This is a genomic window from Bacillus sp. AF23 (assembly GCF_020861455.1).
Taxonomy (GTDB): domain Bacteria; phylum Bacillota; class Bacilli; order Bacillales; family Bacillaceae; genus Bacillus; species Bacillus halotolerans.
The window spans coordinates 172,896-225,996 of record NZ_JAJHVY010000021.1; the positions used below are offsets into that span (position 1 = coordinate 172,896).

29 protein-coding genes and 3 pseudogenes (1 of these 32 running past the window's edge) are annotated in these 53,101 nt (G+C 42.4%); all 32 read right to left on the bottom strand.

Annotation, left to right across the window (positions count from 1 at the left end; genetic code table 11):
- Positions 1-409 carry the 5' portion of a YesU family protein gene (locus tag LNN34_RS12655; protein WP_229043558.1) on the bottom strand. 254 nt of this gene lie to the left of the window's left edge, so 409 of the gene's 663 nt are visible here — the first part of the coding sequence; its start codon is at positions 407-409; the stop codon falls past the left edge of the window.
- A complete protein-coding gene (locus LNN34_RS12660) occupies positions 402-1,100 on the bottom strand; it encodes a rhamnogalacturonan acetylesterase (RefSeq protein ID WP_099043452.1) in 699 nt (232 codons plus the stop codon). The genes LNN34_RS12655 and LNN34_RS12660 overlap by 8 nt, the downstream gene beginning before the upstream one ends.
- Before the next feature lie 13 nt (positions 1,101-1,113).
- The gene (locus tag LNN34_RS12665) at positions 1,114-3,399 is read right to left on the bottom strand and encodes an AraC family transcriptional regulator (RefSeq protein ID WP_229043559.1); all 2,286 of its coding nucleotides are present in this window, start codon (positions 3,397-3,399) and stop codon (positions 1,114-1,116) included.
- Positions 3,400-3,421: 22 nt separating this feature from the next.
- The gene (gene yesR / locus LNN34_RS12670) at positions 3,422-4,456 is read right to left on the bottom strand and encodes a rhamnogalacturonyl hydrolase YesR (RefSeq protein ID WP_229043560.1); all 1,035 of its coding nucleotides are present in this window, start codon (positions 4,454-4,456) and stop codon (positions 3,422-3,424) included.
- 15 nt (positions 4,457-4,471) lie between these two features.
- The gene (locus LNN34_RS12675) at positions 4,472-5,362 is read right to left on the bottom strand and encodes a carbohydrate ABC transporter permease (protein ID WP_103672150.1); all 891 of its coding nucleotides are present in this window, start codon (positions 5,360-5,362) and stop codon (positions 4,472-4,474) included.
- Between the two features lie 3 nt (positions 5,363-5,365).
- The gene (locus tag LNN34_RS12680; protein WP_083244573.1) at positions 5,366-6,295 is read right to left on the bottom strand and encodes a carbohydrate ABC transporter permease; all 930 of its coding nucleotides are present in this window, start codon (positions 6,293-6,295) and stop codon (positions 5,366-5,368) included.
- Positions 6,292-7,575, bottom strand: coding sequence for an ABC transporter substrate-binding protein (locus LNN34_RS12685; protein WP_101863660.1), 1,284 nt, complete (start codon positions 7,573-7,575; stop codon positions 6,292-6,294). Before LNN34_RS12685 ends, LNN34_RS12680 begins: the two co-directional genes overlap by 4 nt.
- A gap of 103 nt (positions 7,576-7,678) precedes the next feature.
- Entirely contained in the window at positions 7,679-8,794 is a 1,116-nt protein-coding gene (locus tag LNN34_RS12690) for a response regulator transcription factor (protein ID WP_229043561.1), read from the bottom strand.
- On the bottom strand, positions 8,794-10,527 hold the full coding sequence (locus LNN34_RS12695; RefSeq protein WP_229043562.1) for a cache domain-containing sensor histidine kinase: 1,734 nt from the start codon (positions 10,525-10,527) through the stop codon (positions 8,794-8,796). The genes LNN34_RS12690 and LNN34_RS12695 overlap by 1 nt, the downstream gene beginning before the upstream one ends.
- Entirely contained in the window at positions 10,524-11,153 is a 630-nt protein-coding gene (locus tag LNN34_RS12700; protein ID WP_217828207.1) for a YesL family protein, read from the bottom strand. Before LNN34_RS12700 ends, LNN34_RS12695 begins: the two co-directional genes overlap by 4 nt.
- Positions 11,154-11,267: 114 nt before the next feature.
- Complete coding sequence (locus LNN34_RS12705; protein WP_229043563.1) at positions 11,268-11,549, bottom strand: YesK-like family protein; 282 nt, start codon at positions 11,547-11,549, stop codon at positions 11,268-11,270.
- A 52-nt stretch (positions 11,550-11,601) separates the two neighbouring features.
- Positions 11,602-12,147 carry a GNAT family N-acetyltransferase gene (locus LNN34_RS12710; RefSeq protein ID WP_044163492.1) on the bottom strand — a complete coding sequence of 182 codons (546 nt, stop codon included), beginning with the start codon at positions 12,145-12,147 and terminating at the stop codon, positions 11,602-11,604.
- 123 nt (positions 12,148-12,270) lie between these two features.
- Entirely contained in the window at positions 12,271-12,840 is a 570-nt protein-coding gene (cotJC, locus tag LNN34_RS12715; RefSeq protein ID WP_024120490.1) for a spore coat protein CotJC, read from the bottom strand.
- A 14-nt stretch (positions 12,841-12,854) separates the two neighbouring features.
- Complete coding sequence (gene cotJB, locus LNN34_RS12720; protein WP_044163490.1) at positions 12,855-13,118, bottom strand: spore coat protein CotJB; 264 nt, start codon at positions 13,116-13,118, stop codon at positions 12,855-12,857.
- Positions 13,102-13,350, bottom strand: coding sequence for a spore coat-associated protein CotJA (cotJA, locus tag LNN34_RS12725; RefSeq protein WP_024120488.1), 249 nt, complete (start codon positions 13,348-13,350; stop codon positions 13,102-13,104). The genes cotJB and cotJA overlap by 17 nt, the downstream gene beginning before the upstream one ends.
- A 72-nt stretch (positions 13,351-13,422) precedes the next feature.
- Positions 13,423-13,641 carry a TetR-like C-terminal domain-containing protein gene (locus LNN34_RS12730; RefSeq protein ID WP_229043564.1) on the bottom strand — a complete coding sequence of 73 codons (219 nt, stop codon included), beginning with the start codon at positions 13,639-13,641 and terminating at the stop codon, positions 13,423-13,425.
- Entirely contained in the window at positions 13,625-13,927 is a 303-nt protein-coding gene (locus LNN34_RS12735; protein WP_229043576.1) for a TetR-like C-terminal domain-containing protein, read from the bottom strand. Before LNN34_RS12735 ends, LNN34_RS12730 begins: the two co-directional genes overlap by 17 nt.
- Before the next feature lie 39 nt (positions 13,928-13,966).
- Positions 13,967-14,815: pseudogene (locus tag LNN34_RS12740) on the bottom strand (NAD-dependent epimerase/dehydratase family protein).
- Positions 14,812-15,245: pseudogene (locus LNN34_RS12745) on the bottom strand (nuclear transport factor 2 family protein). The pseudogenes LNN34_RS12740 and LNN34_RS12745 overlap by 4 nt, the downstream one beginning before the upstream one ends.
- A gap of 79 nt (positions 15,246-15,324) precedes the next feature.
- Entirely contained in the window at positions 15,325-15,906 is a 582-nt protein-coding gene (locus LNN34_RS12750) for a TetR/AcrR family transcriptional regulator (RefSeq protein WP_229043565.1), read from the bottom strand.
- A gap of 117 nt (positions 15,907-16,023) precedes the next feature.
- On the bottom strand, positions 16,024-16,461 hold the full coding sequence (locus tag LNN34_RS12755) for a spore coat protein (RefSeq protein ID WP_229043566.1): 438 nt from the start codon (positions 16,459-16,461) through the stop codon (positions 16,024-16,026).
- Positions 16,462-16,596: 135 nt separating this feature from the next.
- On the bottom strand, positions 16,597-17,316 hold the full coding sequence (locus tag LNN34_RS12760; protein ID WP_010333282.1) for a YebC/PmpR family DNA-binding transcriptional regulator: 720 nt from the start codon (positions 17,314-17,316) through the stop codon (positions 16,597-16,599).
- Positions 17,317-17,485: 169 nt separating this feature from the next.
- Positions 17,486-17,668: a hypothetical protein gene (locus tag LNN34_RS12765; RefSeq protein ID WP_044163478.1), complete on the bottom strand. Its 183-nt coding sequence runs from the start codon at positions 17,666-17,668 to the stop codon at positions 17,486-17,488.
- A complete protein-coding gene (locus LNN34_RS12770; protein WP_229043567.1) occupies positions 17,658-18,800 on the bottom strand; it encodes a tetratricopeptide repeat protein in 1,143 nt (380 codons plus the stop codon). Before LNN34_RS12770 ends, LNN34_RS12765 begins: the two co-directional genes overlap by 11 nt.
- A gap of 262 nt (positions 18,801-19,062) precedes the next feature.
- Positions 19,063-19,335 carry a DUF1311 domain-containing protein gene (locus tag LNN34_RS12775; RefSeq protein WP_229043568.1) on the bottom strand — a complete coding sequence of 91 codons (273 nt, stop codon included), beginning with the start codon at positions 19,333-19,335 and terminating at the stop codon, positions 19,063-19,065.
- A gap of 357 nt (positions 19,336-19,692) precedes the next feature.
- Positions 19,693-20,130, bottom strand: a complete 438-nt coding sequence (locus LNN34_RS12780) for a hypothetical protein (protein WP_229043569.1) — start codon at positions 20,128-20,130, stop codon at positions 19,693-19,695.
- 221 nt (positions 20,131-20,351) lie between these two features.
- Positions 20,352-21,359, bottom strand: coding sequence for a hypothetical protein (locus tag LNN34_RS12785; protein ID WP_229043570.1), 1,008 nt, complete (start codon positions 21,357-21,359; stop codon positions 20,352-20,354).
- 568 nt (positions 21,360-21,927) lie between these two features.
- Positions 21,928-23,193: a hydroxymethylglutaryl-CoA synthase family protein gene (locus LNN34_RS12790; RefSeq protein ID WP_044163470.1), complete on the bottom strand. Its 1,266-nt coding sequence runs from the start codon at positions 23,191-23,193 to the stop codon at positions 21,928-21,930.
- 179 nt (positions 23,194-23,372) lie between these two features.
- Positions 23,373-26,666: an ACP S-malonyltransferase gene (gene fabD, locus LNN34_RS12795; RefSeq protein WP_229043571.1), complete on the bottom strand. Its 3,294-nt coding sequence runs from the start codon at positions 26,664-26,666 to the stop codon at positions 23,373-23,375.
- 120 nt (positions 26,667-26,786) lie between these two features.
- Positions 26,787-33,077 (bottom strand): SDR family NAD(P)-dependent oxidoreductase, encoded by a 6,291-nt coding sequence (locus LNN34_RS12800; protein WP_229043572.1) that lies wholly within the window; start codon positions 33,075-33,077, stop codon positions 26,787-26,789.
- Between the two features lie 238 nt (positions 33,078-33,315).
- Positions 33,316-50,826 (bottom strand): annotated as a pseudogene (locus tag LNN34_RS12805) (SDR family NAD(P)-dependent oxidoreductase); the annotation flags it as partial.
- A gap of 211 nt (positions 50,827-51,037) precedes the next feature.
- Positions 51,038-53,101: acyl carrier protein (locus tag LNN34_RS12810; RefSeq protein WP_229043574.1), on the bottom strand; the 2,064-nt coding region annotated here is incomplete at its 5' end.

Sequence of the window (53,101 nt, forward strand, 5' to 3'; positions counted from 1 at the left end):
CGCGGCTTTTTCTTACATTGCAGGTGCGGAACGCTCTTTCCTCCGGGTATTTTCTGCGGAAATACGACAGATGGAGCGCATTGATGTCTCCGGAATGGTATTCGGGGTACTTTCCTGTTCTTTTCTTGAGTCGCGGGTCAAATAAGTCCTCGCCTCCGATGCCGGCAGCTGCGAAAAACAGCATACACAGCCCCGGCTGTTCAATCGGGTAAAAATCCCACTTCACAATGATGCCGTCGGGAAATGTTTCCGGGCACCAATAAACAAAGTGCGCTTCGTCCTGTACATGTGACAGGTGCATACGGTAATCTTCGAATGAAACCTGCCCGCCTCCCTCCATCCGCCAGTCCTTCACATCGCTTGCTGAACGGAGCGGATTGCGGTACAGGCACGCGCCTTCTTTATACATGTTCTTTCCCCTCCCGGCTTACGAGATGGTCCTTCAGCGGAAAGCCGATTTCTTCGATGCCTTCAGCAACGAGCTTCGCAACCTCCATGGCCCCTTCTTCTGAAAAATGCGTATTATCCTCAATGCCATCTGGATAATTCGGATGTTCATTCGGCTGAAGCCACACGAACAAACGCTTTGACTCCTCCGGTCCGTATGCTTCATAAAGCGCCTTCGTTTTCGTTAGCAAATCAATGACCGGCACATCAAGCTCCTTCGCTAACGCTTTCATCGCATCCGGATACTCACCGAGCGTGTGCTCAATCCTTCCGTTTTCATCAAAGCGGCGGCGCTGCACTGATGTAACGAACACAGGCTGCGCTCCTTTTTCTCGTGCTGTGTCCGCAAACAAAGTGAGAAATTGCTGATACGTCGAGTACGGCTTCGTCCCCCGCGGTTTCTGGTCATTGTGGCCGAATTGAATAAACAAATAATCGCCTTGTGCTATGCACTCAGCAATCGCCCGAAGCCTTCCTTCCTCCACAAAAGAGTTGGTGCTTGCTCCCCCTTTGGCGTGATTGCGCACCTTCACCTGTTCAGTGAACAATTGACCGAAAACCTGCCCCCAGCCTGCCATCGGCGCTTCATGCGGCGGGCAGTCGCTTACGGTGGAATCCCCTGCTAAAAACACCTGAATCGGTTTTTCCATCACATGTCCTCTCCTTTCACGGCGTTTCCTGATACATTTGCCTAAAAACTCCCGGCGGCATGCCGACCTGCTTTTTAAAAATCCGGTTGAAATAATTGTGGCGATAGCCGACTTCTTCTGACACATCATGAATTTTTTTATTCGTATTTACCAGCAGTTCTTTTGCTTTTTCAATTCTGATGCGGGTCACATAATCAATAAAATTAACGCCCGTCACTTGTTTAAAGGCCTTGCTCAAGGTATAAGAATTCATGCCCAGCGCATCCGCGCAGCTTTCAAGAGAAAGATCCGCCATATACTGCTCATGAATCATCGCAATCACACGTTCTGCCACCTGTTTTTGCTGTCTGTTTTTTCTGCCTTCAAGTTTGGCGAGATACGGGGTGACAACCGCATCCATCAGCCAGGCAGCCGCTTGGACAGGCTCATGCAGCTCAGATATTTCCCGAAGCATATCCCTGTTGCCAAACAGCTCGCTCGGATGAAGGCCGGAATGCAGAATATCCTCCTGGATGCGGGAAAACAGCTGAATCAGCGCAGAATGCACTTGTCTGTCGCTGACCGCCTTTTCGGCCAGTTCATCCATACATAAGCGAATCAGCTCTTCTGCTTCCGCTTTTCTTTCCAGCCGAATGGCCTGAACGATTTGCTTTTCAAGTTCAAAAGGATAGCAGGGTGCGGATGGCTCAGCCTGAAAAACATCATCCTGCAAATCTATGATCTGATGGCGATTGGCAAAACACCTGCGGGACTTGCCGCTTTTCACATCCTTAAACAGAGATGGGATATCCATAATACGGGCCGATTGCCTGCTCATTGTTCCGGTCAGGCTTAGTCCCGTGACAGCACCAAATATGCGGGCCAGCTCTGAAACATACCCCTTCAGATCCGATCCGCTCGTTTTCATCACAAGCACGGTGACGGAAAGGCGGCCAATATCAAGAATTGAAGGTTGAAAACGGCGGTTTGCCGCAAGCTCCTCATGTAAATTGGTCAGTGTAAACACAGCAAGCTGTTCATCATCGGCATAGAACATGCTTTGATCACCACGAAGCCCTGTCACCTGAAGATCAAGCACGTGAAATACGTGTTCCCCGATGGCCCAGCCCGCATCCTCCATCCGCGATCTGAGGCTGTCCTCTGTGTCATAGTAAAAATCACCCTGGAGAAGGTGCTGCAAAATACTCTTTTTCATATGGGGCGTCTGCCGGAGCAGCTGCTCTTGAAGCTTTCGGCTCTCAAGGGAAAGGTCATTCCATCTCTTTTCTATCCACTTAAATTCGTCCTGGCCTGACGCCTGCCATGTTTTTTTCTCTCCTCCCGTAAACAGTCGGAGCAGATGCTGAATCGGGCGATAGATTTTCTTTGAAGCGTACCACGTCATGCACACAGCCAAGCCGATACAAATGACAAGCATCACAATAATCACCTTTGATAAAAACACCATCGGCGCTGTAATAGCTGAAAGAGGCGCCGCAGAAACAAAGGTCCACTTCTGATGCATTCGCTTCATTTCTCCATAGGAGACGGAATACACCGTGCCGTCCCAATCCATCTGAAAATGACCTTTGTGGTGAGGCTGTTTATTCACCTCATTCAGTAAAGCATTTTCAAAATCCTTTTCTCCCCCATGGAAAAGCACCTCCCGCTTTTGATCAAGAAGTAGCGCGCTGCCTTCAGGGTAAGGAGACAAACTTTGCAGGAGCGCCTCCATTTCTTTCGGGTCTACCGTCAGCATGATCGCGCCAAACGGTTTCTCGGCCGCACCCGGAATGAGCTGAATCAGTGCGGCGTCTTTTCCCGGCCGGCTCCAATAAATACTCCGATCTGAGGTGAGAAGCGAGCGGTATTTGCGAAGCATATCCTGTTCTGTCAGCGCGCTGTATTCAGGGCTCAGCACAAGAGGCCGGGGGCTGTTCAGAAAGATAGAAGCCTGCTGAATCAGCGGCTGCTGGTCCCGCAATAGAAACAGCTTTTTCGTTAATTGATAGGAGAATGTAAAGTCTTTCTCCAAATCCTTTTCGGCCAATCCGTTCATCAGCGAGGAATCGTATGCCATTTGGGCAAGCGTCAGCTCAAGGTCTTCCAGCTTCTCATCCAACCGGCTGACTTCACGCGCCACCTGTGTTTCATGCGACTTTTGCAGCTCTTTCTCCACCTTATCGATAGACAAAAAGTAGATGGCCCCGCCTGTCAGCAGTCCGGGAATACAGGCAATCAGCAAAATGAAAACAAAGTTTCTTTTGAAATACGTTCCCTTCCAGTGTGAAACCCGCTCTTTCTGTTGAGGCTGTTTTTTCATCCCTTTCCCCCCGCCGCCGTCTTTACTGATACACGCGTTTTTTCGTTCTCAGCACATCAGCGAGAAATGTGAGTGCAAGCCCCTGTCCCCAGCCTTGTATTCGTTTGTAAGGCACTTGTTTGTATCCTTCCGCATTTTTCATGACGGCTGTGCCCGCGGATACTTTGCTGACACGTCCGTCCTCTTCCACCGCATCCAAAATGGCGGCAAGTGATTTCTGCACGTATTTTGTATAGAGCTTCCCGGTCGACAGCAAAGCAGAGGCAATGCCCGCCGATGCGGAAACCTCCAAATACGAATCCGGATCATCCAAAATGGTATGCCACAGCCCTGAATCGTCCTGCAGCCGGACAAGCGCGCTCAGCTGGTCTCTGAGCGATCCATCAATAATCATAAAAGAAGGATGCGTCACCTCAATGAGCGGGAGCGCTTTTGCCATCGTGAGCGCAGCCCAGCCATTCGCCCGCCCCCAATAAATCCCCGACAAGTGATTTTGCGCTTTGTTGTCCCAGGCATGGTAATACAAATTGGTTACGGGGTCCTGCAGCACGTCCTCATGTCCATGAAACTGGCGCAGACCGTCCTCGAAGTAATCCTCCCGCTCCATCACACGGCCGATTCTCAGCATAAACAGCCCCGCCATCATCAGCGTATCCGCCCATGCCTGCTCAGGAAACACATAATCCGCCGAGTTCACCGTATGCTGAAGAATACCTTCCCCAAAGCGAGGCGCATGATGAAGCACATATTCCGCCATCTCGCCAGCCGTTTCCAAATAGACATGATCTCCCGTCACCTGATGCAGAAACAAAAGCGTATGCCCGATCGATACACCGTTGATCGACAGCGGCGGCAGCCCATCCTCAAGCTGTTCATCCACCCACGTTTTTAACAGTTTGATATACTCCTCGTTTTCCGTCGCTTCATACGCCTCTGCCACGCCGTAAAACGCGACGCCGCCCGGCCAATCCCACGCAAAATCCATTTGAAATGTCCGTTTCACAATTCTGTCCATAACGGATGTGACCTTTTCTTCATCAAAGATAAGCTGTGCCATCTGCAACACTCCTTTTTATTTTAATCCGGTCGTACTGATGCCCTGAACGATATATTTTTGAAACAGAAAGAATACGAGAATCACAGGCAATAACGAAACGGCAGACATGGCAAACATCGCGCCCCAGTTCGAAGCGGATTCCGTATCGAGGAAAAGCTTCAGCGCAAGTGAAACAGGATAAAGCTCCGGCTTATTCAAATATAAGAGCGGCTGAATCAGCTCCTCCCACTTCCAATAGAAAGAAAAAATCGCAGACGTCGCAAGCGCCGGTGCAATGAGCGGCAGAATGATCCGCCAAAAACAGGCAAAGCGCCCGCACCCGTCGATTCTCGCTGCTTCATCCAGCTCCTCAGGGATCGTCCGGATAAACTGGATCATCAGAAAGATAAAAAACGCATGCCCGAAAAATTGCGGAACGACAATCGGTTTAAAAGAATTCAGCCAGTCTAATTTCGCAAACATAATGTACTGCGGAATCATCAGCACTTCATGCGGCAGCATTAACGTCCCCATCATACAGGCGAACCAAAATGCTTTTCCTTTAAACGGGATGCGCGCGAAGCCGTAGGCAATGACAGCCGATGACAGAACAGCGCCGATTGTAGACAGCCCGACAATGATCGCCGAGTTTTTAATAAAGGTCAAAAACGGCTGACCCGCAATGCCCTTCCACCCTTCAGCATAGTTGCTGAGAATAAAAGGATCTGGAATGAGAGAATGAGAGGTTGTGAAAATACTGGAGCTTTCTTTAAAAGAACTGACAAACAGCCAAATGACGGGATACAGCAATAACACCGCCAGTGACGCCGTAAAAACATGGAACAGAATGCGTTTTGGCCTGATGCGCCCGGCTTTTTTCCCTTCAAACACCGGGGCTTGCCTGACAGGCTGGTTGACCGGCTCCATCCGTTATTCCTCCTTTGATTCGTAGTGAACCCAATATGATGATGTTTTAAATAAAATCAGCGTAATCAGCCCGACAATGATCAGCATGATCCACGCCATCGCCGAGGCGTAGCCCATTTGAAAATAGTTAAACGCCCGCTGGAACAAATAGAGTGAATACAATAGCGTCCCGTCAAGCGGACCGCCCTCGCCTTTTGAGATGATATAGGCTGGGGTAAAGGTCATAAAAGCAGAAATCGTCTGCATGACCAGGTTAAAGAAAATAATCGGCGTCAGCATCGGAAGCGTGATCCTAAAGAAGCGCTGCACGCGGTTTGCGCCGTCCACGCTGGCCGCCTCCAAGTACGATGCCGGAATGTTTTTCAGCCCGGCCAGAAAAATCAGCATGGATGACCCAAACTGCCAGACGGACAGCAGAATCAGCGTCCATAACGCGCTTGCCGGGTCTTGGTACCAGAGAATTTTTTGATCGATCCCGACAAAAAACAGCAGCGCATTGATGACCCCGTCATTGCCGAAAATATTGCGCCACATAATGGCAACAGCCACACTTCCGCCGATGATAGAAGGCAGATAAAACAGCGTCCTGTAGATAGCCGTCCCCTTTGCCGCATTGTTTAAAATGACGGCAATAAAAAGCGCGAAGCCGAGGCGGAGCGGAACCCCGGCAAGCACATACGTGAAAGTGACCTTCAGCGACTGCCAATACTTTTCGTCACCCGTAAACATTTCCTTATAGTTATCGAGCCCGATCCATTTCGGCGCCGTAAACAGGTCGTAGCTTGTAAAGGACAGAAACAGGGACGCGCCCATCGGAATCACCGTAAAACAGAAGAAGCCGATAATAAACGGAGAAATAAAAGCATATCCCGCCAGATTGTCTTTTCTCATACTCCGGCTTATTTTCATTCTGTCAGCCCCATTTCCCGTCAATTATTCCTCTCTAAAATGTCATTGGCCTGCTTCCGGAACGTTTTGGCGGCTTTTTCCGGCGATACCTTCTGATACAGAATCTGATCAGATGTATCCTTCAGCAGCTTAATAACCTCCGCGCTTCCCACCGGCTCCGGCGGATCGGCTTTGCTGATATTTTTCGACGCGGCTTCCACATATTCCACAATGTTGGCCTCTTCCTCATTCAGCTCCGGTTTAATCGCATCTGCCACCTTGTCGGATACCGGAACGCCCCGCTCGCCTTTAATCAGCTGGTTCGCTTCTTCATTATTCACGAAGAAATCAATAAACTTCGCGGCCTCTTTTTTATGCTCTGAGCTTTTCGGAATAGAAAACAGCATACTCGGCTTCAGCGTCAGCGCTTTTTCCTTCATTTGCTGCGGCGGCAGATAGAGAGAAAGCGGCGAGTCTGTCAACCGGGCAAAGCCTAAATATTGATTCGAGTAGTTCCATGTAATGGCTGATTTGCCTTTGACAATAAAGTCATCTTCCATCCCTTTAATTTGGGCGCTTTCGTCCGGTGTTGGCGACGTTTTTGCTTTGACCAGTCTCAGCTGCCTCTCAAAATAGTCAACAAACAGCTTGTCATCCTGATACGCAAGGCCCGTGCCGTCCTCTTTATAAAAACGCTCACCCTTCGTGCGCAAATAATACGGGAAGAAAATATCAGGCGGGTGCATTCCGTTAGATCCGTATACGCCGGCTTTTTCCTGCAGCTCATACGCCAGCTTCTCATAATCCTTCCACGTCCAGTTTTCCTGATGAATTGAAACACCGGCTTTCTTCAGCAGATCATCATTGGCAATCACAGAAAGCACGTTGACCCCAAGTGTAAATCCGTAAAGCTTTCCGTCAATCTTTCCGCCGGACAGCATATTCTCATCGATTGAACTGACATCAATTGTTCCGTCCTTCATATATGGCGTTAAATCCTCAAGCTGATTTTTCTTTCCGTATTGCGCCAAATATGCCGTATCCATTTGAATGACATCAGGCAGCTGTCCCGCGGCAGACATTGGCGCAAGCTTCTTCCAATAGTCATCCCAGTTCGCAAATTCAGCTTCAATATGGACGTGCGGATTCTTTTTCTCATATAATTCAATGACCTTTGTTGTATAGTCATGCCGCGGCTGTCCGCCCCACCATGCGATTCTGAGCGTAATGTCTTCTTTTTTCCCTGATGCTTCTTCACCCGCAGAACATCCGCTGAAAAACAAGACGCACACAAGTGACAGCAGCACGTAGTAAACCTTCTTCACATCAATCCCTCCTTTAATGTAAGTGCTTACATTTTATTTTAAAGGGTTGTGACGGGGCGAAACACTCAAAAAACAGTGGCGAAAGTTAAAAAAACAGAGATGGCTATCCTGCGGAAGCGCCTCCCTGTTTTCTTCTGAATTCTGACGGTGTCAGACCGGTATATTTTTTAAAGACGAGACTGAAATACTTCGGATTATCACCGAATCCGATTTCTTCCGCGATTTCTGATACACTCACATCCCGCCTCAGCTTCATCTGCTTCATCGCATGCTCAAGACGCACCCGCGTAACATATTGGGAAAACTTTTCGCCTGTCTCCTGCTTAAAGATTTTCCCCACATAATCAGGGTTCATAAACAGCATATCTTTTGCTGCCCATTTCAGAGAGAGATTCGGATTGCCAAGCTCGTCGGCGACAAGCCTGGTGATTTTAGAAATCAATTCACTCCGCTTTTGGCCACCGGCCGTTTCAGTTGCTTCACGGAACAGCTGTCCTGCGTCCTGCAGCTCCCCCGTCCGGCTGATGATCACCCGGCAGCCTGCAAAGCCGTCCGCCGCCTTTTTCTCCAGATCGGGCGTGCCCTCCTCCACGGCAAACACCGCACGTCCTCCGCTGCAGCAAAAAGCTGTCAGCGCGTAACCAAACGCCTCTCTGGCGGCAGAATCTTCAGGCTGAGTGTTCTCCGCGATGATAAGGCGAATCTTCTTTCCTGCAAGCGAAGGCGGCGGAGACAGATGGGTGACACCGGCGATCAAGCCTTCCAGGTATTGATCAGCCGCAAAGGAACGGATATGATTCAGCTCATGTTTCAGGTGGGCGGCTTTCTTCTTCCGCACATCATGCCGCTTCAGCTCGGCGATGATTTCCTCTAATGAACGGATAATCTGCTGCTCATTACAGGGCTTCAGCAAATAATGCCTTACCCCGTATTTCATCGCTTCCTTCGCGTACTCAAACTCCCCAAAACCAGACAGGACGATAAATTGCACGGACGGGCAAACGGCTGATATCTTTTTGATCAGCTGAAGCCCGTCCATACCGGGCATTTTTACATCAGTGATGACGATATGCGGCTGCTTGTTTACGATCTTCTCATACGCTTCAATTCCGTTCTGCGCTTTGCCGACTAAAGAAGCGCCAAGCGTCTCCCACTCAATGATCCCTGCCATTCCGTCAAGAATGATCCTCTCATCATCAGCAAGCAGTATTTTGTACATCACACCACCTCATTTCGGCACGGTATTGTCAGCAAAATCGCCGTTCCCTTCCCTTTTTCACTTTGAATGCGTAAGCCATACGGCTCCCCGAACATCAGTCGGATGCGTTCATGAATATTCCAGAGCCCGATCCCTCTTCCGCCCGTTTTTTCAAGAATACGTTCGTCCATGCCGGGCCCATTATCTTCGACAGTAATACAGACGCACTCCTCTGTTTTTTTCGCTTGAAGGCGGATAGCGCATGGCCGAGTAAAAGGCTCAAGCGCGTATTGAATCGCATTCTCCGCCAGCGGCTGGAGTGTCAGCTTCGGAATTCGGCAATGCTTCACCTCATCGGCGATGTCCAGTGTGAAGTTCAAGCGCTCCTCAAACCGGAACCGCTGAATCGTCATATAGTGAAGCACAATATCGGCCTCCTCCTGAAGGGTCACTGTATCTTCTTTGATATGAATGCTGTTTTGCAGGAGAAAACCGAGCGATTCCACCATTTGAGAAATTTGCTTCTGCTGATTCGCTTTCGCCAGCCAATTGATGGACTCAAGCGTGTTATACAAAAAATGCGGGTTAATCTGGGCTTGCAGCGCCTTCAACTCTGTTTCTTTAATAATAAGCTGCTTTTCCACATTTTCTTCCATCAGCTCATTGATCCGCTTCATCATCACGGTAAAATGGCGGTTCAGCGTTCCGGCCTCATCCTGTGTGTGTTCCGGCAGTGACAGCGACACGCCCGCCTCAATCCCGCCGTGCTGCACCGATTTCATTGCGGACACAAGCTGCTCGATCGGCTCTGTGATGCTGTTGGCAATCTTCCGCCCGAAAAGCAAAACCACACTGAAAAACAAAAGAAAACACGTACCGATCACCGTTTTCATAAAGGAAATTTTCGCGAACATTTGATCAAAGGGGATGACATTGTAGTAGCTCCAGTTTTGATAGGATGATTGAAGGAAAGAAATAAAATAACGTTTGCCATTCTTTTTTACCAAGTCATAACCAGGATGCCGCAGCGTCTGCTTTGTCATCTCAGGCGTAAGCACCGATGCATGTGCCGAATACACCAGATTGCCGTCCTTGTCTGCGATCATTATGTCTCCGACCGAATCGCCCCAATCCTTCGGCAAATCACGAATCATCTGTTTCACATTCACTTGAATCAGCACCATGCCCAAGCCATTTAAACTCAGCTGATGAAACGATCTGATTTGCCGCGCTGAAATCAGGACAGGATCTGAATTGCCAAAAGTCATCCAAAGATTCCTGCCTTTTTGCACTTTCGCCCGTTCAAATACCTCTTCCTGCTGCTGCTTCATAAGGTCCGATGAACTGCTTCCGGCGGAATACTCTGAGCCGCGGGCATCAATCAAATGAATCGAATCAATGTACTTTTCATCGCCGGCATATTGCGCAAGCTGATCCCACAGCTCCTGCTTCATTTGATACTGGTCATACGTATCATCACGGTTTTGCATGCTGAGAATGCGCTGAATTTGTTCATCGGTAATGATTTCATACGATACATCTTCAATTTTCTTCAGCTCGTCTTCAATCCGTTCAGAAGACATCCGCAGCACCTCCGAGGATTTGCGGTAAATCTGCTCATCATAGACATGAAAAGCGTACTGCACCCCGCTGTATACAAACAGAAAGGACACGGCCATGATCGATGACAGAAACACAAACAGCTTATCCTTAATCTTCATCCGCCTGTACCAGCCCGCGACTCTTCCTTTCATGCCGCCTTTTCTTTCTCCTGACGCTGATCTATTGACCTAAATGCTGTAAAGGACAGCTTCGTTAACAACAAGCTCAGCGCGCTGCCGCTGAAAAACAGCAAAAACGTCATATGAAACAGCACAAGAAACAACATTCCGACCGCACCCGCTGCCATCATCAGCGTCACCAATGGCCGGCTGAAGGCAATCAAAAAGCTGATGCTCAGCACCTGTCTGAGCTTTACATCAAAATGAGAAAAGACCGGAAACACATATAACAGCACAAACAAGAAAATCAATCCGATGCTCATAAACACATTCACCAGCACAGGCTGATTCATCTGAGCGGCAATCCGTATATCCGCAAACAAAAACAAGCCGGCCGTCACAAGAATGAGCCCCAACAGCTGAGCTGCACCCCACTCCTTCTTAAACGTCCGGATAAACACAGAAAACACCGGGACATCCGTGTTCCCCTTCGCCCACTCTCTCGCCACTGAAAACATCGCGGCCGTAGCAGGCATCAACCCAAACACGACGAGCCCGGCAAGAGAAAACAAGATCCACAGCACATTTACATAAGCCAGTCTCATCACCCATGTACAAAAACGATTCAGCCCATTTGTCAGGCTATGTATCATCGACATCACCTTCCCACTACAGAAAACGCTTTCATTGCAAAGTAATATGTATTTCTCCACTCGAAAGAAAATTCCTGCCGCCCCGTAAAAAATTCGACATCATTTGAGACGGCACATGTCTTACCTTCTCCTGATTTGCCTTTTCAACAGCCGGAACACCGTCTCGATCAAGTACCCGGCAAACGCTCCGACTATCACATGAATCCCAAGCATGCCCAGCGCCATGCCATCCCAGCCGCCGACAAAAAAGATGCTGCACCAAATTGTGATCACACCGAGAACAAGCAGCCCACCCAGTATCCATTCCGGCCATTTATTTGGCGGCATCCTCAACCGCAGAAAAATGGAGACACAAGCGGAAATACAAGCCGTCGCAATGGCCATCACATAAAAAAAAATCATCCGCCCTGTCCTCCCTTTTCAAAAAGGCAAAAAAGCCCCCTAAAAAGGACGCTTATTCTGACTTGTTCAGTTCTTTCTCAAACAAATGAAACCCCGAGGCATCTGATCCCTTAAATTCATATCCCATTCTCCGGTAGAAGGAATGCAAGGCGTCGTTATCAGCAACACAATCAAGACGGATCCGCTGTTTCCCCGGATACTCAACACCTGTCTCCGTCCATGTGAGAATCTCGGCCCCAAGCCCATTCCCCGCAAACCGGCGGCTGACCGCCAGTCGATGCAAATAAATGGACTCTTCGTGCCCTTCGTCTCCCCAAAGCGTTCTGTCCCACTCGCTCGGCTCAGGCAGAAGCATCACTACACCGGCCAGCTCTTGATCTTTCTGGAACACAAACACATGTCCGCTTTCAATTGAGCCAACAATATCATGTGAGTCATGCCCCTCCAGCAGCCCGCTCCATTGGTCAGAGCCCCGGTCCCGCAGCCATTCAGCCGTACGGACGAGCAGTCCCGTTATTTGCTCTGCATCCTCACGATCTGCCAGGCCGGCGTGAAAATCATTTGCGACAGTTTCTTTCGTAATCCTAAAAGATGTCATAAAGGCCCCCCGATCAAAACTAAACTTACATGCATACCTTCATTATAATGCAAGCAAACGACAAAAAAACAGAATATTTTGTCTGTATGTAAAAGGACGCATGAAGGGAGCCTCCGCTGCCTGTTAAAAGAGTTTCTTCTTATCCCGTTCTTCTTTTAAAATCTCAACCGCTTCCCTGAAGCGCATAGAATGCACAATTTCACGTTCACGCAAAAACCGCAGAGAATCGTTCAAATCAGGATCATCCGAAATATCAATCAGCCACTGATACGTCGCACGCGCTTTTTCTTCTGCCGCGATATCTTCATACAAATCCGCAATCGGATCGCCCTTCGCCTGAATATAGCTTGCCGTAAAAGGCACTCCCGCCGCATTGTGATAAAATAGCGCGCCGTCATGATTCGCGTAATGATCGCCAAGCCCGGCTTCACGCAGCTGCTCCGGCGTCGCATCTTTCGTCAGCTTATACACCATCGTCGCAATCATTTCCAGATGGGCAAACTCCTCCGTGCCGATATCTGTTAAAAGGCCGATGACCTTATCAGGAATGGTATAACGCTGGTTCAAATACCGGAGAGCCGCGGCCAGCTCGCCGTCCGCTCCGCCATATTGCTCAATCAAATACTTCGCCAGCGTCGGATTGCACGTGCTGACCTTGACAGGATATTGCAGCTTCTTTTCATACACCCACATTCAGTCATTCCTCCTTATACTTGCCACGGCCAAGGCCCTTTTCCCCAATCCCAATCCTCGCCCGCGGGGCTGTTTCCGAACTGCAGAAGCGGTCCGTAAGATGATTCGAACTGTCTTTTTAAGTGCCTCGAATAACCGGAATATTGATTAAATTGCTTCAGTGCGTCTTCATCATCAGGATGTGTATCTAAATACAGACTCAGCTCAACAAGCACAAAATCCGCTGCTTGAATCTGCTCAAGCTGGCGGTAATATTCCGCATCAACCTTTTTTGTCATGTGTGTCTCCCCCTCGATAAGGATTTTCATAAAAATCATAGAGATCCTTCCAAAGGGTGCCTTTCCTTAAAGCCTCCATCGGCGAAAACTGCTCCATATGCTCAGGCTGAAAGGTCATATAGAGGTTAGGCGGCGTTCTGTAATATTTCTTCCCTATGGGCGGACAGGGATCAAAACGGCTGTGAAAGGGCGTGTATGATTTAACAGGTGTAAACGGCTGCATATCCTTCATTCTGGCTCCTCCTTTCTCAAAAACAATGACCTTAATAGGTATGAGGCAGGAGGCGTTATGATGACAAAAATCTTAATAAGGAAGCTTGATCTGTTTTTCTATACCTGCAATCCGGAGCGGTACCAAAAGCGTTAAACGCGTTAATTGACTCGCCATAAATAAAGGACTGTACTTCATGCCGCTTTCCAGCCAGGAACAAATCACCCCGATATGGGCGGAGGTGATATAGCTGACCAGTATCTCTTTCGGAATCTGAAGCTGTTTCTCAGATTCTTCAATGGATGAAAGCAATTCCGTAAATTCGTTTCAGAACGAATTCCGCCATCAGACTTCTGAATTGAGGAAGCCCTCTGTCACTCAGCATCACTTGAAAGTACTCGGCGTGTTCATGGATGTACTCAAAGAGCTTCACAAATAAAACAGGCGGATGATCCTCATCCATACTGACCTGTTCCACCGGCGTCTCTGGTTTAACCTGCCGGATTAAATCATCGAGAACCTCCGTCAGATTCAAAATCGGCACCGAAAACGCGGCAAGCCTTTTTAAACTCAATAGATAAAAAGAAACCTTCGGCAAAGCCGAAGGTCTTTCTAGACTGTTCAGTCCAAAATGAGGTCAGCGCGTCCAGTACGAAGCGTGATCAGCCGCAAACTCATCCAGCGAGCGGGGCTCTTTTCCCGTGACACGCTTCACTGTATCCGTCACCCGATGTTCGGCACCATGGCGGATCGCTTCATCTAATTCCGCCATAAAGCGGGCGTAATCCGCAGGCAAACCTGCTGTTTCCAGCCTGTTTTGCAGTTCGGAAGAAGACATGCTGACATGCGTCACCGGTCGTCCCGCCGCGGCTCCGATAATCTCCGCCGCTTCAGCGTAGCTCAGCGCCTCAGGTCCCGTCAGAATATGATGAGTATTATGAGGCACACTGTCAATCAAAGCACGCACTCCTGTTTCTGCAATATCATCAGCATCAATAAAACCAAGTTTCCCTTCACCCGCCGCCGTGATGATCTGCCCTTCAGTTTGAATGGACATGCGATGCTGGACATTGATGAAGTTTTACATGAAGTATGACGGCCGCAACACCGCCCATTCCGGAAACCCGCGTACTGCACGATACAATGCCCCAAACACAGGACCATCCTCAGGAACAGCGGACGCGCTGAGCATCACCACACGTTCAGCACCGAGCCGCTTTGCTTCCTTTAAAAAGGGAAGCACATAAGGAAACGGATCAAACACACCAACCGGCGCAACGAGGTAAATCCGTTTCACCCGCTCCAATGCAGGCGTAAAGCTGGACTCATCCTTCCAATCAAAATATACATACTCCGCATTGCTAATCTCGCCCTTTTTCCTGCTCGCGATGCGAACGCTGTAACCCTGCTCAATTAACCGTTTAGCAATCCGGCTCCCTGTTGTGCCGGTTCCTCCCGTAATCAGAATCTGATCGTGATTCATCATTTTTCATCCTCCTCTGTTTGTACAAATGTTTCTCCAAACGTCTCATTGACGACAAGCGGATTCCAATAATCCTTATAATGCAAAATGCTGCCGTCCTTCGTTTCAATCACACTGATATAGGTTTGCCGGTAAGGCAGCCCAGTCGCGATCGCATAGCCTTCACATTGAAACTCCGCAATGATCGTGTTTGTATCAGCCGAGCGATACACTGTCGGAGCAGTAAAAGCAAAAATATCAGGAAAATCCTTAATATAATCGTAAATGGCCGCCTTCCCTTCAATTCTTTCCGGAAATCCCTCTGGCGCATAGGGAAACTCCAACACAGCATGTTCATCCCACAGTCTGCCCAGCGCTCCATATCCTTTTCAAGCATATATTGCATAAATTGATTCAGTGTGTCACATGCTTTTTCGTATTCCGTCATCATCATGGATCATCACCTCGTTTTATTTTAGACCATTCAGTCCGAAAACTGCATCAAAGGGCAAAGCACCCTTTATCAAAAAAAGTCAATCAAGTACAGATAAACTCACTTCAACATAATCCTGAAGCTGGTCAAAATCAGCAGAAACCTTAGCGATAAACGTCAGAGACAGCCGGCTCTGGTTTAAATAACGGGCAAGGGCCGATATATCAAGATGCTCCTTCAATTCTCCTTCAGCCTGTGCTCTTCTCAGCGCCTGATAAAAGGCCGTCTCAAGCTGTTTCGTCTGTCCTTCAAAGTACCAGGCAAGGTCCGGATCATGCGGGATTTGTTCAATAGCGCTGTTGATGATAAAACACGCCTTTGAACGTTCAGGATCTTTCAGGACATTCACACCCTCCTGAAAAATATCACGAATGGCTTCCTTGACAGAGCCCGGTGCCTCAAGCCTTTCCACAACAGCCGCGTTTTTTCCCTCAAGATACGTTTTCACAGCTGACAGAAACAAATCCCGCTTCGTTCCATACGTATCGTACAAACTCTGGCGCGCAATGCCTAAATGAGAAAGCAGCTCTTGCAGTGACGTGCCTTCGTAGCCATACTCTCCAAAAACCTCTATCGCTCTGCGCAAAACAAGCGCGGTATCGAATTCTTTATTCCTACCCAAACGAATATCACCTCCTGCAAGAAGATATTACCTTTTCCAGACTGAACAGTCAAGAAAAAGAAAAAGAAAAAGAAAAAAACACCCTTGATCAGCAAGAGTGTCCGTTCTCCACGCTTTTTATTTATGGCCGTCTTTTCCCCAGTGCCCCATTTGGTGGTGATGGTGCCCGTAGTTACCATCATGATGATGCCCATAATTTCCGTCCTCATGATGCCCGTAATTTCCGTCATCATGATGCCCATAATTTCCATCCTGATGATGTCCGTAATTTCCATCCTGATGATGTCCGTGATGTCCATCATTATCATAGTGCATTCCGTAGCTCGGATAACTCATTGAGCTCGGATAGCCTCCGCTTGGGTAGCCGCCGAATCCTCCAGACATGCCATAACCCGGGTAGCCTGCGCCTCCATAACCTGGATGGCCCATCCCTGTATACATGCCTTGGCCCGGATAGCCCGCGCCTCCGTACATGCCGAATCCCGGACCGCCTGCACCATAACCTGGGTAAGCGCCAAAACCGGGTCCGCAGCAGAAGTGTCTTGTATCAGTCATATCCAATCTCTCCTTCACATAGGTTACAGTCCAGCGTATGAGAAGAGCTTGCAGATCGTATAGACACCCGCCTATAATCTCTAAAACAATTTCCCGGACAATAAAAAAAGCAGACCATGACAGTCTGCTCCTTTTTTATTCACCAAGATCTACGTTATGATACACCTGCTGAACGTCTTCCAAGTCCTCTAACGCGTCAATCAGCTTTTCGAACTGTTCCTTCGCGTCCTCAGGAAGTGTCACTTCACTTTGCGCAAGCATGGTCAGCTCCGCTACCGTAAATTCCTCGACGCCCGCGTTTTTAAATGCCTCCTGCACCGCATGGAATTGATCCGGCTCCGCATAGACGATCACGCTGTCATCCTCTTCTAAAATATCGCGGACATCCACATCCGCTTCCATGAGAATTTCAAGCGCTTCATCAGCCGTTTTACCTTCCACACCGATAACAGCCGTCGCGTCAAACATGTAAGCAACAGATCCGCTCACACCCATGTTTCCGCCATTTTTCCCGAACGCCGCACGCACTTCCGGCGCCGTACGGTTCACATTATTCGTCAGCGCATCAACGATAATCATTGATCCGTTCGGCCCGAAGCCCTCATAACGAAGCTCATCATAATTTTCTTCCGCTCCGCCCTTCGCCTTCTCGATCGCACGTTCAATGATATTTTTCGGCACGCTGTAAGTCTTCGCGCGTTCAAGCACAACTTTCAGCGCCTGATTGGATTCCGGATCAGGCTCGCCCTGCTTAGCCGCCACATAAATCTCACGGCCAAACTTTGCGTAAACCCGACTCGTATTTGCGTCCTTAGACGCCTTCTTCTCTTTAATATTGTTCCACTTACGGCCCATGATGTTCCACTCTCTTTCATATATATCAATCTAAATACTGTTATTCACTTTAACCATTATACCTCAAATGCTTTGGTTGTTTCGAGTGTCTTGCGTTAGAAATAGAAGGAATACGGTAGTTTAAAAGTACGAGACGACACAAACTTCCAATAAAGCAAGAAAAAAAGCCCTAGCTAAGGGCTTTCTTATCCTGATCAGTCATGTCATTGTGAGGAGAATGATCGATATACGTCGTGTTTCGATCCGTTGATTCCTTAACACCGCCGGAGTTTGTCAAGAACGGAAAAGACAGGCTTCCGCCAAATATAAGAGTAACACCAAGACATACCATCACTTTTTTCTTAATATTCATATAGACACTCCCCTTTTTGAATATCTTCTTGTGCTTGCAGCACTTTTCGGTAAAGCACAGCAGCATCTTCAAAATGACAGCGGCTTTCAAATACAGATGCCGCACTTTGGGCACATGCTTCCACATAGGCGTGCAGATTCTTTTCTTTAAAGCCGCTCAATACATCATGAATCCTGTCTTCATCCATAACATCTTTGTACACCGCCTGTAAGAACGTATACAATTCTTTATAGTATTTATGGTGAAGCATATTTGGATATTTTTTGATATGTTCTAAGCCTTCATCTATAAACTGAAACGCCTGTTGTTTTTGTCCAGCTTTACATAATGTCCAGCTTAACCCAAACAGTACTTTCGGAAGTAAGTCAGGGACCGTTTCTCTGCTTACTTTCGCCGCTTTTTGGAAGTGCTCAATTGCCAAATCATATCTTCCTGACCTGCCATAACTGTTGGCGATGTTCAATAAAGAGATGCCAATGAACCTGTCGTTTTGAATGTCCATTGCCAGCTCCAGCGCCTTTCTTAAATGCGGGAGCGCTTTATCATAACATCTGAAGTCATCATAATTTCCCGCTACGATAAACAAGCTTTGTATTCTTCTCATGCAATATAACGGATGATCTTGATAAATGTTTAAGGCTTGAAGGATATGATGCATCGACACATGAGTTTGTTTCATATTGTAGTATGCTTCTGCTACCTTAAAATGAAATTCCGCTTTCTCGATTTCATCTGTTACAAACGGAAGCTCCTTCTCCGCCTCACGGTAATATCCAATCGCTTCAACATATTCTTTCTGATCAAATTCATACATGCCGCGGAAAAACAAAGAGTAGTATTTCAAAAGACCTGTGAGTTTTTTCTGAGGGGCTTCAATCGTTTCTAAAAGCTCTGTCACTGTAGGGCGATTCCCGTAGGTTTGTCCCGGCTCCAAATAATCCAGCATCAGCTGGTGCCGAAAACACATCAGAGAATAATAGATCAGCAAATCCTGATCCTCTTCCATCTGCTGAATGTCCTGCTCCACCTCCGCTTTCAGAATCTCAGCATCCGGAACACTGAACTGGCGAATCATCTTGTACCATTCATTAATCTTAACACCAACACGCGAAGATGGTATCGCTTGCTTCACTCGCTTCCCTCCCTCTCTGTAAGATATGTCATATTCTATCAATCCCAAATTTTGAAAACAAGACAACAGGAAGAAATTGTTTTTTCATCCTGTCAATTTGTTTTCTTCAGCAAAAAAAGACCCCATGCAAGGGTCCCGTGTCATTCTTTTTTCATATACGTTTTCACTGATCATAACAGAGCTCTTTCGTCTGTTTTGCAAGCTATTCCGTTTGGACGACTCGGGATAAAGAACCAGAACCGCCGCCCTCATCATATCTTTTCTAAACTGTAGCATTTCTATCCTTCATCCATTGGCGCTGTCCACTTTTTAGGACCACCATGACTGAAGCAGAAAGCTGCTTTTGCAAACCGCCGAATATCTCATTCATCGATCCGTCCCAAATTTGATAGTTATAGCCGTAATCCTCAATCATTTGATAATCATAGTGTTTTTCTATCTGCTGACAGTTTGGCAAGATAATCTGATTTTGTGCTTTCCGATGCCTGCTAAGGGCTCTGTGTACCAGCTGTATCAGATGATTCGGTTTTCGCATTCTGCTCTTGCTCTGTCGGCTTCGTATAACTCACTTTATTCACGGTTTGCTCTTCCTGACCCCTATCAGAAGCTCAGCTGTCAGAACACGCTGATATATAGTCGTAAAATAGATAAAAACAGCGCACCCAATTTATATGTAATCGTCTCTGCTCTTCCTTCTGTTCCCCAATGATCGCTAAATTAATTTATAGGTTTTTTATATCTTTATTTATCTAAAATCGATAACTAGACTATTAGAACAATATGTTTCTTTTAAATAAACTTTAAAATAGAATTCAAACGCCAAAATGGTAAACTAGGTGATCGTATTAATGTAATTTAAAAAGCTCTCCTTCTTAAAAGGAGAGCTTTATTTTTATCTAGTCCATTTACTGGAATATACTGTTTGCATATAGTCTGAGTGATTCCAATTATTATAAAGTTTTAGTTTCACTCTAGTCGATGCAGATTTTTTTGCGATGTTTGTGAATGTAACATTTAATTTTCTACCATATGATGCATTTCCAGAAGCTGTATCGATTGTTTTCCAAGAACCGTTTGTATAACGCTGCAGATATAATTTGCAATAAGCAGCACTTTCCCAAGTTCCTGTTCTTCCCATTTCAACTGTAGCATAAACATTCTTATAGTTTTCTGATGTGTGAATAAAGGATTTTGTGTCTACAGCTGCATGGAATGTAAAGCTCGTAGTTTTACTAACAGCCTTGGCTGAATGACCCGATCCAATGAATACTAGTCCAAATGCCATCACACCCGCAAGAACTAGTGTCATCAAGTGATTTACTCTTTTCATTATCAAATACCTCCATCAAACTAATCAAAATTGTAAAATACAGGACTGTTATACATTATAAACCACGAAACCAAGAATTAAAATATATTTTATAAAATATTTTCTAGTAATCAAAACTAAGCTGAAGTTTATAATAAATTCTATTATTCACTGAAGTGGCATTTGGTTAATTTACTCACCTCGAAACATAAGAACTTGACTCTAAGTTATAGCCTTGGAGTCTAATCAACCACAACAAAATCCTGAACCTTCACTTGTTCCTCAGGCAAATCAAACTGATAAAGCATCTTCTTAGAATGGATATCAAACACACCCACGTACCCGCCAATGCCCTTTTTATGCTCTTCCTGGGCAACAACATACAGTTGATTCCCCTTAAACTTTGCATCCATATAAGGGAATTTTAAGCCGTATGTGCGAAAAGAAAAGTCCTTCCCATACTCAAGCAGGTTCGCTCCCCCCTCTTTGTCTTCGTACGTCACATAAAAACTGCCGCTTTCTTTGTCATAGTACACGGTATCAGCATATTCAAGATCATCAGGATAAGAAATATACTTCGTCTTCCATGTCCCTTTTTCAATCACAGTCAGTTCATGCTGCGAGCTCGCGACAATAAATTCCTCCGAGTCTGCGAATTTATCAGCGTATGAGGCTAAGCTCAGGGTCTCTATGATTTCCTCTGTGTTTCTGTCGATCACGTAAATAGCCATACCTTGAATGACATAAATATAATTCCCGTCACTCGACCCCATCGTGACAAGCGAAGGCAAGGTGAGCTGATATTCCTTTTTCGTTTTTTTGTCGTTTATATGCACGTCATTCCCCGTCGTATCAACGTTATAGGCCTTAACAGAAACATCCTTCCCCTCATACCAAAACGAAAATGGATTTGACAGCGGATGCTCTTTAATCACATCCTTCTCCAGCGTGTAATAAAAGGACTCATGTTCCGCTAGTAATACAATGTCTGTTGATGCGTAAGACTTCGTTTGGATGTACGGCACATCCGCCACCTTAAACGTGCGCCTATTAAATCTTTCGCCTGTTGAGGTTGAGAGCAGCGTGCTTTCTTTTATGAGAGGGTTGGAATAGATAAAAAAGATGCGGTCTTCTTCGGGCTGGATAGAGGAAGTTGTGACCGGATATATGTTCTTATTTTGAGAGTAAATATATGCAGCCAACATTAAAACACTTGCGAACAAGCTCAATAGTATAAAACGCTTTTTCATATAAACAGCTCCCAGTATATGGTTCAAAACTCTATATCGTTTTCAACATGCTCTGCACATTTCCCTTGTAACCCAATAAAAAAAGAACTTCTCAATGGAAGTTCTCACTTATTTTTCTCATAGGATTGCTTGATCAATCCCATGATATATTCAATGTGTTCGTCGTCCTTTATGAAAATCTCATAGTCGCCATTTCCCCAGTGCCGGTCTCAGAGACATCTCGCATTCTCTCTTCGGGATCATCCAATTCTCCCTTTTTCATATTCACCCACACCTTAAGTCCGCTTTTAAAAGAGAAATATCCACGAAGTTTGCTTATTTGACGTAAACGCAATATAAATCTTCGTCGGTTTGATTGAAATATGATCGTCTTTCCTATTCCTAAATCTGCTTCCTCGGATGATGTGTGAGTTGCTCAATATAGACTCTTATCAGTATGTTTAATTTGTATTGATTTAGAAAAGCCATCTTAGAATAGACACTCGTTAATTTAACAAATGATTAACTTCTTTGTATTTTATTTATCTTTTTTAAGATTCTAAAAATACGAATAAAAACACTGCTAGTCTTACAGCCAGATATATTCTCTGTGGTACTCACGTATTTCATTAAGCACAAGTCTTCCTCTACTCTTGTTAACGGACAATACTTCAGGGATCAAGTCAAGATCAAGCTTTGCATTTCTAGTACCAAAAGCAACTGCCCCGTTACCGCTTAAAAGATTTTCGTACTGCTCAATACTTAACTCATATCGTTCATCTAAATGCTCTTTAATACCCGACTGCTTAATTTTCTCTTGTCCGCTTAATGTGACTATTCCACTGTGAAATTCCGAACAACAGCCTGACCCGTAAGAAAAGCAGCCCAGTCTCTTAGGGGAATCAAAGTCACCATTATCAATAGTACTTAACAATGATAAGAAAACAGTTGCCCCCATAATATTCCCGACACGCTGACAATAAGTTAAGCCCGGAATCACTCTATTGCTAAAATCATTCTGAATAACGTCGGTCTTAGCTTTGCACATTTTACGCATCATTTTTCGATGTGCTCCCTTTACCATTCCGCCAAATGGTGTATGGAACACTAAATAATGAAATGATTTTTCATAATCAACATCTTCTACACGCTTCTTATATTCTAAAAATGAAGATTCACAACAATCCAAATACGACATAAGGGATAAATCTGCATTCCCCGCCTCGCTGTCTGGAATCGGCCTGCATGTATCCATAATCTCATAGCCATAATACCCGTTCGCACCAATATCAACTTCATATATATACGGTGTGTCACTAATAAGCATCGCTACAGCACCTGCTCCTCCAGTAGGTTCAGCAAATGACCAGTCAGCCATTAGCGCTTCTCCTGCATCTGCAGCCATAAATCGAGCCAAATCTGTCGCGACAACTAATACCTTTGCCCCTGGTGATACCTGAGAAAGCACAAAATTAATAGCCATCTGAAAGCCCGCAGTTCCCGAATAACAAGCGTTCTTTAATTCAAAAAGACGGCAATTACGGTTTAAACCTAAGTAATGGTGAATGTATGTACTTATGGATTTCCCAAAATCAATACCTGATTCTGTACAAGTGATGACCATCTCTATACGATCCTTTTCTTGAGAGGAAAGAGCATCTATAAGAGGCATTGCTGCATTTACCCCAAAAGAAACAGGATCTTCATAAGGAAGAGGCACTGTCTTCTCCTTCATTAACAGGTTATCAAACCTTTCATTATCTAGATTCCGATATTTTGCAAGTTTTTGGACGTCCAGATAAGCAGAACCCCCGTAAAAATTAATAGCTTCAATTCCAACTGTTTGCTCGTTCATTATTTAGCCCCTCTCAAATACTTCTTTAAAACTTGATGCAACATAGCTGCTTCTGAATGCTCCTCAAATCTGATTTAGATATTGAATTAATATAATGGCTTGCCCAATATAACTATCTCTTAATAATAGGTTATTTTCACCATATTTTTAGACTTCAGAAAAATATACGGAAAACCAGCCTAGACTAACATTTGTTTACAATATTCATTAAGCTGTTCCGCCGTTTCAGTCATGAGCATAGTTCCTATATCAGCGACATGTCGATTTCTCCAGTCTTCCATCTCAGACCCCTTTACCCACTGATTGAAAGATCCAAGTGCGGACCCACATAAGATTTGATAATCTGACTGATTATCTTCCTCACCATTAAGAGCCCATTGAGCTGATTTAATAAAATACCATTTAAAAGTAAGTAGCATTTTCAGCTTTGGATTTATTTCAGCTTCCTTAAGTGTCTTCCTGCTTGTATACTGCTTAACCTCAGTGTAAACTTCCTCTAAGCTCTTTTTAAAATAATTATTTTCAATTTGCTTTTTCACCATTTCATCGATCCCATCAATTGAATGATGACTGCTATAAATCGAATGCAACTTATTGCTCCTAACTTGATACAGGGTTCCCTTTTTGAGCACCTGCACCTTACTACTCGTTTCATAAAGATCCCATGAAGGTGCGTATCCTGTATCTTGTACATTAATACCGCTTAACATCTCCTTTGCTGGAACACTTATATCTGCTTCTACAGAGCATTGATTAATTGATCCTGTTGTTATAAAATCTGCCCCCATTATAAATGCACCAGCTGCTGCTGTCGGGGTCCCGATTCCACCGCCGACACCGAGACGAATTTTATAATGATACCCATGTTTCTTAGTCATTTCACTTCTTAATCTAAAAAATGTTGGTAATAATACAAAACCATTTGCAGCATCTGTATGTCCTCCCGAATCTCCTTGAACACATATATCATAAGCCATCGGAATTTGTTGAGATAACTGCGCCTCAGTTTCCGTAATCTCTCCTTCTCTTAATAGACTGTCAACTATCTTTTTTGGTGGCGGGCTCATATAACATTCAGCTACTTCCGGTCTTGATAGCTTAGCAATGATTCTGTTCTGTATAATGACATTACCTGTTCCATCTTCTTTAAGGCCTTTGATTCTATACTTTACCAGTGGCTTAGTGATTGTTACATATCCAGATGCTTCAATAGTTCTCACACCATATCTAAGAAATAAATCAAAAATTCTTTTTTCTCGTTCAGGATTCTCAAAATCAGGAGATAGACTGAAACCATAAGGCTCGCCATTTTTTAATGTTCTTTGAATATTTTTAATGCCCTTTTCAATTGAAGAATCATCAACACCAACAGTGCCGTAGAACGCGAGTAAGCCTGCTTTACCCGCTTCAGTTACTAGCCGCTCGCCGGAAATTCCTCTATACATACCACCTAATATATAAGCATACTTTAAGTTATAATCATGGATGAACGAACCATCTCCCAGCATTTCCGGTGAAATACTTTTCGAGATGGTTTTTGGAAAACCTGTTTCGTTTATAGTTGAATTCGTCACTTCTGCCTCGCTCTTGATATGAACTTCTTCCATGATTTCATCCTGCTCTTCTCTATACCTCTCTGTTGGAAGATCCTCTTCTTCAATCATAATCGGTTCAGCGTCTCTGATAATTGTTTGAACCATTCCCTGAACAACTCGCCCAGGCCCTACTTGGATAATATCCTCTACGCCTTTTGCTAATAAATATCTTATGCTATCTGTCCATTCAACGGATGATACCAATTGTTCAGATAACGTTTCTAACACCCGAGACTGTCTATATGGTCTGGCATAAACATTCGAAATTACCGGAATCTTCATGCTGCCAATCTTAAACTTTTGGAGATATTCAGTGAATTCATCTCTTGCCGGCTGCATATACCTTGAATGGAAGGCTCCGCTAACATTTAGGACCTTGTACATCATACAATTACTATGGTTCTGAAAAGGGTCTTTTGCCTTTTGAATATCCTCTCGATATCCTGCAATAACAATTTGATTAGGTGTATTCATATTTGCCACATCAAGGTTGGTAAGTTCATTTTCATGGAGTACTTGTTCAACTTGCTCCTTCGTTAATCCGACGACTGCAGCCATTTGACCGCCTGCTTCTCGGAACATCAATTCTCCTCTTTTTTTAACTAGCTTTAAACCGGTTTCAAAGTCTATGGCGCCAGATGCAAATAAAGCCGCATACTCACCAATACTGTGTCCTGCTAAATAATCCGGTTCTCCCTCCCCATCCTTTAGCTTCTTTAGATAGGAGAATACACTTACAACATAGAGTGCTGGCTGTGTATAAACGGTTAATCCGAGCTTATTTTCTGGGTCATTTAGACACAGATCCTTTATTGAGTACCCTAGTATTTCATCAGCCTTTTGCGTCAATTCGCTGAATTCATCAAATAGCTCAGCCCCCATTCCCTTTTCCTGTGAACCTTGCCCTGGAAAAACATACGCTTTCATCTTATGCCCTCCTGTTTCCTTTATCGTATTCATTATGCTTGTTACATCCATGTCCACATTAAAAAGTGAAGCTATTTTAAATACATCTTTATGCTCCGGCAAAATGTAATGTAACATCGCAGCCAGCTCTCCATCAGGAGATAAATCAATAAACATCGTATCATTTGTCGCCGTGTTGGTAATGGATTCCTTAAATCTTATTTGTTCCCTGATAACCTCCCAAAAGTATTCCATTTTCACTTGATCCAGTGCCTTACCAGTAACAGAGGAAATGATTTTGCATGCGGGCTGCTTTAGATTTACTTCAGCAAAAAGCCTGCAGCATTCCTCTCGCATACTTTCAATTTCACGAGAATGAAATGCATATTGTACCGGAAGCACCTGACTAAGAATACTATTGTCACTCAATCGCTTTTTTATTGATCGGATCCTTTCTGAATTTGCAGAAACCACAAAATGATGACTATGGTTAACTGCTACTAATTCGCTCCCCGTGAATATGTCTTTACGATTCTGAAACACTGAAGCATCATCAAATACAGTGATCATTCCGCCCATGGGGGCTTTGTCCATTATCAGTTCTGAAAGCTTTACCAGCAAAGCAACTGCATCTTGCATCTCGATCATGCCAGAGATAACGGCACCGCTAAACTCTCCCAAACTTGCTCCGATTACTCCATTGGGGACAATCCCATTCTGAATCATCATCTGTGCTGCTGAATACTCATACATAAAAATGGCGAGATTCGTTTGAAGAATCGGTAAAAAAGCTTCACCCCGATTTTTATTTTCATCAAAAACAATGTCACGTACAGAAATACCTGCAAACTTTACGATTTCATGATCGACGGCATCTATATTTTTTCTGAAGTCAAAATTTGTTTCGTATAGTTTTTTACCCATGCCATAAAAATGACATCCTTGCCCGGCAAACATAAATATTTTTTCCATTGATTACTCCTCGATTTCAGAACAATTCCAATGTTCCTATATGATGAATCGATATTTTTTATTTTTTCTATGGATGTATATTCCCATCTGTGAAGCTACCGATTGTCGTGCTCTCATAATTTATTTTTCGCTAATTTCCATTGCCAGCATTGCGATAAGCTCTTCCTCACTCATCTGATCAATTTTATTAAAAAGAGCTTCATCTTCTTCACTGTTATGGACCGGATCTATGAATAGAGTCCTGTTTTGATCTATAGCCGCTTCTTCTGCTTCAGCTAAGCCAGGAAGGTCCTCTGGCTCTGATAGAATCTCCAATTCGTCCAAATTCAACATCGGCAAAATATACTTAGATACCTCGACAATATTTGGGTAGTTAAAGAAAATCTGTTCATCAAGCTCTATATTAAAAACTGTTTGAAGCATGTTATACCCCTCGGCAATTGCAATGGATTCCAACCCCAGCTCAAAGAATCCCTGTTCAGGGTCTGGCAGTCTTCCTTCTGTGAATCCTAGTAATGAAGCAAATATTTCCTGAATGTAATGAATCATCTTCGGAATTTGTTCACTTTCAAATGAATTGGCAAGTTGATAAAGAAATGTCATATCAGAACCGTTTGACAACGGCTCTTCCTCTTTACATGGACTCGCACTTTTATCCGAAATACTCATTTCCAACTTTTCTTCAAATGGAACCGCTTTTTCTGGAGTTCGATACATCCAGTACTTTTCTTTTTCATAAGGGTATACTGGAAGCGAAATCCGATATGGCAGGAAACCTTTGTAAAGTTCACTAAACGGGATTTCGTTACCTTCCACCCATTTAGCCGCCATCTCATAAAGATCACTTTCTGCAGATACCTTTCCGGAGTAATCGCCCGGCTTGATCCTTTCGCTTGCCGGAATAGCCTTTCCCGCTATCAATCCTCTTATATGTTTAATTTCATTGACATCCTCATTCAAAAATTTCTCAACCATTTTCCTTAATTCCTCATACTCGGAAACAATAAAAGCCACTCTGTATGGAAAAGCTTTACGGCCTGTCTGTAGTGTAAATGCAATATCCCTAAGATAAGGCACTTTCTGATCTTGGTCCTTCGTATCCACTAGATAATGAAAAAGCTTGGTTGCATACCTTTTTAATGCAGATTCATTTTTGGCTGACAATGGAATGATAACTGGATTTTTTCGGGTTCCTTCCGCCGGTCTCCTTTCAGGTTCATACTCCTCAATAATCATGTGGACGTTTACTCCGCCAACACCAAACGAGCTAATACCCGAACGCCTTGGACACTTTGTTTTTCTGCCTTTAAGGATTGTCGGCTGTTTCCATTCTTCGGCCTTCATCTGAACATAAAATGGAGTTTCGGCAAAATGAATATCTGGATTGATTTCCTCCGTATTAAGCCTGCTCGGCAATAACATTTTATGTTTCATCTGCAACAATACCTTAGCAACTTGTGCTATTCCTGCAGCAGCTTCAGGATGGCCGATATTTGACTTTACTGAACCAATTGAACAATATTGTTTATCTGAAGTATATTCAGCATATGCATCCGTTAAAGCTGTAATCTCAATTGGATCTCCAAGAGATGTTCCCGTTCCATGTGCTTCAACATAGCTGATAGTCCGTGGATCTACATTTGCCTTATTCAGTGCTTTCTTAATGACTTCTTTCTGAGCAACTGGATTTGGGACAGAATAGCCATTCGTTTTGCCATCATGGTTAACAGCTGAGCCCTTAATGACACCGTATATATGATCCCTATCCCTTCTAGCCTTCCAAAGAGGTTTTAAAAGCACCGCGCCTACCCCTTCACCTGGTACATAACCGTCTCCGCCTTTACCGAAGCTTCTGCAATGCCCGTCAGAGGCTAGGAATTTAGCAGAATCTAAGGTGATGTACTTACTTGGATGTAAGGTTAAATTCACCCCGCCTGCTATCGCCATATCACATTCATCTCTTAATATGCTTTCACAACCGAGGTGTATAGCATATAGCGATGAAGAACATGCCGTATCCACAGACAAGCTCGGCCCTCTAAGGTTGAGCAAATAGGATACTCTGTTAGCAACTGAATAAATCTGTGAATTAATCGGAACTGCATTCCCTCTATCAATCTCAGCAGCCCCTGAAAGACCGTAAGTGTTAAAGGTAACACCTGCATAAACCGCCACATTTCCTCGTTGATCTTCATCATAACGATCACCTAATGATTCTGGCGTATAACCGGCATCTTCCAGGCAACTCCAGACAGCCTGAAGAAATAAACGTTCCTGCGGGTCCATAAAAGCCGCATTGAGGGGGGAGATATTAAAGAATTGCGGGTCAAATTTATCAGCATCCGCAACAAATCCTCCCCATTTGCAGCTAATATCTGGATATTTCCTATGGTCCCATCTTTCTTTGGGAATCTCGGTAATACTGTCCTTTCCTTTCATGAGATTCCTCATAAACTCATCCATGTTTTCTGCCTGTGGAAATGTTCCGCTGATTCCAATAATCGCAATTCCCTGTTCATCTTCAGAGATTTTTTCCTCCGCGACAGTTTGAGGTACTGCTTCCTTCGAAAAAGGAACCGGTTTTTCCGGTCTAACGTTTCCGGTTTCCGCAATTTGATGATCATTAAGAGAATTTAGCAGCGTAATGATTTTCCCCCTCTGCTTTTCAACGAAATACTTGCTAAGCGTATATAAGTTTTTATATGTAAACATAAGAGTGACTGGCAATGTACCAAAGACCTGTTCAAAAAATCTATTAAGCTGATTGATATGAATAGAGTCAATTCCATAGCTTTCAAATTCTTCATGCGGAGAAAGATAGTCTGTCGGTATATTAAGAACTTCTGAAAACATTTGCTTTAAATATTCAAGAATGGCATCAGTTAGCTTCGCATCATCCTCTGTCGATAAGTAATAAGGCCTTTCTAATACGGGCGTTTCTTCTTGAATTTTTGTAAGTATAGGATCTTCAGGATCGTTTTTTATCATCTCCTTGTTCGGTATCAGGCGGTGATCCTTCCCGACTTGCAAGATCCAATGTCGTTTTCGATCAAAAGGATAGGTTGGAAGAGACATCCTTTGTCTCGTCTCATCCCTATACATTTTTCCCCAATCAACATCAGCTCCCATCACCCAGAGCTCGGCGATTTTTTCCATATCTCTATCCTCAAGAAACTTTTGCATTTGTTTCTTGGCAATTTCACCATTTAGAAGAATATCGAATTTTTCAATGAACTCATTGGTATTTCCTTGTTTGAGGTTAGGATTATCGTTTTTTCCATTACAATAGTCAGACAGACCTTTCTTAAGATCATTGACATCCCCGGCAATGATTGCTAATCTCTCTTTCATGCTTTCACGTCCTACTTGAAGAGTGAATGCAAGATCTTCAAGGGGAAAATCCATTTTCACATCAGGTTCTGCCTTCTCAGGTATTGAACTTTTTGACTCAAAGGAGGATAAATATTCAGCCAGACCATTCAAAGTGGAATGATATACCAGTTCGTTGTCTGGGATCTCCAGTTTTAGCTTTTTCTCGAGTTTATGATGTAACACCGTTAAATCATAGGCATCTAACCCATAGTCAGTAAATGGCTCATCATAGTCCACTTCTGCCTGACTTATGCCTAAAATTTCAGCGATCTCCTGTTTAATGATTTCTTTAACAACATAATTACGCTCCGCGATACCTGTATTAACTTTGATTGACTGGTCATTGGGATGAATAGGTTTATATGTTTCCAGAAATAAATGTAACTGATCAGCATAAACCTTAAGTCGTTCTTTATTTTTAGCTGAAAGAATAAAAAGCTGAGAATGACTGTCTTCTCTGGATATCGAAGGCGATCCCTTCTCGTATTCCTCAAGAATAATATGCGCATTTGCACCGCCAGCTCCAAAAGCGCTAACTCCGGCTCTTCTGGGATAACGTTTTTCCTCTGATGCCGTTTTAATAGCAGGCTGTTTCCACTCTTCGAGTGAACGCTGGACATAGAACGGATTATTTTTAAAATCAATGAAAGGATTTAACTGCTTAGAATGAATAGATGGAACAAGCATCTTATGCTTCATCTGAAGCAGTACCTTTGTGACTGCCGCAATACCAGCTGCAGATTCCGAATGTCCAATATTTGATTTTACTGAACCGATGGCACAAAATTGCTTCTCATCCGTATATTCATGAAAGGCCTTCGATAGGCCCGATATTTCAATCGGATCACCTAATGCTGTACCTGTTCCGTGCGCTTCAATATAACTAATAGTCCGAGGATCAATGTTAGACTTTTCGAGAGTTTCTTTAATCAGTTCACTTTGTGCATTCGGGTTTGGCACTGTATATCCACTCGTTTTGCCGCCTGAGTTAATTGAGCTTCCTTTGATCACTGCATAAATCTGATCTCCATCTTCAACAGCTTTACTCAGTGGCTTTAGCACGAGCGCTCCAACCCCTTCACCCGGAACATATCCATCCCCATCACCGCCAAAGCTTCTGCATTTTCCATCCGTTGAGCAAAAGTTTCCTATGCTGAGCTGAAGATATTTGTTAGGATGAAGAGTTAAATTCACTCCTCCGGCAATAACCATCTCAGCCTCACCTTTGCGGATGCTATCACAGCCAAGGTGGAGAGCCACGAGGGAGGAGGAACACATTGTATCCAATGCGATACTGGGGCCATGAAAATCAAAAAAGTATGAAACTCTGTTTGCGATTGATGCAAAAGAAGAGCGGCCTGAGATTTTATCTCCAAATTGTTCCGTTTCAAGCAACTGATAGAGACCGTACATCGCACCCACAAATACCCCAACTTTCTTGCCTTTAAGTGAAGCGCTGGCATATCCTGCATCTTCAATTGCATTCCAGGTCGCTTCTAAAAACAATCGTTCCTGCGGATCAATAAACTTCGCCTCATTTGGAAGAATACTGAAGAATTGAGAATCAAACATCTCTATATCATCAATAAATCCTCCCCATTTGCTGTATGTTTTTCCGATAATCCCTTTATCTGAATCATAGTATAGACTATGATCCCATCTGTTTTCGGGAATCTCTGTAACACAGTCCTTTCCCATCTTCAAATTCTCCCAAAACTCATCAAGGTTCTGCGCCATAGGATATCTGCCTGATACTCCGATTATTGCGATATCTTCATCACGAGCTTCTGTTTCCCGCCTGCTTTTCTTTTTTTTCTGATTTCCCGGCAATTTAACCCGTACGTTCTTTCTGCCTTTAGGTTGGTCTTGAACGTGAAGGTTTTCCGTTCGGTCTCTATCAGTTAGTCCAAACAACATTGTTAAGGCTTCTTTTTTATAATTCACTAAGTATTCCGCCAGTTCAGTGATGTTATTATATTCAAAAAACAATGTTTTGGAGAGATCCCCTAACTTCTCCTCCATTGTTTTTGTCATACCCATAATCGCCACAGATTCAATGCCAAACTTACTAAAGGTCTCATCGTTTCTGATTTTATCTATTGGGGTCTTGGTTTGAATTGATATTAGCATTTTTAAGAATGTTTCAGTCCTATTAAGCAATATCTTTTGGCTTGCATCTGTTACAACAGGATCATTTATCGGTGGGGTCATACTATTGTCCTTTTCAGACGAAATAACATCATTTTTTTTCATTTTTTTTATTTCGGATTGGATTTTTTCTCCTTCACCCTGTAAGACTATAAGTTGCGATCCCGATTGCTGTAATCCATACTCTAACGCCGGGATCCCCCTTTCCTTTGGGAGCGGAACCATACCAAATCCATCCTTCATGATTTTTAGTTTCTCATCATTCACGCTCATTTTACCGTCTTCCCATAAAGGCCAGTTTATTGAGAGAGTCTTCCCGAAACGTTTACCGGCTTTACACTGAGCATCTCTCCACTGTGCAAAATAATCCATATAACTGTTTGCATACCCATAATCGCTTTGGCCGACATTACCTAAAACTGCCGCAACAGATGAAAATAAAACAAAGAAATCAAGAGGTTCGTCCTTTAATGCTTCATCCAAATTCTTCGTACCGAAGACCTTTGAAGCTAATACCGATTGAATTTCCTCATCATTTTTGTTTAACACAAATGAATCTCTAATAACTCCCGCAGAGTGGATAACTCCATTTATGTTTCCAAACCTTTCCTTTGCTATGGCAACAAGCTTCTCAACTTGCTGCTTGTTTGACACATCCGCTTTAACATAAAGGATATCTGCTCCTAGGTTTTCGAGTTCTTGCAGCTTTGAATCATTTTCCCTTTCTATCTCACTGCGTCCTGTCAGAACAAGCCTTGCGTTCGTTTTTTGAGCTAGGTGTTGGGCAAAGATTAGCCCCAATTCTCCTAGACCTCCCGTGATAAGATAAACGCCCTGTTCTTTAAGGAAATCAATTGAGTCAAACTGTTGGATTGATTCAGTTATTTTCATTCTTCCCCTCATTCCTTTCGTTTTCCCAAAACACAAATCCAATATTAGGGGATGAATCGCAGGTTAACCATTTCCAAAAACATTCTAACTTTTTGATTGGTTATGTGTTTTTCCTGATTTAGTCCCGCTTCCCATAATCGGACTCAATCGTGTTTACGAGAAGCGGGAACTAATATAAAAGGCCGTTTATGAATACACTAACCCTTTCCCCTACAAATCGGTATTAAATTCATTTGACTTAAAGAATTGATAGTTCTTTGATACCTTTAACTAATCGGATGTTGCCCTCATAACGCACCTCTACTTCTGAATCAAAAATATCAAGCTCATTTAATAGAAGTCTTGCGTTAGAAATGTCACCTTCTTTTAAGAAACGATCTGCTTTTTGTATTTCAACTGTCCTTAAAAGAAATGCAGGATTCTCCATACGGATTGTTTTAGAAAATCCGCTTATTGCGCTGTATTCAGGAATGACCTCTTCTTTGTTATTGACAAACGTAAATAGCAGCCGGATTTTTGTTTTAATTTTCTGCTTAATCAGTGCTTGACTGAGATAAAACATCGAATAAATTCCTTGTTCCAGGTGATCATTCAAATCCTCATTTGTTTCAGCAGAACTTTCGATATCCCGATACAGTATTATCCTATCCGGCTGTAACCCATGTTCTTCGAGTTTCTGAAGCAAATTTTGATAGTCATCCTGCAACATTGGATTTATATCATACATATGCTTCGCTTTCTGCCGATAAACTTTCCCGGGATTAACCAGTATGACTTCTGATTCATCATTGTCCTGTCTAAGCTGCTCTAAAATATTCTTGTACAATTTTTCATCTTGATCAAACACGATTACTGAACCTTTTGCTTGCTGCGGGATGATTTCATCATCCCTGTTCATTTGTGACTCAGATTCACACCATTCAGTTGTATAAAGATATGTTTTAAAATCAGAATCATTGGTTTGTTTCATACTGGACTGACTTTCCTGGTCAGTCATATTAAATGCTTTTAAAGTGAACTCATCTACACATACCAATGTTTTTCCAGAACGATCGGCAATCTTAATGTCAAACTTTTGAATTGATGATTGTGAATTCTGTGCATGGCTTGAACGTGTAACATAGGCAACACAATCATTCACCAACGATTCATAAATTCTTATTTCAGTAATAGCAAATGGTAAAAGGATTACGGATTCAGACTGTACATTTCTTTCTATTAAACCAAGCACCGTTTGAAAAGCTCCGTTTAGTAATGCAGGATGAAGGACATAGTCTTTGTTCGTTTCTTCCATATCCGGTGACAGCTTTAAATACCCTAATGCTTCTGATTTATTGGAATGTATTTCTTGAATCACCTGGAAAGTGTTTCCGTTTATCAATCCGCTCGCTTTCATTGAATCATAACAATCTTGCCCATGATCAATCGTCCTGCAGCGTGCCTGTATCTGCTCAATATCTATTGAAGCTTCTCTTGCCTTTGAAACCAGACTCTCCCTAAACTCCAGCTTGCCTTCTGTACAAATGACCGGTTCATGCTCCTCTGCCTCACTTGGAATACTTATCTCAAAATCAATTGTCTGTTCGTTCGGATACAAACGAATCTCTGTATTCACTGTTTCACTTTTAACCTCAATTTGATTAGTCCAGACAATATCCTTGATCACATTTATCTGATCTTCTGTGCTCAATTCGCCAGCAATCCTTGTCATTTCCAAAATAGCTGAGCCAGGCAATACCTTTCGCTCTCCTAGCCGGTGATCTCTTAGGAAAAATTCATTTCCTGAAAAGTTGGAACAAAAGCGCTGGTTATAAAGACTTGAGAGGTTCTTATGAATAAGCGGATGAATATTCCCTTCTCCCCGATTTCCATTTTCAATTGGCATCTCAGGACTAAGTTTCACCCAATATTTTTCTCGTTCAAATGGATAAGTTGGCAGACTTATCCGCTTTGGCTTTCGATGACGGTAAAGATTATTCCAATCGAATTTGACTCCATTAACCCAATATGCACACAATTGATCGTATTGGGCACGATCGATGCAGTCCTTTACAGCTTTATTTAAGCCGTCAGCTGATGTAAAAGCATATTCAAATTTTCGTTTACCATAAACTTGGCCATAGTAAATCTCACTTTCAGTCTCATGATCCATTACGAAGGCTTTCAGCTTTTGAACGAGTGTTTCTCGTGAGTGTGCAACAAATGCAATCCGCTCCTCCATCGCTTCGCGTCCAACCTGAAGAGTATAAGCGATATCGGACAAATCGTTCTCCGAAAGGTTTTGATTCTCTATTGCATCTAAAAGGTTTTTAGCTGATATATATAACTGATCTTTAGATTTAGCTGATAAAACGATCACCGCTGGTTTCGTTGATTGCGAGTCAGCAGGTTTACTTCCCCGTTGTTCAGGTGTGTATTCCTCTAGAATAATATGAGCATTCGCTCCGCCAGCACCAAATGATGAAATTCCTGCAATTCTTGGATGTTCCTTCACCTCTCCATTAACTTCTGCAACCGGGCGCTTCCACTCCATTACTTCTTGAGGTACAAAAAACGGACTGTTTTTAAAATCTATATTTGGATTGAGCTCACTCGAATGCAGGGATGGTACAATTTTTTTATTTCTCATTTGTAGTAACACTTTTGAAATAGCTGCAATGCCAGAAGCACTTTCACAGTGTCCGATATTTGATTTCACGGATCCGATTGCAATATTGGAAGCTTTGTCACCATAAGCTTTAGTCAAAGCAGCAATTTCTATCGGATCTCCTAATGCTGTACCTGTGCCATGGGCTTCTACATAACTGATCTTATCAGGACTTATATTCGACTCTTCCAGCGCTGTACGAATCACTTCCGACTGTGCGGCAGGATTTGGTACCGTATAGCCATTGGTTTTCCCGCCATGGTTAATCGACGTTGCCTTAATCACTCCATAAATATGGTCTCCATCAGCAACGGCCTTATCCTTTGGCTTTAGAAGCAAAGCTCCGACTCCTTCACCAGGAACGTAACCATCTCCGCCCTTTCCAAAACTCACACATCTTCCATTCGTGGATGCAAATTTCCCTTGGCTGATCAGAAGATACTTATTTGGGTGACTAATCACATTAACTCCGCCTGTCACAGCTAACTCACATTCCCCATGTTTGATGGCCTGACACGCCATGTGAATCGCTACAAGCGAAGAAGAGCACATCGTATCTACGGCTAGACTCGGCCCATGAAAATCAAAGAAATATGAAACACGATTTGCTATTGATGATGGATTACCAGAAAGGACAATCGGATTCCCTACTTTCTGCTCCTGAGCAGCGTAAAGCTGATAATCTTCACTCATGACGCCAACATATACTCCCACGTTTCGGCGTACATCAGAACCCGGATTATATCCAAGTGCCTGTCTTGTATAACCTGCGTCTTCAATTGCCTCATATACACTTTGCATAAACAATCTTTCTTGAGGGTCCATGATTTCTGCGTCAGCAGGTGAAATATTGAAAAACAGCGGATCAAAACAGTCTATGTTTTTCATGAAACCGCCCCATTTCGTATAAGCTGTTCCAACATGATCCTTATCCTCATTAAAATACTTACTGTGATCCCACCTTGATAATGGAACCTCAGAAATACAGTCACGTCCATCATGCAAATTATCCCAGAATTCATTTAAGTTTTCTGCCTGAGCAAAAGCTCCTGACATACCGATAATGGCAATATCTTGGAGCGTCTCTGTCTTCTTCACATTGCTTGGCATCAAACGAGAATTTTTCCTAGCTGTAATACCTTGATTTTTCTGCTCTGCAGAAGTACTGGATTTTACAACTTCCGGCAGGTGCTCTTCAGCTGAACACCCTGTCAGTTTTGGAAATTGATCAGCGTATTTATTGACAAAATAATGAGTAATAGCATGAATACTCTGACATTCAAAGAGCAGCGTTTTCGGCAACGGTCCAAATGTTTTTTCTAACTGTTCAGTCAGCTTCATAACAAAAATCGAATCTATTCCATATATATCCAGAGGTTGTTCCTCGTCCAATTCCTGAATTGGAATGTTTAAAGCTTCTGCAAAGATCTGTTTAAAAAACATCATTGCCTTTTCATTAAAATTGCCTTCAGATTCATTTCCAGTTATCTCTTTTACTTTTTCAAAATTCCCAATAGACTCATCGGATTCAATAAATACAGAGCGGATTTTTTGAGCATATCCCTCTACAGCTATTATCTGAGACTGGTTCATTGCCAGTGATTGATAAAATAGCTTTAATCCGGTTTCAGTACGGAGACCCGTAATTCCGGTACGTTCACTCATTGCCTTTTCAAATGATTCATCCAGAAGGATTCCTCCTTCTTTCCACAAAGGCCAGTTGATAGAAATCGTTTTCCCCTTACGCTTATCTGCATTCACCAAATCTTCCCTGTATGCGGCAAATGCATCTATAAAAGCATTTGCTGCCGCATAGTCAGCTTGGCCTACATTACCTGTTATTCCTGACAGAGAAGAACATAGCACAAAGAAATCAAGTTCCATCTCTCGACTTGCCAAATCAAGATTTATTGTTCCTTGAACCTTTGGAGAAAGAACAGCTGACAGCTCTTTTTTTGTCTTTTTGTATATAAAATTATCCATAACCAGACCTGCAGAATGAATAATTCCATTTATTTCTCCAAAATCCTGATGGATCCCCTCTAATAGATTCACCATGGATCCCTCCACACTGACATCAGCCTGTCTATAAACTACTTTCACCTGATGATTGCTTAATTCGTTCAACACAGCCTGTTTATCTTCAGTTAGAGGAGACCTTCCAGTAAGCACAACAACGGCATTCTTAACCTGATGAGTGATTTCCCTTGCAAATATCAGCCCCAGACCGCCCATACCTCCGGTTATTAAATAGACACCGCCATTTTTCCACACGTTTGTCTGCGTTCCTGCCGGATAATTGAAACATTCCTCCATTTTCAAGGTGAATCGTTTTCCGTTCTCATACAATACAGAGTGATCAAGGCTGTATTTCGCATTCTCAGTCAATTTTTCAGCAAGAATACCTGCATCATTATCATCCTTGATCCCTATCACCTGACCATGGATATTCGGATTCTCAAGATGTGCTGTTTTAAGCAAACCTGCTAATCCCATAAGCAGGTATCGGTCATTTGTAACCGATACTGCGACCTGTATCAATACTTGATCCTGAGACTGACAGCTTATCTCATTTTTCACGGTTTCAAATAAGTCCAATGCATATTGGGTAAATCGCTTCGCTATGCTTTCAGATTGACTCTTTAACGTAATAATATGGCAATCCTTACATTCAGAATTGAATATGCTGCCCACTTTCTCATTCACATCACACAGTATAACTATCCGTTTGGAGTACTTGTAAGATGCCTCCGCTTTTTCTATGTTTGTCACTTCCCATTTTGGGGTAAATGTAAGAGGTGTGACATTTTCGGCTATAGATGGTTTCTCAGATAAACTGTTACGATCGCCCTTTTTAACAGCGCGAAAATATATATCTTCAATCTTAACGCAAATATTTCCAGTTGAATCAAATAGATCAATATCTAAATACTCTCCATCATTCTCGATAACCTGATTATGACTGGGACGTAAGTTCACCCACATCGAAGGAGAACAACCTTTGTAAACAGTAAGCTTCTTAATCATGAAGGGAAGTCTAGGCGTTGCTGAATCGTCTCCTGTGGATACGCGCTGTCCTCTGAACATGTGAACAGCATCCTCTTCTATACCAATGGCAGCTTGTAACGCAGAGTCCATTATACATGGATGCAGAGTATATTCTGATACAGTCTCTGCTAACGAATCTGACATCTTTAAATGGGCAAGAACTTGGCTCTCCCCAAGGTCTAAGAACTCAATGCCCCTTTGTCGAAGGCCATAATCAATTCCAATTGATTTAAAATGATCATAAATCTTTTCCGATTCAATTCGTTCTAGACAGCACTGACTTCTTATCTCGTCAACTTCAACTTTGGGAATTTCATTGTTTTGATTAAGACTTGCATACCCTTTACAATACAGAATCTGATCAGAATCATTGTCTTCTGATAGGCTGTAAACCCTGAATGCTATTTCACCATTTTCTTCAAGATCTAGTTCAATATGAATTTGAACCGGACGATGATCAATAATTACCGGTTGGATCCAGACTATATCTTTAAACTGAATCACATGCGTTTCATCTGAATTTAAAGCATTACTGATCGAGGCATAGACCATTTCTATATAGGCCGCTGCCGGCATCGTCTTTCTTCCATTCACCAAATGATCAGAGAAGAAGGTTTCCCTGCCCGTAAAAACAGAACTGTACCTCTGCTGATTAAAATCTGACGTATTGTGATGTACAAGAGGATGAATAACATGATGACTATTCACGGCCAATTCATATTCCTGAGATTGAGTCTCTTCGTTTGGTATCCAATAAGATTCCTTGGCAAACGGATAGGTTGGGAGACTTATTCTTCTAAACTTTTTGTCTGAATAGAATTTACCCCATTCTATATTTAGACCTTTAACCCATAGCTCAAGAATTTTTTCATTTTCACCCTGTATGAACCATTTACCCAACACGCTCTGAAATTCTTTATCAGAATCCAAAACGTTTAGCACATTATTAATCCTTTTCGCTTTTCCTCTATAATAGTCCCCTGAACCTTGCAGAAAATCAGTTAGTTTTTGATTTAATTCTGAGATTGAGGTAACCGTAAACGCAAGACGTTCTTCCATTGCCTCACGTCCAACCTGAAGGGTATAAGCGATATTCTTCAACTCTGCATCGGAAGGCAATCTTTTTTGATTCCATGAAATGAACTGCTTTACTTGTTCCTTTAGCTGCTCTTCTTTTCTAGCAGAAAGAGTAATCATGATTGGTTCATTGTTTTGTTGATCAGAATTGAATTCGACTGAACTTTCAGGGATATATTCTTCTACAATCACGTGAGCATTTGAACCTCCTGCACCAAAAGCTGAGATCCCTGCGATTCTAGGATATTCCTTTGTTTCACCATTTTCTTCAATCATTGGACGCTTCCACTCAGTTAATCCTTGGGATACAATAAATGGACTATTCACAAAGTCTATATCGGGATTCAGCTCAGCAGAATGTAAGGATGGAACAATCAGCTTGTTTTCCATTTGCAGAAGAACTTTTGTCAGACCCGCGATCCCTGCTGCACTCTCACAATGGCCGATATTGGATTTAGCAGATCCTATAAGACAGAACTGCTTGTCCTTTGTCTGTTCTCCAAATGCTTTATTTAAGCCAGATATCTCTATTGGATCTCCTAAAGAAGTTCCCGTACCATGAGCTTCGATATAACTGATTGTTCTTGCGTTCACTCCCGATTTTTTAAAAGCTTTTTTAATTAAACTCGCCTGTGCACGCGGATTTGGGACCGTATATCCATTTGTTTTTCCACCGTGATTAAGAGCAGTCCCTTTGATTACTCCGTAAATATGATCTCCATCTGCAATTGCCTTTGCCTTAGGCTTAAGGATGACTGCTCCTACCCCTTCCCCTGGTGTATAGCCGTCTCCGCCTTTTCCAAAGCTTTCGCATCTTCCCTTACTTGACATAAATCTGTTTTGTCCAAGCATTAGAAACTTATTTGGATGAAGCGAGAGATTTACTCCACCTGCAATGGCGGCCTCACATTCACCAAACAAAATACTCTGACATGCCAGATGAATGGATACCAATGATGAAGAGCACATAGTATCAATCGCCATACTTGGTCCGTGGAAACCACATGCATAAGAAACTCGATTTGCAATCGAAGCAGGACTTCCATTTAATGTATACCTATTTCCTCTAGCCTGCGCTTGTGCGCCATATAATTGATACTCTTCATACATTACGCCTACAAAGACACCAACATTGGATTCCAATCCATATTCCTTGCCTTTTCCAAGAGTGTGTCTTGTATATCCTGCATCTTCAATGGCATTGTATGCGCATTGTAAGAATAGTCTTTCCTGAGGGTCTAAGGCTTGAGCATCCTTTGGCGAGATATTAAAAAATAGCGGATCGAACTCATCGACACCATTAATAAAACCGCCCCATTTAGCATAAGTTTTGTCTGACTTACTCTTGTCTTTATCATAGTAAATACTATGATCCCAGCGGTCTTTTGGAATTTCAGTAATACAATCTTTGCCGTTCTTCAAGTTGATCCAAAATTCTCCAATGTGATCTGCCTGCGGATACTTTCCTGCAAGTCCGATAATGGCGATTTCTTCTCTACTATCATGATGATCATTTATTTCTTTCATTTCAGTAACGGCTCGAGTTTCGTTCTTTTCTTTCCATCTCCAGCCTTTAGCTTTTCTTCCGCCATTACGTTGTTTTTCACTAGCAGAAGGATTATTACACAACGGTATGGCCTCTGGATCCTTTTTCTTAATACCCAGCATTGCTATTATTTCGTTTGGATAAGCTTCAGAAAAATACTCTGCTAATTCCATTAAACTTTGATATTCAAAGAACAGCGTTTTAGGCAATACTCCAAATGTTTTTTCTAACTCATTTGTGAGCTGAATAACCATGGTCGAATTTATCCCATATGTTTCTAAAGGAACACGTGAATCAATCCGTTCAACGTCAAGCTTCAACTCAGATGAAAGAAGATGCTTTAACGCAACTGCAAACTTATCTTTTAGCCTGTTTTGATCATCACTCTGTTCTTCCTGCTTTAAGTCCCCACTATCAAATTCATATACTGGCAAGCTGTTAAATAAATAACTGTTGAGTTTTTCAGTACTCCCTTCAAGTGCCAAAATCTGAGACTCTCCGCTTGATATGCTCTCATATAATAGCTCGATTCCCGTTGCAGTATGCATCGGAATAAGACCAGTAACTTCCTGGATCGCCTTTTCCATTTCTATACTGATTTTCATTCCGCCTTCACGCCATAACGGCCAGTTAATGGAAACAGTGTGTCCGTAGCGTTTCCCTTCTGCTCCCAGACCATTTCTATATGCAGCAAACTGATCCATAAAGGCATTTGCAACTGCATAATCAGCCTGTCCTATGTTTCCTGTCACTGCCGCCATTGATGAAAAAATAATAAACAGATCTAATGGTACGTCTTTCGTTGCCTGGTCAAGGTTATAGATTCCAGAAACTTTTGGCGCCAAAACATCACGGAGTTCTGTTTCATTTTTCTTTATAATAAAATGGTCACGGATTATTCCAGAACAATGAATCACTCCATTGATATCACCAAACTCTTCTACCGTTCCTTGAATCAACCCATTCACCTGTTGCTTGTCAGCCACATCCGCTTGTCGGTATATGACTCTGACACCATCTCTCTCCAATTTTCTAATCTGCCTTCTATTATCCTCTGTTAAGGATGAACGTCCAACTAAGACTAGGGTGACGTTTTTCCCTTTATTGGCTATTTCATTGGCAAGTATAAGCCCTAAACCACCTGCTCCCCCAGTGATAAGATATACTCCGCCATCCTTCCAGCAAATACGAGGCTCTGATCGAACTTCTACTTTCGTTAGTTCAGAAACAAAGCGGCCATTTTCTGTATATCGTACTTGTTGATCGACAGGATCTGTACCGCTCTCTTCTAAGCGTCTGCATAACTCAGCTATGCTGCATTCCTTTTGTGATTCAATCAACTGGCAAATCATATTGTGATTTTCAAGTTGTACCGTCTTTAAGAAGCCCGAGAAACCTGCTAAAACCTTATTTTCAGACTCTGTCACAATAAAGAGCTGAGTGAGTATTTGTTCTTTATACAACATCTGAGAAGACAGTTTTTTTACTTCTTTGAGCAGTTGGACGGTATAATCTGTAAATTTATCCGCAATATTTTGAGCATTAGATCGCAAAGCAATACATTTTGTGTCCTGTAAGCAGAGCTCTACATCTTGAATAAACTTTTCCTCAGGCTCACAAAGAATAACCAGTCTCCTACTAAATGAACCTCTCTTCGAGTTGGCAGTCACACTCTTTTCCGTCCATTTTTTAGAAAACATGATTTGTTCACTTAAAAAATCACTCTTTTCAGACCCGGCTTTATATGTTTTAAAAGCAATTTGGCTGATTCTAATGCAGACATTTCCCTGTAAATCACAAAGATCAATATTCAGTTTCTGCATTTTATCTTTTGACTTACTCTGTTTGTCCTTCCTGATATAGGCCAACATTTGAGAAGAGCAGTCTTTTAGAATCTCAATTTCATTTACTGCAAACGGCAGTTTTACCTCTTGGCTCTTCTCCGTATCTGATAATATCGTTCCCAGCATCTTATCATCGGATAGAGAAAAAGCGATCGTTGCCTGCAATGCTGCATCTAAAAGACTAGGATGTAATGTATATTGGGAACTGTTTACCAGCACTTTTTTCGGAATTGATAGTTCTGCGATGATCTCGTCCTCTCCAATATATACTGACTCTATTCCTTTATGTGATGGACCATAACTAATGCCTATGCTTTCGAACAGCTGATAGAACGACTCACCACTTACTTTAGACGCACCGCATTTTGACATAATGCCATCAATATCCACTCTTGATTCAGTTGCATCTTGATCTATCAGCACGCTTCCCTGGCAATGAACTGTTTCCTCACTTGCATTATCCGTCTGACTATAAATCGCAAATTTGATTTCACCGGAATCTTCGGGTTCAAGTGAAATGTGAAGAGCTGCCGCCCCGCTCGTCACCTCAAATGGTCTTTGCCAAACCACATTATGAATGTGTATCACTGTTTCATTCTGATCAGCAACTTCAAGTGCAGATTCCACAGCCATCCAGGCCATTTCAAGATATACAACACCCGGCAGAACCTTTTTACCATTAATGACATGATCCTTTAAGAAAAACTCTTGTCCATTAAACACTGTGCTATAACGTAATTCATATACGTTAGAGGTGTTCTTGATGACTAGCGGATGCATTTCTTCAACAGATATATGCCTGCTATTTAAACTTTCTAACATTCCCTTCGGCCAATACCGTTCTTTTGCAAATGGATAAGCAGGCAGTGATATGCGATATGGTTTACTCTCCTTATAAAACTGATTCCAATCTATTTCCTTTCCCGTAACCCACAACTCGGCAATTTTGCCAAGCTCATTTGTTTCAATAAGACTTGAAACAGTTTTTGCGCAAGTTTTTTCACCAATTGTCGATTTAATTTTCTGCTTAGCATCAAGAATGTTCCCTTTATAAAATTGATCTTGATTCTCATTTTTTCCATTTATAAATAAGGTAAGCTTTCTGACCAGCTCATTACTATTTTTTGCGATAATCGCTAATCTTTCTTCCATCGCTTCTCTTCCCACTTGTAAGGTATAGGCAATAGAAGGTAGGTCAGCAAAAATCCCCTTTGATATACTTCCAGATTCTATATCTTGCGGCAGCAACTCGCTTATATATCCGGCAATCGAATGAATCGAAGAAGTGAGATTAAATACTGAATCAGGAAGATAGATTTCCAGTTCCTTCTCAATTTCGTTTTTTAACCTCATGGACTGGACAAAATCAAATCCATATTCATCTAATTCGATTTTTGCATCGATATTCGTTTCTTTTATTCCTAATATATTTGCAGAAATACAGGTGATCTTATTTCGGATATCATCAAATATCAGATTCTCACCTGATGTCCCAGACTGTTTCTTTTGCTGTATACCGTTTTTCTTTTGCAAATACTCAATTAGTAATTTTGCATATTCTCTTAATCTCTCTTCATTTCGAGCTGAAAGAACAAATAACATTGGAGTGTGATCGCTTACTGTAGGTGATCCATGTAAAGACTTGTATTCTTCAACGATAACATGTGCATTCGCACCGCCTGCACCAAATGAACTAATTCCGGCCCTTCTTGGCACTTTCGTTTCTTTTCCGTCCTTAAAGATCACCGGCTCATCCCAATACTCAAGTTTCTGCTGTATATAAAATGGAGTTTTCTTAAAATTAATGTTCGGATTAAGGTTTTCCGAGTGAATGGACGGAACCAACTGGTGATTTTCCATTTGCAGCAGCACTTTTGTTAACGCCGCAATTCCTGATGCAGATTCCAGGTGTCCAATATTTGATTTTACTGATCCTACCGAACAAAACTGCGTTTCAGTCGTTTGCTTCCCAAAAGATTTTGTCAAGCCGGTAACTTCAATTGGATCTCCTAGAGCAGTACCCGTCCCATGCGATTCAATGTAGCTGATTGTTCGTGCATTAATATTTGCCTTTTGCAGAACATCTTCAATTAAATCCCCTTGGGCATTTGGATTTGGCACTGTAAATCCGCTTGTTTTGCCGCCGGAATTAATAGAGCTGCCCTTTATAACTCCATAAATATGGTCTCTGTCTTTCACGGCTTTCTCTAAAGGTTTTAATAAAACAGCTCCCACCCCTTCGCCGGGAACATATCCATCACCGCCCTCACCAAAGCTTCTGCAACGGCCATCACTTGAAGCAAACTTGCCCATACTCAGCATAATATGTTTATTAGGATGCAAGGTAAGATTTACACCGCCCGCAATCACTAAATCACTTTCTCCATTTTTAATGCTTTCACATCCGAGGTGAAGGGCAGTTAATGAAGAAGAGCACATGGTATCAACAGCCATACTTGGTCCAGTGAAATTACAGAAGTAGGATACCTGGTTGGCAATAGAAGCAAAAGACGAACCTATGGGCACCCTTTTCCCTTTTACCTCACCTTCAAAAAGCTGATACATGCCATACATTACACCAACAAATACTCCAACCTTATCCTTTTCCAATAAGGCCCTTGTATAGCCAGCATCCTCAATAGCCTGCCAAGCGGTTTGCATAAAAAGTCTAGCCTGAGGATCCATCTGTTCTGCTTCAATAGGTGGAATATTAAAGAAAAGCGGATCAAACATAGAGACGTCATTGATAAATCCGCCCCATTTACTATATGCCTTCCCAATCCTTTGTTTATCGGCATCAAAATATTTTCGGTAGTCCCATCTATCCTTAGGTATTTCTGAGATGCAATCTTTTCCATTCTTTAGGTTTTCCCAGAACTGTTCAAGATTATCTGCCATCGGGTAACGCCCGCTTACCCCAATAATTGCTATGTCTCCTATATCCTTCTTGACCGTTGTTTCAGATGTTAAAAAACGAGATCTCTTTCTTTTTTTCAGTGCTGACTCATCTGAATCTTCACTTATATTTTCCTCAGCGAGACGGCTTCCTTTATCCGTTTTTGAAGGTTTTCCAAACATGTTAATAATTTTTTCAGAATAATGATTTAGGAAGTAGTCTGTTAATTCCTTTAGATTACGGTATTCATAGAATAATGTTTTTGACAGTTCACCAAATGACTTTTCAAGGACACGAGTAAGACTCATAATAAGGATTGAGTCAATCCCATAGATTTCAAACGGCTCCAAAACATTAATCTTTTCCGCATCGATTTTAGTTTTTCCCGATAATACTTCTCTTAAAAATTCCTCTGTCTCTTCTCTGAACGTTTCAACTTCAGAAATATTTTCATTTTCTATAATGAGAGAATCAGTGATTGAAACTTTATCAGCCTCACCATTTAATACATCCACAAACCGCTTCACTTGATTTATTTTACCCTTCACTAAAACTAACTGAGAGGCGTTTAGGCATAATCCATCTTCAAACGCTCTGATACCCTCTTCTATTTCTAACGGAATAAGCCCGCTTTTCTCTTCCATCGCCTTTCTTGATTCAAAGTCGATACCCATTCCTCCGCTTATCCAAAACGGCCAATTGATTGAAATTGTTTTTCCATAACGTTTCCCTTGAATACGCATATTTTCTCTATTTTCAGCGAAATGATCCATATAACAGTTCGCATAACTATAATCACATTGACCAATATTTCCAAACATGGAAGCAAGGGAAGAGAACATAGCAAAAAAGTCAAGATGCTCATCCTTTAAAATTTCATCTAAAAACCTGGTTCCGTATACCTTTGCTGCCAATACCACTGACATTTCCTCAGGTGTTTTATTCCAGAATAGAGAGTCCTTCAGAACACCAGCAGCATGAATGACGCCATCTATTTTATGAAATCTGCCTTTAGCTTTAGAGACAAGTTCGGCTGTTTCTTGTCGATTTGAAATATCCGCTTTAATATAGAGCACTTCAGAGCCGCGAGCTTCCAGCTCTTTAATCCTAGCCCGCTCATCAGCGTCCGGCTTTCTGCGTCCTGTTAGAATTAGTTTTGCCTTCACCTTCTCACTTAAATAACGTGCAAAGATAATTCCAAGGCCTCCAAGGCCACCTGTAATCATATAAACACCATTATTTTTGATAAGAGCGGAATCAGACATATCCTTCTTTTTATCTAATGCTCGGATTTTCTTAACCCATCTTTTCTTTCCATCATGACGAACGTCACGACGTTCGTCCTCTATATCAAATTCCCCTAATAATATTTCTGAAAGTACTGAGATACTTATAGCAGCATCCTTTAATTCAACAGTCTTATAGTCGAACAACTGATTTTCCATTTGTAATGTTCTAAAAAATCCGCTCATTGCACCCTGTTCCGGTGTCTGATTTTTCATAGCAGCCTTATAAACGTATAACAGCTGTATCTTGCTATTCGTTTTTTGAGCCATTAACGCTTGAGTTAGCGCCAGCATTGAATATACGCCGCGTTCTAATCTTTCATCAAGCTGATTCTGTTTACTAATGGAGTCATCACAAGGCCAATTGTAGATGATTCTACCAGGTATAATCCCTTTATCTCTCAGCGCCTGTAACAAGACTTCAAATCCATCCGTATTAGACGGATTCATGACGAAAGTTTGTTGATCAATTACTCTATGCTTTACCCCCGGTTTTACAAGAATAACTGTGTCGTTAATTTTATTTTCCAAAGCCTTGCGAAGATCATTATTCATGTCGAAAAGGAGTAAAGCACCCTCAGCTCCGGATTTTTTCAGGCTTGTACTGCTATTAGCTTTCTCAGCTTCCCATACATGCTTGAAATACAAAGCTGATACTTGATCTGCTGATTGCAGTTCATTTGGAACCGCTTTGTCATTCTTAACAGAATTCTTTTTTTCTTGAATCGGCTTCACATTAAAGTCATTTATCACAGCTGAAATATTTCCTAAATCATCTGTAACAGTAATATCAAAGCTCTTTATTAAGCGACCTTGCGTATCATTATGTCTCTCCGTCTTAACAGCAGTTGTGTATACATAACCGGTTTCGGTCAGAGAAGAATGGATAGTGATTTTCCCCAGAGAGAAAGGAAGATAAACCTTATTCTCTTGCTCATTCTGTAGGAATATAGAGATTGTCTGTAATGCTCCGTCCAGCAAACCTGGATGTAAGCAATATTCTTTGGTCTCTTCCTTACTAGATGGGACATTTAATTTGATTCGTGCTAAAACTTCATTTTCGTTATAGGCTATTTCTTCTAGAGTCTGAAAGCGGGGACCATATACAAGCCCGTTATTCTTTACTGCTTCATAATTCTCTTTTGATTCAATCATCAACTGACAAGAGGATTTATATGCTTCAATATTTAATCGCTCTAATTGATCATTCTCTTTGTTTTTATATTCTATTGTTCCCTCTGCACACAAAATTTCTTCATCACTGTTTTCTGCGGATTCATCAGGAATACTTAGCTCAAAAGCAGCCTGATCCCCTTCTGGATATAGACGGATGTAAACAGTTTGCCCGTCTTCATTTACCTTTATGGGATAGACCCAGGAAATGTTGCTGATACTAGAAACCTGTTTTCCCCCAGATATTTCCCCAGCCGCTCTGGCCATTTCTAACATGGCTGCAGCAGGAAATATTTTGCTGTTTTGAACCATATGATCTTTAAGAAAGAACTCTTGTCCAGTAAAAACCGAGCGGAAACACTGCTCTGAAAAGTCTGAGACATTCTCATGCAATAATGGGTGCAGCACATTCATAACAACCCTCTCTTGGTGAGTATTGCGCGCTCTTTGCTGCAGCCAATGGACTTCCTTTTCAAATGGATAAGCAGGCAGAGGAATTCTTCTTGGTTTTACTGCATACTCCCTCTCCCAATCTACTGTTTCCCCAGCAATCCACCGATTAGCTAACACATTATACTTACAGGCTGATCTATCTTTATAAACCTCTTTCTCAGCAATGTCCTGCTTATCAACTTTATTACGTATTTTATTTCTCGTTATGCCGCCCCTTAAAATTTCTGTACCATTCGCTCCATTTCGAAGAAAAATTGAGAGTTTGCTGGATAAATCATGTAGACCAGAAGTAAGGATTGCTAATCGTTCGTCCATTGATTCCCGCCCGATCTGTAATGTATACAGGAAATTAGCAATATCTAATTCAGGGTTTGCCTCAAGATAATCTTTCATGTTTTTCACATAGATATTCAGCTGTGTCTCATTTTTCGCTGAAAGGACAAATATTCCCGGACTGTTACTGGATATTTCCATCTTCTTTTTGTGGTTTCCAGCCTGATGATTTGACATATCATATTCTTCAATCACTGCATGAGCATTGGTCCCGCTATATCCAAAAGAGCTAATACTCGCACGACGGGGATACCCATTAATTGTATTCCATTCATTCGTTTCTCGATTGATATAAAAAGGTGAACGATTGAAATCAAAATGTTCGTTTGGCGTGTTTACGTGTAAGGTAGGCACTAATTTTTTATGTTTCATAGATAACAATATTTTATGAATTCCCGCCATAGCAGCCGCTGCAGAAGTATGACCAATGTTACTTTTCACCGAACCTATGGCACAATAATTCTTTGCATCTTTTTTTTCACTGAATGCAGTGGACAGTGCTTCCAGTTCAATCGGATCACCTAACTTTGTACCCGTTCCATGCATTTCAGCATAACTTATACTTTCAGGATCTATATTGTATCTGTCATACATATCACGGACTAACTCAATCTGACTTCCGAGATTTGGTGCCGTTATCCCATTAGTCTTTCCATCCTGATTGATAGCAGAACCGATAATAACTCCGTATATATAGTCTCCTGCATCCTGAGCATCCTTTAGCCTTTTTAGAACAACTGCTCCGACACCTTCCCCTGGCACAAATCCGTTTGCACTATTATCAAATGCTTTGCACTGACCATCTGCAGACAACATTCCGGCCGAACACATACTAATATAAGATTCTGGTGTTAAATACAAACTGACCCCGCCAGCCAATGCCATATCGATTTCACCACGTAGCAGTGCCTGAATCGCCAAATGTGTACTGACAAGTGAAGATGAACAAGCCGTATCGATAGAAATGGCTGGTCCCTTTAAATTGAGATAATAGGCGATTCGGGCAGCGCCAATTGCATTACTATGTGCCGTTACACTTGAGTTCTCGCTACTCTGCTGGCTTTGAATGTTATATTCGCCATTTACAATACCCAAGTACACACCGCACTTTTTGTGATTCAACGCACTACGACTATATCCGGCATCTTCAAAAGCTCTATATCCCTCTTGTAAAAAGAGGCGATGCTGCGGATCCATCATTTCAGCCTCAGACGGCGGGATTTCAAAAAATAGAGAGTCAAAACAATCAACATCTTCGAGCATTCCCATCCATTTACAGTATATACTTCCCTCTTTTGAAATTTCAGGGTCATAATACTCGCTCATATCCCATCGGGACTCTGGAATTTCTTTTATTGCACTTTTCCCATTAGACAAAACTCCCCAAAACTGATTAATATTTTCCGAATCAGGATAACGACCTGATATCCCTATGATTGCTATCCTTTCATCCTGTTCAGAAAAATTGCCTCCAGAGTTTTCAGCTTCATATATTTTAGAATTTAGATTACTTATATTCTTATTGGAATCCTCAGAAACTATATTTGGTTTATCTTCATCAAAGCTGGAATTAAATTCTTGCAGTTTTTTTTTAGCCTCTTCTGGCGTTATTTTTTTCTCATTCAACGCTTTTAGAATATCTTTTAATTCCATGTTGTCATCCCTTCTTCCGGTTCGTCCCTATCAGCTTCTCCGCATAATTAATATCAACTTCCCCTTGATATACTTGCCATAGTAATTCCTCAACATCATCGCCTTCTTGGCTTTTATTCATACTTTCAAGTACTTCGTACAGATATCTCGTAAAATCCGCTAGTGTTGGATACTGGTAAATCTTTGTCATACTTATTGATATTTTGAATTTCTGGTTTACAGCGCGAATCCATTCAACACCTATGATTGAGTCAAGTCCAAGCTCTGTAAAGCTTGCTTCTGGTTCGACTTCCTTCACATCCATGTATAGTTCCCTTGCTAAACTTTCCGTTAATTCAGTGAGCAACTCTTTCATAAATAATCTTGAATTTATCTGGCTTGTTGTTGCTGTTCCTTCTTCCTCGGTTGGTTCTGAAAACGATTGTTGAATGGTTGTTTTTACCCGATCCTCTTTTTCCGTACATTTCGGCAGCCTGGATAACGACTTAGGAGATTTCTCTTCCTGATTTTCACTGCATTCCTGTGCTCCTGTCATCTTTTCGATTACATCGTAAAGATATGTCACAAATTCCATAAGTGTTGGATACTGATAAACCTTTGTCATACTTATTGATGTTTTGAATTTTTTATTTACATCACGAATCCATTCAACTCCGATGATTGAGTCAAGCCCCAGCTCTGTAAAACTTCTGTCTGTCTCAATATCCTCAACATCCATATACAGTTCCTTTGCTAAACTTTCCGTTAGTTCATTCAGCAGTTCTTCTGCAGAAAGCCCTGTGCTTATCTGATTACTACTCTGTACCGCAAAGTTCTTATGTGAAGATAACGGGTGCAGGGTGTCTGTCTTTGCTGGTTCCACTTTTCCCGTAATATCCGACAACCTCACTAACGGCTTAAGAGTTTTCGCTTCCCGTTTTTCACTGATGTTTTTAGGCACTTCTTCTGCCTCTGTCGTTTCTTTGAGCACATCGGAAAAATATTTCGTAAATTCCATAAGTGTCGGGTACTGGTAAATTTTCGTCGTACTTATTGAAGTTTTGAATTTTTTGTTTATCGTACGAATCCATTCAATGCCAATGATCGAGTCAAGTCCCAGCTCTATAAAACTTCTGTCTGCCTCAATGTCCACGACATCCGTATACAGCTCTTCCGCTAAACTCTCCATTAATTCATCCAGCAGCTCTTGTACAGATAGCCCTGGACTTTTGCCATAATCCGGATCCGATAAAGGTTGCAGAATGTTCGTTTTTGTTTCCTCTTCTTCAGAAATACTAGGTAACTGCATCAACGGTTTTAACCTTACATTTTTCGGTTTTTCATAAGCTGTTTCAGCAGTTGCAACGATTTCAACAGGTACATCCAATTCTTCTGTTAAGATTATTTTTGACGCTTTTATTTTATCGAGTGTCCCCGTTCTTTTACTGGTTTCCTCTGCTTGATTCATGTTAACCATTGTGATCTGCTCTCGGGCAATTGCTTTAATGTTATCCTTTGGTATTGCCGTTTCCTCGTTGCTCTGGTGAATTCTATTGACTTTTTTATGGACCCAGTAATGCTTTTTGCCAAACGGATAGGTCGGTAAATTGACTCTATTAAGTTTTTCAATATTAAATATTTTCTCGCAGGATACTTCATAACCCAAACAGTACAACTCAGCCAAAGCGCACAGACTTTCTTTATACTTATTCGAATTTTCTTCATCCACATGGCTCTGCTTTATTAAATCCTTCACCGCTTTACTGAGACCGGTCTGAGCTATAAAGTGTCTTGACACTCTTCCTTTAAATAGATCCGGCAGTATTTCGTTCCCTTCAGCTTGTCTGAGTACTCGGACTGCATCTTCCGTGTCTTTGATCACAACGGCACAGCGATGATCGAAGTGATGTCTTCCTTCCATTAGGGTATAGCTGATTTCGGGTAATTCTCCTTCAATCGACTTGTTTTCCTCAAAGAATTCTATCAGATCAAAGATTCTTTGCTGTAATGCTTCAGATGTTTTAGCGGACAAGGCAAGCAAATAATATGGTTTGTCGTTCTGAGTGTTTTCCTTCTCTCTTACAGTACT

What these genes read in the sequence shown, in the direction of transcription:
- LNN34_RS12665 (WP_229043559.1), bottom strand. Translation starts at nt 3,399, where the DNA reads ATGAAAAAACAGCCTCAACAGAAAGAGCGGGTTTCACACTGGAAGGGA.
- yesR (WP_229043560.1), bottom strand. Translation starts at nt 4,456, where the DNA reads ATGGCACAGCTTATCTTTGATGAAGAAAAGGTCACATCCGTTATGGAC.
- LNN34_RS12675 (WP_103672150.1), bottom strand. Translation starts at nt 5,362, where the DNA reads ATGGAGCCGGTCAACCAGCCTGTCAGGCAAGCCCCGGTGTTTGAAGGG.
- LNN34_RS12690 (WP_229043561.1), bottom strand. Translation starts at nt 8,794, where the DNA reads ATGTACAAAATACTGCTTGCTGATGATGAGAGGATCATTCTTGACGGA.
- LNN34_RS12695 (WP_229043562.1), bottom strand. Translation starts at nt 10,527, where the DNA reads ATGAAAGGAAGAGTCGCGGGCTGGTACAGGCGGATGAAGATTAAGGAT.
- LNN34_RS12700 (WP_217828207.1), bottom strand. Translation starts at nt 11,153, where the DNA reads ATGTCGATGATACATAGCCTGACAAATGGGCTGAATCGTTTTTGTACA.
- LNN34_RS12705 (WP_229043563.1), bottom strand. Translation starts at nt 11,549, where the DNA reads ATGATTTTTTTTTATGTGATGGCCATTGCGACGGCTTGTATTTCCGCT.
- LNN34_RS12710 (WP_044163492.1), bottom strand. Translation starts at nt 12,147, where the DNA reads ATGACATCTTTTAGGATTACGAAAGAAACTGTCGCAAATGATTTTCAC.
- cotJC (WP_024120490.1), bottom strand. Translation starts at nt 12,840, where the DNA reads ATGTGGGTGTATGAAAAGAAGCTGCAATATCCTGTCAAGGTCAGCACG.
- cotJB (WP_044163490.1), bottom strand. Translation starts at nt 13,118, where the DNA reads ATGACAAAAAAGGTTGATGCGGAATATTACCGCCAGCTTGAGCAGATT.
- cotJA (WP_024120488.1), bottom strand. Translation starts at nt 13,350, where the DNA reads ATGAAGGATATGCAGCCGTTTACACCTGTTAAATCATACACGCCCTTT.
- LNN34_RS12755 (WP_229043566.1), bottom strand. Translation starts at nt 16,461, where the DNA reads ATGACTGATACAAGACACTTCTGCTGCGGACCCGGTTTTGGCGCTTAC.
- LNN34_RS12760 (WP_010333282.1), bottom strand. Translation starts at nt 17,316, where the DNA reads ATGGGCCGTAAGTGGAACAATATTAAAGAGAAGAAGGCGTCTAAGGAC.
- LNN34_RS12765 (WP_044163478.1), bottom strand. Translation starts at nt 17,668, where the DNA reads ATGAATATTAAGAAAAAAGTGATGGTATGTCTTGGTGTTACTCTTATA.
- LNN34_RS12775 (WP_229043568.1), bottom strand. Translation starts at nt 19,335, where the DNA reads ATGCGAAAACCGAATCATCTGATACAGCTGGTACACAGAGCCCTTAGC.
- LNN34_RS12780 (WP_229043569.1), bottom strand. Translation starts at nt 20,130, where the DNA reads ATGAAAAGAGTAAATCACTTGATGACACTAGTTCTTGCGGGTGTGATG.
- LNN34_RS12785 (WP_229043570.1), bottom strand. Translation starts at nt 21,359, where the DNA reads ATGAAAAAGCGTTTTATACTATTGAGCTTGTTCGCAAGTGTTTTAATG.
- LNN34_RS12790 (WP_044163470.1), bottom strand. Translation starts at nt 23,193, where the DNA reads ATGAACGAGCAAACAGTTGGAATTGAAGCTATTAATTTTTACGGGGGT.
- fabD (WP_229043571.1), bottom strand. Translation starts at nt 26,666, where the DNA reads ATGGAAAAAATATTTATGTTTGCCGGGCAAGGATGTCATTTTTATGGC.
- LNN34_RS12800 (WP_229043572.1), bottom strand. Translation starts at nt 33,077, where the DNA reads ATGAAAATAACTGAATCAATCCAACAGTTTGACTCAATTGATTTCCTT.